The organism is Candidatus Zixiibacteriota bacterium, assembly GCA_036480375.1.
GTDB lineage: Bacteria > Zixibacteria > MSB-5A5 > GN15 > JAAZOE01 > JAZGGI01.
Window position 1 is genome coordinate 1 of the sequence record JAZGGI010000042.1, and the last position, 57671, is coordinate 57671.

General features: G+C 45.6%; 44 protein-coding genes, 1 other RNA gene and 1 pseudogene (1 of these 46 running past the window's edge). 24 read left to right on the top strand and 22 right to left on the bottom strand.

From position 1 onward, the window contains the following. Positions 1-155: 155 nt before the first annotated feature. The 5 genes from V3V99_12610 to V3V99_12630 form a co-directional block, all read right to left on the bottom strand. The gene (locus V3V99_12610; GenBank protein ID MEE9443499.1) at positions 156-2456 is read right to left on the bottom strand and encodes a molybdopterin-dependent oxidoreductase; all 2301 of its coding nucleotides are present in this window, start codon (positions 2454-2456) and stop codon (positions 156-158) included. A 172-nt stretch (positions 2457-2628) separates the two neighbouring features. Further along, positions 2629-3996 carry an NrfD/PsrC family molybdoenzyme membrane anchor subunit gene (gene nrfD, locus V3V99_12615; protein ID MEE9443500.1) on the bottom strand — a complete coding sequence of 456 codons (1368 nt, stop codon included), beginning with the start codon at positions 3994-3996 and terminating at the stop codon, positions 2629-2631. Then, complete coding sequence (locus V3V99_12620) at positions 3993-4607, bottom strand: 4Fe-4S dicluster domain-containing protein (GenBank protein ID MEE9443501.1); 615 nt, start codon at positions 4605-4607, stop codon at positions 3993-3995. Before V3V99_12620 ends, nrfD (V3V99_12615) begins: the two co-directional genes overlap by 4 nt. Before the next feature lie 410 nt (positions 4608-5017). Beyond that, entirely contained in the window at positions 5018-5560 is a 543-nt protein-coding gene (locus V3V99_12625) for a flavin reductase family protein (protein MEE9443502.1), read from the bottom strand. 129 nt (positions 5561-5689) lie between these two features. Then, positions 5690-7981 (bottom strand): DUF5916 domain-containing protein, encoded by a 2292-nt coding sequence (locus V3V99_12630; protein ID MEE9443503.1) that lies wholly within the window; start codon positions 7979-7981, stop codon positions 5690-5692. An 823-nt stretch (positions 7982-8804) separates the two neighbouring features. On the opposite strand from V3V99_12630, the pseudogene V3V99_12635 reads away from it, so the two are divergent. Then, positions 8805-8960, top strand: a pseudogene (locus tag V3V99_12635) (IS630 family transposase). 238 nt (positions 8961-9198) lie between these two features. On the opposite strand, the gene V3V99_12640 reads toward V3V99_12635, so the two are convergent. The 3 genes from V3V99_12640 to V3V99_12650 form a co-directional block, all read right to left on the bottom strand. Then, complete coding sequence (locus tag V3V99_12640; protein ID MEE9443504.1) at positions 9199-10770, bottom strand: ankyrin repeat domain-containing protein; 1572 nt, start codon at positions 10768-10770, stop codon at positions 9199-9201. A gap of 304 nt (positions 10771-11074) precedes the next feature. After that, entirely contained in the window at positions 11075-13693 is a 2619-nt protein-coding gene (locus tag V3V99_12645; GenBank protein ID MEE9443505.1) for an ABC transporter permease, read from the bottom strand. Next, entirely contained in the window at positions 13690-14022 is a 333-nt protein-coding gene (locus V3V99_12650) for a PadR family transcriptional regulator (protein MEE9443506.1), read from the bottom strand. Before V3V99_12650 ends, V3V99_12645 begins: the two co-directional genes overlap by 4 nt. A 221-nt stretch (positions 14023-14243) precedes the next feature. On the opposite strand from V3V99_12650, the gene V3V99_12655 reads away from it, so the two are divergent. Then, a complete protein-coding gene (locus V3V99_12655; GenBank protein MEE9443507.1) occupies positions 14244-14705 on the top strand; it encodes an EamA family transporter in 462 nt (153 codons plus the stop codon). Here V3V99_12655 and V3V99_12660 read toward each other — a convergent pair. The 3 genes from V3V99_12660 to V3V99_12670 are packed head-to-tail and all read right to left on the bottom strand — an operon-like array spanning position 14702 to position 16170. Next, a complete protein-coding gene (locus V3V99_12660; GenBank protein ID MEE9443508.1) occupies positions 14702-14854 on the bottom strand; it encodes a hypothetical protein in 153 nt (50 codons plus the stop codon). The two genes, V3V99_12655 and V3V99_12660, sit on opposite strands and share 4 nt — an antisense overlap. Continuing rightward, positions 14826-15377 (bottom strand): type II toxin-antitoxin system VapC family toxin, encoded by a 552-nt coding sequence (locus V3V99_12665; protein ID MEE9443509.1) that lies wholly within the window; start codon positions 15375-15377, stop codon positions 14826-14828. The genes V3V99_12660 and V3V99_12665 overlap by 29 nt, the downstream gene beginning before the upstream one ends. Next, entirely contained in the window at positions 15367-16170 is an 804-nt protein-coding gene (locus V3V99_12670) for a hypothetical protein (protein MEE9443510.1), read from the bottom strand. The genes V3V99_12665 and V3V99_12670 overlap by 11 nt, the downstream gene beginning before the upstream one ends. 788 nt (positions 16171-16958) lie before the next feature. Here V3V99_12670 and V3V99_12675 point away from each other — a divergent pair. From V3V99_12675 to fdhD, 4 genes are all read left to right on the top strand, one after another. Beyond that, complete coding sequence (locus tag V3V99_12675) at positions 16959-19637, top strand: molybdopterin-dependent oxidoreductase (GenBank protein MEE9443511.1); 2679 nt, start codon at positions 16959-16961, stop codon at positions 19635-19637. Positions 19638-19643: 6 nt separating this feature from the next. Continuing rightward, positions 19644-20312 (top strand): 4Fe-4S dicluster domain-containing protein, encoded by a 669-nt coding sequence (locus V3V99_12680; GenBank protein ID MEE9443512.1) that lies wholly within the window; start codon positions 19644-19646, stop codon positions 20310-20312. 56 nt (positions 20313-20368) lie between these two features. Further along, entirely contained in the window at positions 20369-21334 is a 966-nt protein-coding gene (gene nrfD, locus V3V99_12685; GenBank protein ID MEE9443513.1) for an NrfD/PsrC family molybdoenzyme membrane anchor subunit, read from the top strand. Positions 21335-21404: 70 nt separating this feature from the next. Then, positions 21405-22226 (top strand): formate dehydrogenase accessory sulfurtransferase FdhD, encoded by an 822-nt coding sequence (gene fdhD, locus V3V99_12690; GenBank protein MEE9443514.1) that lies wholly within the window; start codon positions 21405-21407, stop codon positions 22224-22226. A gap of 33 nt (positions 22227-22259) precedes the next feature. On the opposite strand, the gene V3V99_12695 is transcribed toward fdhD, so the two are convergent. After that, positions 22260-23477: a CaiB/BaiF CoA-transferase family protein gene (locus V3V99_12695; GenBank protein MEE9443515.1), complete on the bottom strand. Its 1218-nt coding sequence runs from the start codon at positions 23475-23477 to the stop codon at positions 22260-22262. A 160-nt stretch (positions 23478-23637) separates the two neighbouring features. Between V3V99_12695 and V3V99_12700 the strand changes: the two genes are divergently transcribed. From V3V99_12700 to V3V99_12720, 5 genes are all read left to right on the top strand, one after another. Continuing rightward, positions 23638-24273 (top strand): class I SAM-dependent methyltransferase, encoded by a 636-nt coding sequence (locus V3V99_12700; GenBank protein MEE9443516.1) that lies wholly within the window; start codon positions 23638-23640, stop codon positions 24271-24273. A 145-nt stretch (positions 24274-24418) separates the two neighbouring features. Next, entirely contained in the window at positions 24419-25654 is a 1236-nt protein-coding gene (locus V3V99_12705; GenBank protein ID MEE9443517.1) for a DUF438 domain-containing protein, read from the top strand. Further along, entirely contained in the window at positions 25641-26198 is a 558-nt protein-coding gene (locus tag V3V99_12710) for a DUF1858 domain-containing protein (protein MEE9443518.1), read from the top strand. The genes V3V99_12705 and V3V99_12710 overlap by 14 nt, the downstream gene beginning before the upstream one ends. 492 nt (positions 26199-26690) lie before the next feature. Next, on the top strand, positions 26691-27395 hold the full coding sequence (locus tag V3V99_12715) for a serine hydrolase domain-containing protein (GenBank protein ID MEE9443519.1): 705 nt from the start codon (positions 26691-26693) through the stop codon (positions 27393-27395). After that, positions 27374-28273, top strand: a complete 900-nt coding sequence (locus V3V99_12720; protein ID MEE9443520.1) for a hypothetical protein — start codon at positions 27374-27376, stop codon at positions 28271-28273. Before V3V99_12715 ends, V3V99_12720 begins: the two co-directional genes overlap by 22 nt. A 115-nt stretch (positions 28274-28388) precedes the next feature. Here the strand turns inward: V3V99_12720 and ssrA are convergent. After that, positions 28389-28748: a transfer-messenger RNA gene (gene ssrA, locus V3V99_12725) on the bottom strand. An 891-nt stretch (positions 28749-29639) separates the two neighbouring features. Here ssrA and V3V99_12730 point away from each other — a divergent pair. Both V3V99_12730 and V3V99_12735 read left to right on the top strand, forming a co-directional pair. Continuing rightward, a complete protein-coding gene (locus tag V3V99_12730) occupies positions 29640-30389 on the top strand; it encodes a class I SAM-dependent methyltransferase (protein ID MEE9443521.1) in 750 nt (249 codons plus the stop codon). A 239-nt stretch (positions 30390-30628) separates the two neighbouring features. After that, positions 30629-30832 carry a cold-shock protein gene (locus tag V3V99_12735; GenBank protein ID MEE9443522.1) on the top strand — a complete coding sequence of 68 codons (204 nt, stop codon included), beginning with the start codon at positions 30629-30631 and terminating at the stop codon, positions 30830-30832. 828 nt (positions 30833-31660) lie between these two features. Here V3V99_12735 and V3V99_12740 read toward each other — a convergent pair. The 4 genes from V3V99_12740 to V3V99_12755 form a co-directional block, all read right to left on the bottom strand. After that, positions 31661-32512, bottom strand: a complete 852-nt coding sequence (locus V3V99_12740) for a DUF5677 domain-containing protein (protein MEE9443523.1) — start codon at positions 32510-32512, stop codon at positions 31661-31663. A gap of 103 nt (positions 32513-32615) precedes the next feature. Then, positions 32616-34265: a chaperonin GroEL gene (groL, locus tag V3V99_12745; GenBank protein MEE9443524.1), complete on the bottom strand. Its 1650-nt coding sequence runs from the start codon at positions 34263-34265 to the stop codon at positions 32616-32618. A gap of 16 nt (positions 34266-34281) precedes the next feature. Beyond that, positions 34282-34569: a co-chaperone GroES gene (locus tag V3V99_12750; GenBank protein ID MEE9443525.1), complete on the bottom strand. Its 288-nt coding sequence runs from the start codon at positions 34567-34569 to the stop codon at positions 34282-34284. Positions 34570-34741: 172 nt separating this feature from the next. Next, on the bottom strand, positions 34742-35512 hold the full coding sequence (locus V3V99_12755) for a type III pantothenate kinase (protein MEE9443526.1): 771 nt from the start codon (positions 35510-35512) through the stop codon (positions 34742-34744). Positions 35513-35612: 100 nt separating this feature from the next. Between V3V99_12755 and V3V99_12760 the strand changes: the two genes are divergently transcribed. Together V3V99_12760 and V3V99_12765 are read left to right on the top strand one after the other, a co-directional pair. Beyond that, positions 35613-36419: a hypothetical protein gene (locus V3V99_12760; GenBank protein ID MEE9443527.1), complete on the top strand. Its 807-nt coding sequence runs from the start codon at positions 35613-35615 to the stop codon at positions 36417-36419. Between the two features lie 209 nt (positions 36420-36628). Next, complete coding sequence (locus tag V3V99_12765; GenBank protein ID MEE9443528.1) at positions 36629-37627, top strand: hypothetical protein; 999 nt, start codon at positions 36629-36631, stop codon at positions 37625-37627. A 636-nt stretch (positions 37628-38263) separates the two neighbouring features. On the opposite strand, the gene V3V99_12770 is transcribed toward V3V99_12765, so the two are convergent. Continuing rightward, a complete protein-coding gene (locus V3V99_12770) occupies positions 38264-38698 on the bottom strand; it encodes a hypothetical protein (GenBank protein MEE9443529.1) in 435 nt (144 codons plus the stop codon). A gap of 241 nt (positions 38699-38939) precedes the next feature. Between V3V99_12770 and glmM the strand changes: the two genes are divergently transcribed. The 8 genes from glmM to V3V99_12810 all read left to right on the top strand — a co-directional run bounded on the left by glmM (position 38940) and on the right by V3V99_12810 (position 47312). Further along, positions 38940-40301 carry a phosphoglucosamine mutase gene (glmM, locus tag V3V99_12775; protein MEE9443530.1) on the top strand — a complete coding sequence of 454 codons (1362 nt, stop codon included), beginning with the start codon at positions 38940-38942 and terminating at the stop codon, positions 40299-40301. A 10-nt stretch (positions 40302-40311) separates the two neighbouring features. After that, the gene (gene glmS / locus V3V99_12780) at positions 40312-42138 is read left to right on the top strand and encodes a glutamine--fructose-6-phosphate transaminase (isomerizing) (GenBank protein MEE9443531.1); all 1827 of its coding nucleotides are present in this window, start codon (positions 40312-40314) and stop codon (positions 42136-42138) included. Positions 42139-42146: 8 nt separating this feature from the next. Then, entirely contained in the window at positions 42147-42983 is an 837-nt protein-coding gene (locus V3V99_12785) for a phosphodiester glycosidase family protein (protein ID MEE9443532.1), read from the top strand. A 220-nt stretch (positions 42984-43203) separates the two neighbouring features. Then, positions 43204-43602 (top strand): hypothetical protein, encoded by a 399-nt coding sequence (locus V3V99_12790; protein ID MEE9443533.1) that lies wholly within the window; start codon positions 43204-43206, stop codon positions 43600-43602. Between the two features lie 36 nt (positions 43603-43638). After that, complete coding sequence (locus V3V99_12795; GenBank protein MEE9443534.1) at positions 43639-44829, top strand: THUMP domain-containing protein; 1191 nt, start codon at positions 43639-43641, stop codon at positions 44827-44829. A 139-nt stretch (positions 44830-44968) separates the two neighbouring features. Continuing rightward, positions 44969-45334, top strand: a complete 366-nt coding sequence (locus tag V3V99_12800) for a hypothetical protein (protein ID MEE9443535.1) — start codon at positions 44969-44971, stop codon at positions 45332-45334. 226 nt (positions 45335-45560) lie between these two features. Then, complete coding sequence (locus tag V3V99_12805) at positions 45561-46760, top strand: hypothetical protein (protein MEE9443536.1); 1200 nt, start codon at positions 45561-45563, stop codon at positions 46758-46760. A gap of 159 nt (positions 46761-46919) precedes the next feature. Next, complete coding sequence (locus tag V3V99_12810; protein MEE9443537.1) at positions 46920-47312, top strand: VOC family protein; 393 nt, start codon at positions 46920-46922, stop codon at positions 47310-47312. Between the two features lie 229 nt (positions 47313-47541). On the opposite strand, the gene V3V99_12815 is transcribed toward V3V99_12810, so the two are convergent. From V3V99_12815 to V3V99_12830, 4 genes are all read right to left on the bottom strand, one after another. Continuing rightward, on the bottom strand, positions 47542-48225 hold the full coding sequence (locus tag V3V99_12815) for a class I SAM-dependent methyltransferase (GenBank protein ID MEE9443538.1): 684 nt from the start codon (positions 48223-48225) through the stop codon (positions 47542-47544). 379 nt (positions 48226-48604) lie between these two features. Next, on the bottom strand, positions 48605-49600 hold the full coding sequence (locus tag V3V99_12820) for a PorV/PorQ family protein (GenBank protein ID MEE9443539.1): 996 nt from the start codon (positions 49598-49600) through the stop codon (positions 48605-48607). A 20-nt stretch (positions 49601-49620) separates the two neighbouring features. Next, positions 49621-52833: a hypothetical protein gene (locus tag V3V99_12825; protein MEE9443540.1), complete on the bottom strand. Its 3213-nt coding sequence runs from the start codon at positions 52831-52833 to the stop codon at positions 49621-49623. Between the two features lie 19 nt (positions 52834-52852). Then, positions 52853-55822 carry a TonB-dependent receptor gene (locus tag V3V99_12830; protein MEE9443541.1) on the bottom strand — a complete coding sequence of 990 codons (2970 nt, stop codon included), beginning with the start codon at positions 55820-55822 and terminating at the stop codon, positions 52853-52855. Between the two features lie 1762 nt (positions 55823-57584). Here V3V99_12830 and V3V99_12835 point away from each other — a divergent pair. After that, on the top strand, positions 57585-57671 hold the beginning of the coding sequence (locus tag V3V99_12835) for an efflux RND transporter periplasmic adaptor subunit (GenBank protein MEE9443542.1). Its footprint extends 1242 nt past the window's final position; the window shows 87 of its 1329 coding nt (coding positions 1-87); it begins with the start codon at positions 57585-57587; the stop codon falls past the right edge of the window.

Genomic DNA, 57671 nt, shown 5'->3' on the forward strand with positions numbered 1-57671 from the left:
GAAAGGGATCGAATCAAAGAACGAACGATGAAACTGAGGAAACGAAACTATAAAAAAACCATTGCCAGAGTGCAATCTATGTCTTAGTTTTTAGTACCAATTTGTCCGATTTGTCTGACGACGTACAATTTGGAGTCATATAGGTCATATTAAGGTTACACTTTCTCGATTGTTACAACGGTATCCATCCAGCACATCGAACCCGAAATCGGATCCCCTACGCAAGGGATGATATTATTGACGTGGCTGCGTCCACTCTCCCACCACTTGTTGTGGACATCAGATTCCTGCGTATGGCCAAAGTTCTTCTTTCCCGAGGCATAGTGACCCCAAGCCCAATGGCCGCAGTGGTGTGAAATGGCAACTGCCCGGGTATGTATACCCTCGATGGTTTTAGCGGTACTGATCATTTCGCCTGCGCTTGACTTCAGACGAACCTGGTCGCCATCGGAAATCCCCAGCCTTGCAGCAGTCCGTGAGTTTATCAAAGCCGGATTGTCGTGGTGCAATTCGGTCAGCCATTTGCAACCTTGAGTACGCGAATGAGTCTGAACGGGCACTTTGAAAGTGGTCAGGATCAGTTCATTGTCAGCCATCTCTACGTGTTGCGGAATAGGCATCCAGGCCGGTATGGCATCAAAACCGGCCGCACCCAGTTCTTCGGATTTGAAACTCAGCGGCGGTTGATCGTACTCGCTTGTCTCTGCCTCACCGTGCCAGATACCGTTGGCCTTCATGTACTCAAAGCCGCCCGCTTCCTTGACACCAGGTGTGTTATTGCAGGTTTCTCGAACAAGCTCTTCGGCCGAATTGAAGCCAAGCCCTATGTCCATCTGATTGGACAGATCGCACACGACATCGATAAAGTTCCTGGCCTCACCAAGAGGTGGATGCATTGGCTGGCGCAGATAATACTCAGGGGTGTTGTTGGCAGTGGTGCTTTCCAGGGTCCATCGTTCGAGGTAAGTGGCATCAGGAATAACAAGGTCGCCTAATTCTGAGGTTTCGCTCAGGACGACATCGCAGGCCACCAGGAAAGGAACCTTTTCCACGTCCTTGTATACCTTGATGTTATGGCTGCAATCACCATTTGAATAAACTGGATTATGGCAATAGACCAGGTATATCTCCGGTCGATCAAGGCCTTGATCAAGCATATGGACTATTTTATGCGACACCCCCCAATCTGTAAAGAAGTATTTACCTGGTTCTCCGCTAAATAGATTGAGGCTCCTGGGTGGTTCGGCAGGTTGCGGGAACGGGAAAGCATAGTCCCAACCAGCCCTTGGTCCTCTGGTCCCTTTGGGGCTGATGTGACCAGCCAAAGCACTCAGGAGATGTAGAGCCCTTTGGGCTTGCACGCCGTTGTGGTGCATAAAAAGACCTCTTTTGCTAGTTACCAAACCAGGTTTAATGGTCCCCAGCTCTGTGGCAATCGTTCGAATTTTCTTCGCCGGGACTCCACTAATCGATTCGGCCCACTCAGGAGTGTATGAGGCCAGATGCTGCCCCAGTTCATCCATGGAGACGTCTGTGAAATCTCGAATAAAAGCCTCATCGGCCAGACCTTCCTCAATTAGCACGTTCCCCATAGCCAGAATAACTGCCAGGTCAGTACCTGGTTTGATCGGCACCCACTCGGTTGACTTGGCAGCGGTATTTGACAGGCGTACATCGAACGTATACATTTTCATCCCTCTGGCCAGGGCATTGGAAAAATCGCGGGCGTCGGGGATGAAAGAGAAACCGGCGTCCAGAATGGCACTGCCGAAATTCACCATCAGCTTTGCTTCTTTGACCGTGGCCGATGGGCGCGCCTGTCCGGTATAGGAGTTGTCAACGCCGCCGGCGTTGACACAGATCGAATTGTGATCGCCTACCGAGCCGGTGCCGTAAGCCGGAAGGAAATAGAGGTTGTTAACGACCCAATCAGATCCCGTCATACGACCGTAATGGAAAAGAAACTTCTCGGGTGTGCCCTCATCGCGCAGGGTCTGCATTCCTTTAACCTGGTGCCCCGCGATCTCGCCGCCGTTAACTAACAGGTCCATCGCATCATCCCAGGTGATGCGCTGCCACTTGCCTTCGCCACGCGCACCGGCTCGTTTCATCGGGTAGAGTAGTCGATCGGGATTATAAACCTGGTTGATACCGGCCTGCCCTCGCGCACATATCTTGCCCCCGGACTTGATCATCGCGGGATTGCCTTCAATCTTGACCAACCGACCATTCTCGACATAGCCGATGATAGCATCTACATTCAAGCATTGCCAGCAGGCCGACGGAATGGCTTTTCTTTCCTGTTTGGTTACCAGCGAGAAGTCCTTCCCGTCCGGGTTTAGATTGAGTTTGCCACTGATAGGAGAATCAGCGGAACCGCCTTCAACCCCCAGAATAGTGCCTGCGGCCCCGAGGGTGGCATACTTGAGAAATGTACGTCGATCTTTGTTACTCATGAGCGTCACCTTTATTTGAGGGGTTATCCGAATAGTGTACCTGCTCTCTCTCATTGGCCTGGGCTACGGGGCGATCGGATATCAAGCAACCCGTCAGTGGAATAGCCAACAAGAAAATGATTCCGATCAACCATTTGATCGGTGCATAGTCGTAGTCCCGGGTTACCAGACCTCAGATGATCATCAAGAACCCGGCTACGAGCGATATAACCATAACCGTCTTTCGGGCGGATGAGTGGTCGACCGTTTTCTGATAAGCAACCGTGTCAGAACCAACCGGTAGTTCAATTGTGGGAAACAACTTTATCAGAAAGAGGAACACCAGAGCCGCCGCTACATAGGAACCCAGAGTTACGACCCATTCCGTATGAGTTGGTATATACTCCGTAAGCGGTCGAGCGGTTTGGAGATACGGCTGGTACTGAGGCGGAACCACGAGGAAATATCGTTTCAACCACAGGGCAACGTTAATAAGAACCGCTGCCGTGGCAGTCAGGCCTATGTTAACATAGCCCCTCTTCACCGATTGGACAAACAGATACCCAAACGGCATGATCAAACCCACGATAGTGGTCATCCAGAAAACACCCGAGAACCTCCCGCTGAGGAGAGAATCCGATATGGCGCCATCCGCTACCGTTGGCAGATACTGCGCTGTCAGATGTTCGCTCAACATAAAATAGAGATAGAGAAAAACCATGAAGGTCAGGAAAATGCCAAAAACGCGAAACAGGCGATCGGTCAGCAGGTGTTGCCAGGAATAGACCCGTCGCAAGAGAGCGGCGACTGCGAGAATTGTAGAAAAGCCGGAGACAATGGCCCCCAGCACAAAGTAGGGCGCCTGAAGTGGATTGTACCATCCGGCCTTGGCTGAGATCATGCCGAAGAGCAGACCATAAACTGAGTGGACGGATATCATTATCGGAATCAGTGCGAGCGCCAGCCAGAAGAGAACGCGCTTATGACGAGCTCGCTCTCCCTCAGTATCCTGATAGCCGAACGCCAGAAACTGATATAGGCCCCTGGATTTGGTTGCCAGCCTGGTCATCGTCCAGAGGTCCCGCCGCATGGACAGATACAGATAAACGGAACTGGTAAGGAAGTACAGGACAAAGACCGTCATCGACCAGACCATCGGGGAGTGCCACTTACCATACAGAAATACATTCAGAATGAAACGGTCCGGGCGTCCGACATGGAGGAGCAGGTTGATTACGGCGGTCGCAAGGGCGATGAGAGTGATGAACTCTGCTATCCTTGCTATGGAGCGATATTGATCGAGACGCAGAATCCGCACCACCGCTGAGATGGCAATGCCGACATGACTTATGCCAATTATGTGTACGGTATTGGCAACCAGTATGCCCCAAGTCGCGCCGAAAGTATCAATACCCAAAGTTGTAAGCCCCACCGCCAGAATACGGTAACAATGATAAAGCCAATAGGCGCTGCCCGCGATAAGCAGGATACTCACAACTGTACCGCCCATCCCCCTTTTGACGGTCGGTCTTATGTAGGACTGAGCAGAAAGCGCTTTCATATTGTCACCTTCCTTGTTCCGTGGCTAACAGCAAACAACATCGGGTGCCCACCTTTATAGAAAACAGATGGTCCGGTTCCAAACTCGGGCAGGAGCGGCACAAGGCGTTCACTATTATGTATCCGATACACTTCGCTTTCCGGGTCATTTAGGTCGCCAAAGGTCCGCGCATATGCAATGCAGGTATTCACACAAGCAGGCACGACACCGTTATCCACCCGGTGAGCACAAAAATCACACTTGTCTACCGTGCCGAAAGTGCGGGCAGGGAACAGCCGGGCCTCTTCAGAATCTCTCCTGGGATTGAAGTAACGAACACCATAGGGGCAGGCAACCATACAGTATCGACAGCCAATACATTTGGATTTGTCTATGACGATCAGGCCGTCCGCTCTTTTATACGTGGCTCCCACCGGACAGACCTTCTGACAGGCCGGTTTCTCACAATGGTTACAGAGCCGGGGAAGAAAAGCACGAGTAACCATCGGGTATTGACCTCTTTCTTTCTCTGAGACCCATGATCGAAAACCACCCAGCCGCACGCCATTCTCGGACTTGCAGGAAACGGCACAGGCTTTGCAGCCAAGGCACCTATCCAGATCGATAACCATGGCAAGTTGTCGCTCTTCCGGTACTATCTGGCACCTTGTCTGCACCGGCTGCCAACCTGGCACCAGGAATCGAAGTCGCCAGGCCAGCCAGGGCCGCACTGCCTTTTTTCACAAACTTTCTTCGCGAATACATGTTCTGGTTCTGTTCCGTAGCTGTTCTGGACTTAGGCATACCTTTTTTTCCTCCTTATTCTTTGGGTGAATAGAGAACCATCACCGCGGCGGTTTCCTGACATAGTTAAACGAATTCATGCAATGTTCTTATATTGTGAGGTACCTCTTCACGCTCAACCGCCATGAACCAGAGAACCTCAAAATACCTCTAAGCATGTGTAGTGAGGCGGAGCAAAAGTCTGTAAAGAGGCGGTCAAATAGTGTACCACCCGAGTTCGATGTATTTCTTTTGCCGTTTATTCCTCTGCTTCACCATCCTCCAGCCTTTCACCCAGACTGTAATAGTTGAAGTCACCTCCAGTGGCCCAGAGAATTGGATGAATCTTTCTGAAATCAAGTTTGTCTTCCTCAAGATACTGCGAATCGGCATATGACTTTATGATACGTCCAATTATTCCCTCATTATCGCCATAATCCAGGACGTCCGCCAATTCACATTCAATATTAATAGGACATTGTTGTATCATTGGCGCTGTTTTCAACTCGCCAAAAAACGTATTAAATAATTTTCCTTTATCAACATCCCGACCGGATTTACTACCGCAGATATTTGTTTCTGCCAGGAGCGATTCCGAGGGAATATTTACACTAAACGTTTTTTTCTCATGAATTCCGATTCGAGTGTATCGCTTCTTGTACAGGCTAAGAAAAATATATTTCCCGAAATCAAATGGGCAGACGTATCCGACAACCATATAATTGGGTCGGTCGTTGACCATCGCTCCAAGCAGAACGATGGGCAACGGGCTTAACAAATTGCCATCAACAGGTTGTTTCATTCTTTTCTCCTCTCAAGCATAGATGGTATTTCAGCGCTGACGCCACCTCACTAAATTACCACACTTTGGTTTTTTCGTTATTCCGAAATTTATTATAGTCAAGCATAGGATAACGATTCCAAATTCAATTTACAACCGGAAGAGGTATTGCAACTTCATAAAGAACTGTCTGGATGCCAGTCGCGTGGAATACGAGCTACTTTCGTTGAATCCTACAGTTGCCAACCTCTGGTAGTTGCTTGTCATTCCGGCATAAAGGACCGAAAATGGATTCAGGCGATAGGTCAAGAGCGGATCTATTCGCCATGTTTCATAAAAATCGTCGTATTCGGCTACCAGGCGAACTGCGAGTGGTTTTGATACCTGGTAATTGAGACGAGTACGCCAAATGAATCCATCATACAGCTCCGCGCCCCCTTCAACCTCTGTAGCGCTCTCGTAATCTAACCATTGTTGCACCAATAGACGATCGTGTGGTTTGATATCAAGAGTGAAATAGAGGCGAAGAATCTTGCCCAGGGTGTTGTACCGTCTGGCGATTTTGTGGCCGTATTCTATCCCGCCATAGAACTGCACCGGATCTCCAAGAGATAACGTTGCGTCCTGATATATATACCAGGTCTTGTCGTATTGTCTGCCGCCGAAGTTCTCCGACTTTCCCACATATTGTGAATAGAACTGTGCCTGTGCCTTCCTAAGTCGGGTCCATAAGCAAAGTTCGTAGGTTGTATATTTATTCTTACCGTCCCAGTTCCAATCGGCTCTCGCTCTGATATGGGGATTAATCGTCTCAAACAGCCCGGTTTTGGGGCGAATAACGTGGCCCATCACGGTCCCGATATTGCGGCTGTGGTTCCTTGAATTAAGAGCGATGTACTGATGGAAGGTCGGGTCTGTTTCCTGATAAGTAAGCGAGGCATTCCAATCGCTCGTCCACCATCTAATTGACGCGTAGTTTTGGCGGCCCCAAAACGATTCACCGTCAAAGGCCCTGGTGTGATTTTTGTCCCAAAGCGAATCGGGATTCGGGATGGCCTCCGTCAGTTCAGCATCGTCTGGTTCCGATACATGGCTCACCGATATCTGATATAGAGCACGCAGGCTTGGAGCAATACGAAACTGGCCGTCACTTGTTATCGTGGAATTTGACCAATCGCAGTTGAATCTCTGGTCGGTGATAACCAGGCCAACCTGGGAACCACCAGCCACCGTCTGTCTGAGTCGAAGAATGTTCGATGTACTGCGTCCGGATTGTACAAAGAAACTCCGCTCCTCAGATGGCAAATAAACCGGTGATTGCCGATCCTGAGCTACAAGATAGCCAAGACTTGTACGACCTGAACGCACCGTTGCTTTACCGGCAAATTCAGGATCATTGATGGCGCGCGTGTACAGAGTTCTGATAGGCGTACGGAAAATATCGTTACCCTCCTGAAAAAACGGACGTCGCTCAGGATATAAGAGAGCAAATGTAGTATTGACGTCTATTTGTCCGGCATCTGCTTCGATTTGACTAAAATCCGGATTGAGCGTCATCTCTACAGTTACATTGGAGGATATCCCGTATTTTGCCCACAATGACATATCCTCTTTAGGATCATCATTGACAAACTCGCCCGGAGACGAATCGTCTGCACTATTGACCAGGGCTCCGGATTGGTACCCAACTACAGCCGGTGTGATCTCAATACCTCGCCCCGGTCTAACCCCCGCTATTCCGTTAATGGTACCCCATTGGCACGGCCAGCAGTTCTCATCACGGTCATAGGCAGCCCAGGAATATTCTGATTGCACTTCTCTTGGGTGATTTCGCCAGAAATCGGCTTTCCAGGCCCGGTCTCCCTCGCGGGAGAAGCGAAGAGATGTAAACGGTATGGCCATTTCGACCTGGTAGCCAGAGTCGGTTATAATACCGGCCGATTCCCATATTAGATCATATCCGATTTCTTCGCCACCACTGCTCGCCCACATTGCATCATTCTGAATGCCATAGGGATTTGCATAAAAAATGTAAGCCCAAGCCGCATCGCCATAAGTGTCCAAACAAAACCTGACATAATCATCATTCGGTATCTTGTCTCGTTCGCAGATAGATGCCCGTATGGTGCTTGGGTCATCATGGCAAATAAAAGCAATATATAGGTTGTTTTCGTCATAGGTAATGTAAGCCTCTGTTTTCACCGCGGGCTTGGTTTGATCACCGGGATAGTGTTCGGCGAAGTTGTCCGCCCTGGCAGTTCCGGCCCATCCGGCATCGTCTAAACGTCCATCTATTTTGATATGATTTACTGTCTTTGATAGAGTCAGTTCCGGATTGTACGTTGGAGTGAATCCGGCTTCCTGCGCCCCGACCGATACCGCTAATCCTATCAGGCTGAAACACATTATTACCCAAAGAACTCCAATTCTCTTTATATCCATATTTAATCTCCATTAGTTTTATCGATTACCCGCATTCATATGATAATGTGCCGTGCTCTAATCGGCCTCTCGTCATATAAGCATGTCGAGTCGTTTGTCTTTACCGTAGCAGGATTTTCCAGCAGAAATATAGACTGTCGCCGCCTACAAACCTGAGAATGGGTCTGATATCCTGGTCTGCAATGACGCTCAGATTAGCTGGATTTTCCGGTTCTCCGCTATAGATCTACTTTTCAGCCCGGACGCGCTTGTCGAGCCTGCAACTCCGTGCCACAGCACAAGCACGAACCGGTTATATTACCTCCTTATCTCCTCATCGGGGCGGATGTTTTCGTTTTAGGCTGAAACGAGCATCCGGTGACCGATATTGTTCACCGGTGCCTGCCCACCACGATTATCACTGATACCGTGCGGAAACCAGGGGCAACAAGACGAGGAGAATCACGATCTGGCATGTTGCTCGAGATTTCCGGAAACGAACTTACCGGGCAGTTTAGGGTCTTACCCGGGACACACTACTGCATCCATCACTGCAATGGGCTGTACGAGGAATCGTAAAGCGCTTCACGGCATCCTCCATGCTAAGGGTTAGTACCCGGAGCCAATCATAGCATTGGCTCAAAACAAATAATCCTCGTATGTATATATGCACATAACCGCATATTTGTTTCAACAAAAAACACTCATTTTCTGCTTTTTTTTCCTTCGATTTCTGGGGTTTACGTGTCAGCAATCACAGAATTCGCTGCAAGAGACACCGACTTTTTCCTTGTTCAGACCATAGATAACATTCTGGCCATCTCTTTGTACGTCGTCAGACAATTTGAACAGGGGAATCGACCACATATCAGAGGTCAAAAAAGAGGTTGCCGCATGGCAAAATCACAGGAATAATCGGAAAGCAGTAATTAACTGGCAGTTCACTACAAAAAAAGCACGAATAAAATTGCGACGGCTTTACCCGACATTAGATACTTGACATGACACTAGTACTAATCTGCAATAATAACAATAAGTTACAGGCAACACAGTGTTTGGTGTTTTCCCTTTTTGTCTGTTGTTATGACCGATTTTATTAGAAAAGTGTTAGAAAGGGCAACAACACACAATAGACCAAGATTTCCCATATAGGGGTTCAAGAACAAAGTTTGTCCATTTCAGTCACTTTGAATACAAGATTGATTTGCCCTTTATTGTATTGTGAGTAAAATCTTCTTCTATCTCAAGTCGTCAATCACTTTGGCATCCACCCAATAAATATTCCCTTCCCGAGAAAAAAAGATGTACTTTCCATCGGGTGATACGCTGGCAGCCATCTCTGGATCCCGAGATCCCCAGACTTTACTCAGATTCTTGGGCGTTGTCCAAGTAGTATCTTCTTCTCGGAAACTGATAAAGAGCCTGGCGCCTTCTTGCGGTCCATAGGGCATGGCATCGAATATCAGATAGCTCTCGTCGGGTGCGATGAAAGGGTGTGCCGCGTTATAATCGTCGTTGATTTTGTTGGATAGTTTTTGAAGCTTTTTATATTTGCCATCGTCCAGCCTTGATAAATAGATACCATCCCTTCCTGTAAAATAGATCGTGCCATCGTTGGCTGTTGAGACATACATGACATGGTTTTCTACAAATGGAGTCCTCAGAGGTTTTGGTTCTGCCCATCCCATTTCGGACTTGTTTAAAACCCATTGATGCATTCCTGTTGATTCCCCGTTTTCCTCGAGAGGCCTTCTTGTCCCGAAATAGAGTTTTTCTCCATCCGGTGAGATATGCGGTTCAAAATCAAAGGTTTTTCCAGAGAACCACGCTACCTCCGGTTCGGTCCATCGATTGTTGATTCGTCTTGTGACCATGATGGTATTCATTCTCAGGTTTTTAATCCCGCCGTTCGCTGTATAGTAGAACTCTTCGCCATCTGGAGAAAAAGTTCCTGCAAAATCTCCTCCATCTGTTGAGATGATCCCCGGTGTGAATATTTCAGGTATTTTGCCTGGCGGCTTCTGTCCCAGATACTCGCCTTCCAGAACCGGAAATCCCCATGGTCTATTATCAGCTTCTTTTTCTATGAGCAGATCAGCGACCTCCTGATGATTGCCTAGGGTTGCGAGGTGCAGGGGTGTTCTCATATCCAAGCTCTTTTTATTTATGTCCGATCCTTTATCAAGCAACAGTTCTATCACGGCCTTATAACCACCCGAAACGGCAAAGTGGAGCGGAGTCCGGCCGAAAGCATTCGAAGTATTCACATCCATCCCTTTTTCAACCAGATATTGAGTGAGGGCTAAGTGTCCTCCAGAGGCTGCACTGTGAAGGAGTGTCATTCCATTCATACCCTTACTATTGATATCAATACCATTTCGTAATAACAATTCAATAATCTCTAGGTGTCCTCCGAATGCAGCATAAAAAGCAGGCGTATGTCTACTCCTGCCCTTGGCATGAATATCCGCCCCTTTTTTGATTAATAACTCGATCACTTTTTGTTGACCATTTTGTGCGGCTACATGAAGGGGAGTTATGCCAAAATAGGACTTCGTATCTACATCCGCCCCTTTTTCGATCATATACTCGATGACCTCTGTATGACCCTCTGACGCCGCAAAGTGGAGTGGTGTGTTGCCCGGTGTTCTTTTCATATCCCTGGCAGTGACCAATTTAGGATCTTTTTTCAATAGCATCTTGATGGTTGACATATCACCTTTTTCAGCTGCTTTGAATATGTCCTGGGTCTGCACGGCCAATGAAGAGGAGACTAAAAAGCAGAGAATAAAGGCCCTTTTTATATTCATCTTTGTGCTCCTTGTACGCCTTCAGACTACATGGCAATACAAAAAAGTGTCTCTTAAATTACGACTTGAAATGTCCAAAATGTTCTGACGACACACATTTTCTTTCCCAGAAGATTTTTATCCTAAATTGATTAAATCTCAGTTGGCACATGGTTCTGGGCCGCCTTTGAAGACATGGTTTATCAAATAAACGGCGTCGCCGACGTTATAATCACAATCACAATTGGCATCGCCATAGGCATCCCCGGGTATATTCATCAATGATAGCCAATATACGTACCGGCCGCCCATCATTCGTTTCGACCTATTCGCATTTAAGACTATCCACTGGATTAGCCGAGGCCGCTCTAATCGCCTGGTAAACAACTGTCCCCAGCGCAGCAGTTAAAGCCAATAAAGTAGCAAAAGCATATATACCCAGACCGAGATCAATACGATAAGCAAAATTCTCCAACCATTTACGCATGATAAAATACGCAACCGGCCAGGCAACAATATTGGAAATTACAGCAAGGCCTAAAAACTGTCGGGTTAACAAGGCCACCACACCCGAAGTTGATGCGCCGAGTACTTTGCGAATTCCAATCTCTTTGGTTCTCTGCTCGGCGGCATAAGATGCCATTCCAAGCAGTCCCAGGCAACCGATAAATATTGCCAACAGACAGAAATAAAGCACGATTTTACTCAGCATTACTTCTTTTCGATATTGCCGGTCAAAATCCTCGTCGAGGAAGAAATAGTCATAAGGAATTCCCGGAGCGAACTGTTTCCAGATTTGCTCGATTGCCTCAATTGATTGAGTGACCGATATCCCGGCCAATTTGAGAGAGACATCTCTCAAAGGTTCCCGCTCATATTGAATTACCAAAGGCTCAATTGGATTTTGGAGTGAATACTGATGAAAATCCTTAACGACACCAATCACTCGTTTTACTGAATTCGGTTCCGTGTCATCTGCCGGTGAGGTACGGATGATTTTGCCCAGGGGCTCATCCCAGCCTATCAATCGAACCGCCGCTTCGTTGATAATGATTGCCTCGGAGACGTCAGTGGTGATCTCTGGCGAAAAATTTCTACCCTCAGCCAGAGTTATACCAAGGACTTCCAAAAATTCATGATCAGTGCCTATGTAATTCATCGTCTGGGATTCATCATCCATTTGACCTTCGGGGAAATAGATTGATTTTGAAATTCCGCGCCCGGGGATTCTGGTCGACGCAGTGACTCCCGCGACTCCCGGGGCTCTCTCCAGTTCACTCAGGAGAACGTCAAAATTATTACTGACTGCGGAATTTACGTTCGGCAAAACCAGAACCTGCGCGCCGTCAAATCCCAGTTCCTGGTTTTTCATAAAATCAATCTGACTAAAAATGGTGAGCGTTCCGATGATTAGAATAATAGAAATGGAAAACTGAAAGACGACTAAGGCGCTACGAATCCCTGAACCTGATTTACTGGAGACCGGTACTTTTTTGAGAGTCTGCGATGGATTAAAAGCCGAAAGATAAAAGGCAGGATAACATCCGGCCAACAAGCCGATCAATACGGCCCCGCCGAGTAATCCAAGCATCAACTCGAGATTGGTGAAATATTCGAGACTTATGTCACATCCCGCGAGATTATTGAACGCCGGTAGAGCCAATTCAAATAATATTAATGCCAGAGCGAAGGCTAACAGGCAGTATAATACAGCTTCACCGAGAAACTGCCCAATGAGTTTTCTACGATCAGCCCCAAATGTTTTCCTAAGGCCAACTTCACGAGCGCGAGAAGCGGAACGAGCGGTTGTCAGATTCACAAAATTGATACAGGCGATCAAAAGAACAAATAAGGCAACCGCCGTAAAGCTGTAAACATACGTCATATTACCAACAATTCCGTAATCTTGGCCAAAGTCGGAATGCAAGTAAATATCCTTTAACGGCTGGAAGTAGATTTTCATACTGCCCCCCATTGCAAGCAGATCTCCAAAATGCCTGTTTGCGAAGTCGTCCATTTTCTGCTCAACAGCGTGGTAATCAACACCCTCCTCAAAAATTAAATAGGTAGTTGTATTAAAATCGAACCAATCATTCAAATAATCCGAGCCGGTTGATACCAGGGTCTGGTGAGACCGAACGATATCGAACGTGATATGGGAATTGGAAGGAATGTCTCTAAATACCCCGGTCACAGTGTAATCATCTCTTCCGTTGAATCGTATAATCTGGCCGATTGGATCTGCATCTCCAAAATACTTCCGGGCCGTTGACTCAGATAAAACGGTTGTAAAAGGTTCTTCGAGAGCCGTCATCGGGTCTCCCCGTATCATTGAGAAATCAAAAACCTGGAATAGAGAATTTTCGGCAAAAGTAACATCATCCTCAAAATACTCACTCTCTCCGACGGTGACGGCGATTCGGGAATCTCCCGAAAATCTGACCGTAGCCGCAATTTCAGGGAATTCTTCCACCATGGCGGGACCCATGGGAGCGCTGCTGACAGGCACCCTTATCGGCGTACCAAAGTGTACATCAAGATATGGTCTGTAAATGCGATCGGCATTCTGATGAAAACTGTCAAAACTCAACTCATGCTGTACCCAGAGCATGATTAGAAGACTGCAAGCCATTCCTACCGCAAGGCCGGCAATGGTGATAGTGAAATATCCAAATTGTTTCTTTATGTTGCGCCCGGTAATCTTTAAGTAATTTTTAAACATTACGATACTCCAGTAAATAGTGTTCCTCATGAACCCCGGTAAAGACCTTAGAATTTCCCACCAGAACCACATCCATGCCACAATCGGAGACTTATGCCGAAGGATAGAAGCGTAAATTTGGCTCAAATCGCCCGCCGCATAATAAAAATCATCAGGCCTGGCAATCGCTTTGAGCAACCAGATGGCAAATTGGGGCAGTTTATCAGGTTGATCTTTGTTCATGATTCATGAGACCGCACTTTGGCCCCGGTTAACATCGCATTTATTGTGTTATTAAGCTCCCTCACTTCTGCAAGAGCCTCTATTCCTTCCTGGCTGACCGTATATATTCTGCGGCTTCTGCCGCTTCTTCCCGGCAAAGGAGGCGCGACCGCCGCTTTCACCATTCCCTTTTCCAATAAACGATCCAAAACGTCATAGATCGCTCCGATCGACCAGTATTTTCTCGTAATCCGAGCCAATTGCTCCCTGATTGTGACTCCATATGCGTCATCTTCCAGCTTCTTGATCGAGAGCAAAACCAGTTCTTCTTTTCTTGAAAGCCATTTCATACGCTTTTTACTCCAATTATTCTGTAAACTAGAACAACATACTTTAATTACGGTCGGAAAAGCCTGAGGGTTTCATTTTTTTTCATGGCGGGTGAAATCTCAAGATGCTATATTGGCCAATTCTAAAAGACGATTATGGGTATGACCGATGATCGAGCCAAAAAGAACGATATATATTCGGTTCGGTCGATCTCAGCATCGCGGAGTTGCTTTTATATAACATGCGCCATGTCCAGCACGGTGCCGGCCAGCTGGTTGCAGCCACAATATCATGGGCTATTGGCTCAACATATTCCCGGTATGCGGATCAACCATCATCAAAGTTATTGGGCGTTGGTATGCAAATGATAACCGGAGGAACAGGACTTTTAATAATATCATTTATATCCGGTGAAATACTTGATTTAAATTTCAGCGCTATCACTCTCAGGTCCTGGTTTTCACTGGGCTATCTGATTTCGTTCGGATCGATCGCTTTTGCCGCCTATGTATGGTTACTATCCGCATCGACCCCGGCCAAAGCGTCAACCTATGCTTTTGTGAATCCTATAATAGCGTTAATTCTGGGCGCAATGCTGGCAGAAGAAACTCTTATTTCATGGACGCCAGGCTGTTCGATTTTAGTGATTGTTGCGGTCGTCATAATTAAGACACCCACACAACCCAAAATAAAACGCGCCTAATCACGATTCTTGTTGGCCTTCTTCTTTTTCTTCTTGGGTTTAGGTTTAGTGGTTTTGGGTGGGACATTCACCAATCGACGCATGATGTCGTCGAAGCCGATATCAGACTGGTCGCCGTTTTCAATCTTCGTCGTCTGTTTCCTTGGCATTTTCTTCTTTACCAGTAAATAAGTCAGGCACACCCAGTGGTTTTTTGACCTTCAGGTCGTACCCAGCAACATTACCGTCGAGAGGTAACAAAGCTCGACTTTTGCCGGGTTTGTCTTTTCCGTCAAACGTGTAAAACGTTTCCACCTCATAATGAATAGCCGTTGCTAAATGAATCGCATCTGGAACAGATAGCGTTGGGAGATTTTCTTGATCCTTTATGTTCTGATAAAAGTCGCGCAAGTCATGGGTTAACGTATACATATTGTGATCAGTGCTCGCCACCACAACATTTCGCCTTTGCAAGACATTATCAAAATCTCTTTGGGCCTTAACTGACAACGTGCATCGCAAAACCTCTGCTCGCGTAACGGCACTTGTGATCATTCGTACCTTGTTGTCGTCGATGAGCCGCATGATTTCACTTATGCCCTTCGTCTCTTCGGGATTCTTTCTTTGTTCGTTCTTTAACCAAGCAATGAAAATACACGAATCGAGGTACACAAGAGGTACTTTAATCGGCATCGCGAAGCCTCCTAATAAAGTCCTCAGAACTAAGGTCGCCGGTAGCATCTGGCGCAACTCCCCGCAGGTCTGCAAAGGACGGTAGTTTATTATCAGGCGGATGTATCTCTATTCTGTTTACCTCTGCACAATGTGGAAACTTCGCTCTCGGGCGATACCCCAGGCGTCCATAAATAGTTATGTGTCTGTCAAGAGATTTGACGGCATCACCCTTTACGTCATCGGAGAATTTACACTTGATGCTAACCGGACCTGCAACGGGATAGACCCTAAATTCATTCTTGCCGCCGTGAATGTTGATCTGTTCCAACATACCGGTGATACTGCCCTCAGCAAAATAATCCCCACCTAACACATCACCAATAAACTCATCCAAGTGACGACTAATATTTACGCGTTCGTTGTCGAACGCTACGTCAATGCTAGCAACCTCTTTATTGATACTGGACCCAAGTTTTCTGAAATCGTTTACAAGGGAATCGTCGAAATCTTCTGGGATTTCGCCTCTTTGGATATCGCCGATACCCTTGATAAACTTCACGCCCACAGCCTTAGTATAGTCGATAGAGGGTTCTTCCGGTATAGCTGCCACCTCAACGGTAGCGGGGCTGGAATACTCAAGATTGGTGATCTGGAAAAACATCGTGGGCTGCCGTTTTCGGCTAACGAGCTTATCCATCCGTACTAATATCTTGTAAATGTGGGACAGTTCTTCTGCAAAATCATCCAAGCGCAGGCGATCTCCGTCGTTTTTACGACTTCGGATTGTGAATTTCAATTTGTTTTCGGACATTGGTACCACCTTGCCATTTCTGTTGGTGTCAGAGCTAAATACTATTCCGATGAGTCCCGATACAATAGCCTTTTGCCCTCTATCCCAACCAATGCAACGTTGGTGCGGTCAATATCGGACATCTGCCTATTGTTGTACCTAAAATCAAACTCACCTATTATAACGCTTTAAATGGTTTGCACCGACATGTTGATAAATCCCAGTCAATCCGCGTTTCAAGATAATAAAGTAATTCTCAACTGTGTTTGTATGAATCCTACCGCACACGTATTCTCCTGCGCTACGGTTAACAACTTCGTGATTTTCAAATTCTTTGTCAATACCGGAATAGGCCCTAAAATCGTCGGTGAATATTTCCGTATCCTTTCTGATCTGTTCTTTCATTATCGGCTTCAAAGTCTTTGCCGCCACAGTAGGTACGTGATAAGACCTAACTTCACCACCGCGCTCGACAAGAGAAAATACCTTTTCCTTATGACCCCAATCCCTGGCTCCGGGCCTGTGCTTTCCTTTATTCCCCCAATTGGGTTTGTTAAGTATATAATCGCCCAAAATAAAATATAGGCACATTATTTTTGTTTCCGATTAGGGTAACCAATCCGACCATTATAAATTACATGGATAAAGACGACCTTTTTCAAAAGTAGATAGAGAATAAGAGGATAATTTATGCTCTGATTTTCTATAAATAAAAAACCGTTTGACTATGGGTTTACCAGGGTGTATTTTGCGCTATTCTTGATTCCGGAATATTGCCGGATATACTGATCTGAAGGAGGAGTCGATCTATGGCCGTTTCATCACAGGCCCAGGTTAAAGAAGACGTTTGGACCCCGACTTGCTGTGGCCAGTGCTACTGCATGTGCGGTATAAAAGTCCGCCGGCAGGATGGGGTCATTACCGAATTAGCGGGGAACCCCGACGCGCCTACCGGTCGAGGACATATTTGCGTCAAAGGCCTTGCCGCGCCGCAATTATTGTACGATCCCTATCGCGTTAATTATCCCCTAAAAAGAACCAATCCAGAAAAGGGTCTTGGGGTTGATCCCAAGTTTGTGCGCATCTCATGGGAGGAAGCGTACGATATAATTGTCAAAAAACTCAAGGAATGCCAGGAGCGCGATCCGCGCGGAGCCTTTTTCCAGGCGACTACAACCCAGGCTTCCGAAATACGCTTTGGTGTAATCGGATTCATGAAGGGCTTCGGCACGCCCAATTACTGGGTTTCCGGAGGCGGTCTCCATTGCGGAAACGGCGCCCACTTCATGAACGGCATCATGCATGTATCCTGGTCGATTATTCCCGACTTCGCCAACTGCAATTACGCCCTGAACTTTGGATGTTCCAAAGGACACGGCGCCGGTCACGTCGCCGTACAGAACGCGACTCAGGTGGCCGATGCCCGCGCCCGCGGATTCAAAAACGTCGTCTTTGATCCGTTTCAGAGCTCGCAGGCGTCCAAGGCGCATGAATGGGTTCCGATTCGGGTCGGCACCGACGGCGCTCTGGCGTTAGGTTTGGTCAATTCGCTTCTCAATGAGCATGGTATTTATGACGCCGAATATCTAATGTATAAGACCAACAGTCCATACCTGATTCGTCCATCCGACGGAAGATATATGCGCGACCCGGATACCAACAAACCGCTCGTCTGGGACGTGGCTGATAATTGCCCCAAGGTTCATAACGATCCGTCCGTTACGAGAGTAGAATACGAAGACGTGGCTCACGAAGTCGCCCTGACCGGTACTTACAACGTCAACGGCTCCAATTGCCGTCCGGCGTTCGAATTATTGAAAGAACACGTCAAGAAATACACTCCGGAATATGTTGAAAAAATTACCTACGTCCCGGCCGCGACAATTAGCCGCATCGCCAAGGAATTCGGTGAAGCGGCCGAAATCGGTTCGACGGTTACGATTCAGACGAGCAAAGGTCCCAGGAAGATTCCAAGACGTCCTGTCGCGACTCACTTCTTCCGCGGCAGTCAGGGACATACCAATTCCGGATGGACCTGTCTGTCGATTGATATGGTCAATCACATAGTCGGCGCCGCCGATACCTACGGAAGTGCTTTGGGTTTGGGCGCTTCTGTCGGCAGCGGCTATGAAGGCACCGGCAAACCGTATCAGATTCCTTATCCGTGTCCCGATGGTCTGCTCGTCGCCGGAGCCTGGGTGTATGATCACAAACCGTATCCGTTACGCAAACCCGGCCCGCCGACTCGTCTTGATTTGCATGATATGTTCCCGACCTCAATCTACAACGCCTTTACCATCACCAGCCCGAGATGGTTCGATATGCTCGAAAGATTCGATATCCCATACAAGCCGGATGTCATGCTCAATTTCGGTTCCAACTCGGTGATGACGATGGGCAACTCCGAGGCGGTCACGGAGAACTTCCTCAAGAAATTTAATTTTATCTTCTCCTTCCAGCTTTATGTGACCGAGTTTGAAGAAGCGGTCGCCGATATCGTTCTTCCTGATACCTGTTTCCTCGAAAGATATACTCCGGCTGTCAGTTTCCCCTCCACTTTCTCGCATCCGCAAGGCGAGGATGACTGGGGCTGGACGATACGTCAGCCAGTAATCAAGCCGCTATATGAAAGACGCGACTTCAATGAAGTCATGCTCGAAATCTGCAAACGTCTCGGCATTCATGGTAAGTTCTACAAAGGTCTAAACGATTCCATTGGCGTTCGCTACGGCGGCGAGATGGATGAGAAAAATAAATTGGTTGAAGACGGAAGCGTATTCCATTCCTGGGAGGATATCACCGATCGCCTCCTGAGGGATAGATTTGGCGATGAACATGGCCTTGAGCATGTTCGCAAAAAAGGCGTCTTTACCTGGCCCAAGAAGAAAGAAGATGTTTATTGGAAATGGTTTAATCCTTCCCGAGTGCCTGTCTATTTCGAGTATTTCATCGACTCCGGCGAACAAATCGACACCCTCTGGAATAAATACGGCGGAAAAGACTTCTTCGATTTTGACTGGTCCCGTTTCAAAGCGCTGGCCGATTGGTATCCCTGTCCGACGCATACCGAAAAGAATCCCGAGTATGATATGCACACCTTCTACTGGCGCGCGGTCATGCACTGCAACTCGATGACGCAGCAAAATCCTTATCTTGACGAATGCTCGCAGGAGGATCCCAACGTTTATGCCGTGCAAATGCACGTCGATACGGCCCAGAAGAAAGGCATTACCGACGGCGACAAAGTCTGGCTTGAAAATCCAGAGGGTCATAAAGTTCGCGGTTGGGTTTCCCTGACCGAAGGTATTGAACCGCATCATCTAGCAATTGCCGCCGTGGCCGGTCACTGGGGTAAATACATGCCTATCGCCAGGGGCAAGGGAACTTTTTTCAACGACCTGGTTGAGATGGATTTGGGTCATACCGATCCGTTGACATTCAATCAGGATATTTGTGCCCGAGTAAAAATCTATAAGGCGGAGGATTAGTTGACCATGAATCAGGAGGTTGCAGAACAGAAAAGATCAAAGGCAGGCGTTACTCAATATGGCATGGTCATCGATCTTAAGAGATGCTATGGTTGCTATGCCTGCAGTATGGCCTGTAAGACATCGAATCATACTCCGCCGGGAGTTTTCTGGGCTCGAGTCCTGATGAGTGAAGTCGGCAAATATCCCAACGCCGTTCGTCAAGCCCTGCCGGTTCTCTGCATGCAGTGCGAAGAACCGTCATGTATGGAAGTATGTCCGACCGGAGCTACCCAGCAACTCGATAACGGCATCGTCATCGTCGAAAAAGATAAATGCATGGGCTGTAAATATTGTATCATGGGCTGCCCCTACGGCGCCCGATACAGCGTGGAAAAATGGGAAAGCTATTTTCCGGATGGCCTTCCGCTTTCTCCGCTGGAGGAGTTCCAGAAGAAAGCATGGGAAGAGAAATCGGGCGTCGGCGTAGCGACCAAATGTGACTTCTGCCGGGACAAACTCGCCGAGGGCAAAGAACCGACCTGCGTTCAGGCCTGTCCGGCTAAGGCCCGAATATTCGGCGATCTGAACGACCCCGATAGCGAGATTTCGATCCTGATTAAAAAGGAAAGAGGCCAGGCGCTCAATCCCGAATTTGGGAATAAGCCCAAAGTCTATTACCTCTTCCCGAGATAATCTCGCGGGATATTAAACGAAACGGAGACTAACGACAATCATTAGGGAGATATAAAATGGATCCGAAAGTTAATGGTCAACTGCAGCGCGAATGGGGTTGGCTCATCGCCGCCTATCTGTTCCTCGGAGGTGTCGCCGGAGGAGCTTACACAATCGCCGCCATTAATAGTTTTATGGGAGATGGCCTTACATTATCGACAACGATAGGGTTATGGATCAGCTTCCCGGCTCTTTTAATCGGAACGCTATTCTTGATCGTCGATCTGGGTTCGCCGACGCGAGCCATTTTGGCCGGTATGAAGCCGGGGACGTCCTGGATTGCTCGGGGGACCTGGATTATCTCTACCTTTATGTTGATTTCGTTTATCCATCTTATTCTCAATCAATTCACTGACATCGGTAGAACCCCGGGCGTTGATATTCTCGCCATCGCCGGTATTGTTTTCGCCATTGGAACGATGGCCTATACCGGAATCCTGCTGAGCGCTTCCAAAGGAATCCCATTCTGGCATTCGGGTATAGTCCCTGTCATTTTCGTCGTTTCAGCTACCGTAACGGGTCATTTCGCGGTTATGCTCGGTATGACATTCTCGGGCGCGACCGCGGAAATCGCGGCGGGCATGCAGACGATGACTCTCGAAGCGGTTGCTCTGGTAGTTATAGAAGTTCTGGCCATATTGTTTTTCCTTCAGGCGGCTTTCCGACAACCCGATCCCCGCGAATCGGCGGAGAGAATTTTGAAAAAAACGATGTTTGTCGTTGGTTATTTCATCCTTGGCCTTGCGGCTCCGCTGGTTTTAATGCTCTTCGCGTATTTTTCGATCTCCGGTTCCGGAGGGGGAGGTATGACAGTTGTTTTGGCTATCGGCTCCATTCTCGGACTGATCGGCGGTTTGATTTTAAGACAGGCAGTTTTAATTTGCGGCGCATTACCGACTCTCAATATCGCGGGATTTGCATTCCGGCGCATACATAGGCCCAAACAACCGAAACCGGATATTGGGCTTTTGCCGCCTCAGTGATTATAAGCTATTGACAGATTCGCAATAAATATCGACAATTCATAAATCTATGGAATCGGGAAATCCTGCCATGGATAAGTCAGAAAAACAACCCGAAACGCTAAAATACGTTCAGGCCAGTCGTATCTCGACAGCCGGTAGCGATTCCACGGCCAGAAATGAAGAAGTCTGCGTTGTCCGAGAAGCCCCCCTTACCATAGATGTTGAAGGTATCGAAGATTATACAATTCTTTGCACTCCGCTTGACCGGCGGGCTTTAGCCGTCGGTTTTCTTTATACCGAGGGCGTCATTGATAGCATCGACGATATCACAGTTCTTAATGAATGTGAAGATGATCCCAATACCATTCGTGTGCGATTGGCCGGTGATGTACCTCATATCGGAGACGAAGGCCGCAACCTGATGATTGTTTCCTCGTGCGGAGCGTGCGGTAGCGAAAATCTAAAAAAACGAATTGAGTCCCTGCCCGAAGTTGGAAATAAAATGAAAATAAAAGCGAATATCCTGCGTTCCGTCTACGAAGCTGTTCGGGAAAAACAGGAATTATTCAATTCCAGCGGAGGAACTCACGGAGCGGCATTGTTTAATGACCAGGGGGAAATTATTACTTTTGCCGAGGATACCGGCCGTCATAACGCATTGGATAAGGCCATTGGTAAGTGTTTGCTTGGCGGGGGCGAGACTACCGGACTGGGGATTGCCCTGACCAGCCGCCTCAGTCTTGAGATGGTCAGCCGCTGCGCCCGACCGGGGATTGAAATTATCGCGGCCGTATCGGCGCCAACGTCATTAGCGATTGATGTCGCCCAAAAATGTAATATCACTCTGTGCGCTTTCGTGCGAAAAACGCGGGCTACAATCTTCACTCATCGTGACAGAATTATTATTTGACCTGATAATCAATTCGACCTGAATAAAATCAGATCACCGTGAGGCAACCGCGCCGTTCTTTTTTAATTCCTCAATTTTCTCAGATGAATAGCCCAGCACTTCATTAAGGATTTCATCGGTATGCTCGCCCAGAAGAGGCGGATGCATACGAATTTGACCCGGCGTTTCGCTGTACTTAATCGGTATCCCGGTCAATTTCAGATTGCCGATAGTCGGATGCGGCAGTTCAGCTATCATACCACGATGCTTAATCTGGGGATCGGCAAACAAATGCTCCATATTGTTGACCGGACCGCAGGGTATGGCCGCACCCACCAAAATCTCCATCCATTCGTCGCAGGTCTTCTGCGCCAATAATTCATGTACCAGCGGAATTAGTATTTCACGGTTTTCAACTCGTTTCGGATTGGATTCAAACCGCTCATCATCGAGCCATTCTTCTCTACCAACCGCTTTACAGAAATTCACCCATAGTTTCTGATTGGCTACCGCGATAGCAATAGGACGATCTTTGGTATTGAAAACCTGATAAGGTATTATTGATTCATGAGCCGTCCCCCAGCGCGTCGCCTCTTTACCAGCCACGAGATAATTGCTGGCGATATTGGCCAATCCGGAGACCTGAATATCGAGAAGGCTGATGTCGAGATGTTGACCCTTGCCGGATCGTTCCCGCCATAATAGCGCCGAAGTTATTGCTCCGGAAGCATAGACGCCGGTGAGAACATCAGTGATCGCGACGCCCACTTTGCAGGGATTACCGTCACGCTCGCCGGTTATCCACATCAGCCCGCCAACTGCCGACAAGACCATGTCGTATCCCGGGCGATCCCGGTAAGGGCCGTCCTGCCCGTAGGCTGTAATAGAAACATATACTAATCGAGGATTTAATTTATGTAGCGTTTCATAATCGAGCCCGAATTTTTTTGACAAACCGGGTGTAAAATTCTCGACGAAGACATCTGATTTCGCGGCCATCTCTCGAATTATTTCCAAACCGGCTTCGGTTTTCAAATCTACCATGATTGATTTTTTATTTCGATTACAGCATAGATAATAAGCGCTTTCGCCGCCGCTGAACGGAGGTCCCCAGGTGCGAGTGTCGTCGCCGGAACCGGGGCGTTCCACTTTGATTACTTCCGCGCCCTGGTCTCCCAAAATCATCGTACAAAACGGCCCGGCCAGAATACGGGACAGGTCGAGAATTCGGTATCCCTTCAAGGGAAGGTTATTTGCTGATGCCTCACTCATATATGTTACCCCTAACTCCAAATATCCGTCACAAATTTATTTGGAGCGCAATATAAGCGGGCAGGAGCAAACTTCCAAAATTTTTTTTGGAGCGTTTGTATTAGTCTTGATTATTAATACCGCAGGCATTATTAATGGAATTGAAGGGTGATTGAATACTATGAATATTCGCGATCAGATGGATAAAATTTATCGGGATATTCCGCCTGAGAATATACCCTGGAATATATCCGAATCGCCCGAGCTGTTGATTAATCTCTTTGAATCCGGAAAAATAAAACCCGGCAAAATTGTCGATCTGGGGTGCGGAGTGGGTAATTATTCAATTTGGCTGGCCCAAAAAGGATTTGACGTAACCGGCATTGATATCAGTCAGCAGGCGATCAATCTTGCGATGAAGCAGGCCGAAAATGTGGGCATAAAATGTCGGTTTTTTGCCTGCGATCTTCTGGGTGATTTGAAAGAATTTCATTATAGCTTTGATTTCGCGATGGATTGGGAAGTATTGCATCATATCTTCCCCGAGGACAGACCAACTTATATGGAAAATGTTCATAAATTACTAAAGGCAAACGGTCAATATTTCACCGTCTGTTTCAGCGAAGAAGATAAATCATTCGGTACAACGGAAAAATACCGTGAGACTCCGCTGGGAACGACATTGTATTTTTCTTCAGAGCAGGAATTGAGAGAATTATACAAACCTTTTTTCAAAATCCTTGAGATGAATACCGTTGAAATTCCCGGCAAATTCGGAGTGCATACTGTCATCGCTTCATTGTCAACGACCAATTAGTGAAAGTGTTGCCCATCAATGCTTGATATACAATTATGTGTCACTTGATGCAAGTCAAAGAATTTTAATTCAGAAAGTTTATCTTACTAAAGAATTTGTTCGTAGATTACATAGGTATAAGGATAGTATTTTGGAAGGAGGATAAATGAGTGAATTAGTCAATCAAGTCAGGCAGAGAAAAGAACTTCTCAAGCATATGATATTACAGTTGCATGAAGGAAAGGCTCCCGAGGAAGTTAAACCGCAGCTACTCAGATTGCTGGGGCGCGTCCCGTATTCGGAAGTAGTTGAAGTTGAGCAGGAACTTATCTCGGAAGGATTGCCCTCGGATGAAGTTCTAAAATTATGCGATATGCATACCGCCGCTATGAAGGGAGTAATTGACGCTTCCAATCAAAAAGTCGTACCTTCGGGGCATCCGGTGGATACTTTTCACCAGGAGAACAAAGCCCTGCAAGGAGAATTGACATTAACAGAAAAACTCTATGATGAAACAAAAGGTTTACTTGATGACGCTGATGCTTCCGAGCTTATCGGTCAGATAAGAACGCATTTTGGCATGCTCTCCGATGTCGAGAAGCATTATATGCGCAAAGAAAATTTGCTGTTTCCATTTCTGGAGAAAAAGGGAATAACCGGACCGCCCAAAGTGATGTGGGGTAAACATGATGAAGTCCGTGAATATCTTAAGGGAGCTATCGAAGCCCTGCAGGTCGGGGCCGTAATCACAGTCGCCGAAGCAAAATCATTGATAGAGCTTGTTCTACGCCTGGCCACCGATGCCATCGGGGAAATGATTTACAAAGAAGAAGAAATCCTTCTTCCGATGAGCCTGGATAAACTATCTGAATCCGAATGGTACTCGATTTACACTCAAAGCCCGGAATTAGGCTTCTGTCTCTTCGATCCGACAACCCCATGGCAACCGGAATCAGTACCTGTGGGAGAAGCGGTTAAGGAATCTCAAGCGAGGGTTCGCTTCCCATCGGGAAGCATGACGCCAGCCGAATTGAACGCGATCCTCAATACAATCCCCTTTGACCTCACTTTTGTCGATAAAGATGATACCGTCCGGTATTTCACTCAAGGTCGGGAACGAATATTCGCTCGCAACCGCGCCATTATCGGGCGCAAAGTCCAATTATGTCATCCGCCTTCGAGCGTTCATATTGTCCAGCAGATTCTTGATAATTTTCATTCCGGAAAACAAGACCGCGCCCCATTTTGGATAACTATAAATGATCGCTTTATTCACATCGAATACTATGCTCTGCGGGATGACAACGGCGAGTATCTGGGAACACTGGAAGTCAGTCAGGATTTAACCGAGAAGAGAGCGTTGGAAGGCGAACATCGGCTTTTAACTTATGCTGAGAAATAAAATGCAAATGGCAAACGACCATCCGCCCATTACAGCGAATATGAAAATCGGTACCCTGCTTGAGGCCTATCCTCAGCTTGAGGAAATCCTGACTCAACTGGCGCCGGCCTTTGAGAAACTTAAAAATCCTATCCTGCGCAAAACTGTCGCAAAAGTTACGTCAATCAGGCAGGCGGCTAAAGTCGGTGGAATATCGGTGGGGGAGATGGTCAATCAGCTTCGGCAGGCGGCCGGGCAGTTGCCAGTTGAGGCGGATCCTGAAGAATTGCCAAAGGAGGATAATTCCGCGATTTTAGAAGAGGCCCCAAAAGGAAAACTATATAAATCTTTTGATGCTCGGATGATGATTGAATCCGGTGAACAACCGCTCGGTAAGGCACTATCTGAACTTAGAAAAATGCCGCATGGTGAAGTTTATGAACTGATTACGCCTTTCAAACCGGCTCCATTGATTGACCAGGCAAAAACCCAGGGCTTCAAAGCGATATCACGGAGGGAAGGCAAAGATATAATTAAGACATATTTCAAGCATGCTGATGATTGATGGCCTACCCATAATAAAAAGAGAGCTTTTGTCAAGAGTTGTGTAAATTTATTTTTCAAGCAGCGCGTTTTTCGATCTGATTGTTCTTCGATTTCCTGACCTCGATACCATCTTCAGACTTCACACCCTCCAGAACCTTCGTCACCAAGTGCGGGGCATTGAGCTGTCGCCATCGTTTCTGCGCCCTGATGATTAAGTGATTAAATAATTACAGGGTTTTTAATGGAGGGGGGAGTCGAACCCCCAATTTGTCACGGGGTACAAAGACTGACATAGAGTGTGGCAATATTGTGACCGCTTTTGGGTGCGTTCTACAAGAGTGTCGGGCGTGGTCTGCCAGTTCAGGTGAAACATTCGGATGGTATAAACGTATTCCATAGAAAGTATGTGTGGCTGAATCCGGATAGAGGAATCGCTGGCGAGCAAGTAGCTTTCTGTTTAAGAAAGGAGCCGTTCGCGCTGACGCCCGATTAGTCGAAGCTACTTAATGAAATGAACAAAGCAAAGCAAGGTCTTAAGGACAATTGCCTGGAAAGGAATCGTGGTATGTGGTTGAAATTATTTTCTTTTGTCTTCGTTCTGAATTTGACTTCTCAGGTTTGGTCGTCATCTCTGCAGTTAAAGATCGACGACCTCATGAGTAACTACGTCGTCAATCAAGGCTTCATGGGATCCATTTTGGTTGCCGAGAAAGGTGAAGTTATCTTCGCGAAAGGCTATGGAGTAGCCGATGTGAAGAGAAGTATTCCAAACACACCCGAAACCCAGTTCGGGATCGGATCGATTTCCAAACAATTCACGGCCATGCTTGTAATGCAGCTGGTGGAAAAAGGAAAACTCAGACTAGACAATACCATAGCCGGCTTTTTGCCGGATTTCCCTGAAGATATCGGGAAAAACATCACTGTTGAAATGCTTCTCTGTCACACCTCCGGTCTTCCATTTCCCGAAGGTATTGAGAAATATTATTACGCATCCACCAAAGATGAATACCTTCAGGAATTTCTCAGACAGCTTGCTCAAGAAGGGCTTCGTTTTGATCCAGGTAAAGGCTATGGGTATAGCAATGCCGGATATTTTATCCTCGGTCTTATCATAGAGAAGGTCACCGGAAAAGCCTATGAAGAGGTACTTCGTGAACAAATCCTAAAACCGCTGGACATGTCCCATACCCTATGCGCGCGGAAAAAGGTCTGACAACGGAAAACATGGCCGTTTCCTACCAGAATCCGGGGGGGCGATATGTCACGTGGAATGAGGACATGAACTCTTATGATCCCGCTATCTGTGGCTTTGGTTATGGTTCAATAATTTCAACAGTCCAGGATTTATTCAAGTTCAGTCTGGCGCTTTCTTCGGATAACCTGCTGTCTAAACCATACATGGATATGTATCTAAAACTGAGAAATATAAAATCTCGTCCTCCTATTCCTAACATTTCCGACTATCTCGTAAAAGAGTTCTTTGGAACCTGTGGCAATGGATTTGTGGGAGAGATTGCCGTTATCGAGGATCCGGACTCCGGGGAGGAACAGTCAGTCTACTGGCATGATGGAACTAATAAGTTATTTAAATCAAACCACTTCCATTTCAGCGGCAAAGAACAGATTATTATTATCTGCAGTAACTGTAGTTTTCTCTGTGAGGGCAACGAAATGGTATTGAAAATATATCAGATAATCAATAATAGGCCTTATGAACATATCCGTATTAAACATAGTCTTATGCAGTATGTAGAGGAAGATATCGCCACGCATGCGGGTATCCCGGCGGCAGTGGGTGAATACCTGCAGCTGAAAGATGATACAACCAACTTCATTGTGCCCGACCAGAAGTACCTGTACTGGGTCGGTCGGCAGGTGGCCGAGCGCGGTGATTACGATAACGCCATCTTGATTCTTCAGACAATGGTGTCAGAGTTCCCTGAATTTTGGGAAGGATATGACGCTCTTGCAGAGACATGCTTGTTAAGAGCCGACACTGTTATGGCTCTTGATTACTACCGGAAGTCGCTTGAATTGAATCCTCAGAATACAAAAACAGCGGAGATGTTGAAAAAATTAGAGAAGAAATAGATCCATTCTTGAATTTAGCAGAACTTGGACAAAAAATCGTTTCCAAACCTTTCTATCAAAATTGGCTACGTCGTTAGGAAGAAGAATTAGTTAAGCCAAGATTTACTTTAAATATTAATGGAGGTGGGGGGAATCGAACCCCCGTCCGAAAAAGGCGTCAAATCATCTTCTACGCGCGTGTCCGTTTTATTAAATCTCGTCTACAATCAAGCCAAACGGCAGGCTTAGACCATAAACCAGCCCGTAAATTTAAGCCCTGCATCCGGACTATGCAAAGCCGAGCCTTCTTTTGCGACGCCTTATCCGGACGTAGAAGGCATAACTTCCGGTAAGACGAGCTGCACTATTTACTAGGCAGCCATGGCGTAATCATATTCGCCAATTATTTATGGTTGCCGAATAGTTTACGAGAGTATCCGACAATCTCGGCGCGCTGACAATTCCCCACCTGATCCGTCGAAACCTGGTCACCCCCCAAATTTCGAAACGAATCTGCGTGAGAACACAGATTCAGTTTTCAAAGAACAAACAATTATCTCGCGTTAAATGATACGCAAAAAACTCATAATGTCAATAATGCCCGGCAGTCGTTTTTAACGCATATTCCTTACAAAAGTTGCAGGATATCTATTTAGAGTATGGATTATTGCAAGAAATATTCAAAAAAAAACGGCCCATCGTCGGGCCGCTTTTTATTGAAAAACCTTAAATCGGTTTACCAACGGGAACGACGATTGTTCTTCCGTGTGCGAGCCCAGCGAGTGGTCTTTTTGGCACGGGTCGTTTTGCGACGGGTGGTCGGCCTGGTTTTGTAACCGAAGGTCACCTTGCCTTTAGGCGGATTTTTCCACTTGGACGGATTAGCCTTGCGAATGCTTAAGTCGCTGGCTTTGTAACGTACGGAATATACGGTACGTCCAAGCTGACGTGCGCACCATGCGGTATCGTGGTAGCGGTAGTATTTGCGCAGGAATGAAATTTCGTCGCGAGCCCAAACTCGAGCAACCTTTTTGATGCGAGTTCTGCGAACTTTCGGGCGAGCCTTTCTGGGTTTACGCCGTGTCGCCATGTGTAACTCCTTTCATGAGTTGTGAAAAAAGTTCGGCCATACAAAAAAAGATGCACAGCCTCTTCTTTTACATATTAAGCAATCTGATAAAATTATCGGTGATTTCTTAATATCCTTTATGTCAATCGCTTAAAAAACATTAACCTAAAAATCGCTGTTGTGTAAAATTTGCACAGGTAATCGACCAAAATTTCTTGAATCAAAATTCGAATCGCACATAACAATGATTGCTTTTCCTTCTTCAGTCAGATATTTTCCTGGTGATGTAAAAGTGTACTGATGTTTCAGGTGGAAGAGATGATGTCATCATATCGTAAATTTGCTCGCGTGTACGATAAAATCGGATCGGATAATTTTTCGGTTAAGATGTTTCATTATACTAAGCGCATACTATCACGCCTCCGCTACCGCCCCAAATCGATTCTTGACCTGGCGTGCGGCACCGGGACCGCCGCGGTAATGTGGGCCAGGAAAAACACGGAAGTCTTCGGAATCGACGCTTCGGCCGATATGCTGGCGATGGCCGCCAAAAAAGCAACGAAAGAAAAAGTGAAATTGATATTGTCGCAATCACCGATGACCTCTTTTTCAATTCCCCAACAAGTCGATCTGGTAACCTGCTATTTTGATTCGCTTAATTATGTTCTATCCCTAGATGATTTAAAAAAAGTATTCACCTGTGTTAACCGTGCCCTTTACCCCGGCGGTTACTTTATATTCGATGTCAATACTCCGGAGGCGATGAAAGTCCTCTGGGGTTCGGAAATCTACGCCGATGAAACCGAAGATGTCGCCTGGATCTGGAAAAACTGCTATTACCCGAAAGCCAAACAGGCCGAAGTCAAGGCGACGTTTTTTGTTCGCAAAGGAAAAATATGGGAGCGGTTCGACGAGATTCACGCCGAGCGGGGTTATACCGCCACCGAGATCAAAGCTGTTACCCAGACATCGGGATTCAAACTTGTTAGTCTTTATAACTGCCTGAAATTTTCAAAACCAAAACGGGATAGTATGCGTATTGCGGCGGTAGTTCAAAAGCCTCACTGAAGCGATATTTAGCATAATTTGGGGGTTTCATTTGAGTTTTTCTGATTTCCCTAACATGTTACGGGAACGAAATTTATTTGATTTTGTTAAAATGTCTGCTTGACATATTCGAAAAATCTGTTTTCTTATTAGTTAAGAATATGTGTGCTTCCTTACGCCCTCAAGGACATACATCAGTTAATTTGAGGGAAGAATAATGCGCTGGTCCGCGGGTTACTGCGGGCCTCAAGGAGTTACCTGTGAATCAAGGTACTGTGAAGTGGTTTAACACCTCCAAAGGTTACGGTTTTATCGTTCCCGAAGGGGGGGGGGAAGATCTGTTTGTTCATTTTTCTAACATCACCGGCGATGGCTATCGGACGCTGGAAGACGGCCAGAAGGTAGAGTTTGAACTTGGCGAGGGACGCAACGGTCCCGAAGCTGTCAACGTCAAACCTATGTAGCATACAGTGACAGAAAAATAACCACACCCCGGTCGGTTTCGGCCGGGGTATTTTTTTTTAGGGGAATCGGTTAATTGAAATCTATTACGTAAGAAATCCAAACTTCGACGGATTTGCCGTTTGTTGTTGCTGGATTAAATCGAGATTTTATTAATCGAGATGATATTTGTCGAGTGACCATTTTAACGGATTGTTTTGGATATATTATCGAGTTTTTTCCAAATCGTTTTCATTGCGGATGATATGTTCGTAGTAATTGCGCTGCCAGATAGAACGATTTTGACAACGACCTGTCTTATGTATGAGTTTGGTTGCCCGCATTTTTAAAGCACCAATAATTTGCCCCAACGGTTTAATCTTGATTTCGATAATTGGATTATGGTTTGCAGGGGCTCGTCGCGACGAGCCCGCAATTCGGGTCGCTCGCGAGCGACCCCTACGGGTAACATTTGAGGTATAAATCAAAATTGTGTGCAGATGATCAGGCAAGATGATAAATTCATCAAGTTGATGATATATGGATATTATGCGGTAAATTGAGTAGGCATTCGCAGACGATTTTGCCGCTTTGATTTAATCTTATCGAATCATTCACAACATGCCCGAATAATGGAAATTTGTTTTGGGTGCAAATTGTAACGAAATATGCGCCCTCGGTGGAATAATCATAATCTTTCAGGCGAATGTTTTTACGATTGGGCAATTTCATAATGAGTAAAAAATATGTGAAAATTAATTATTCAGCAATCACATATTTGCAGGCAACAGCAAATATCCAATTTAATAAATCATCCTTAGGGGCGCGGTTTCCGCGCCAAGGGGGGATTTTCAATCGTCTGAATATGAGTCTCGTATCTCAAGTAATTTGGGAGAACTTGACACTATCGATTCAACTAAATTATCTATTTCATGACTTTCATTGGCAGGTAAGGTCTTGCACAGCGCTTCTACTGTTATTTCAATCGCCAAATACATTACACCTTCCTCTTCTTCCATTGCATCACATTTCTTATCGTAATCCAAATAAAACGAATGATCAACAGTCCTGAAGTAAGGAATACAGCCATATACTGTCGGGTGAGTATAATTTGATAAAAACTTAAATGCAAAGGGTAAGTATTTATTTATTATTGAATTGTCATAATGCTTAATGACATTATTGAGTCTATCTACTGAATTTAGGCCCGACCAACTTTTTTTATATTTCGATTTTACACTTTTATCCAGCTCTGATAAACTTAATTTGTCTTTTGCATCATTTTTCTTTTTGGCCGTTATAATCAATTCACTGAATTCGTTAGCTAAATAATTTCTGTAATTACTTTCTAGTTGATCTTTATCTACATCAATAAACTTAAACTCATCTCGATTCCAGTAAAGTAATAATTTATAATAATTGATAAATCTCCTATTGATCTTGACGTCATTGTTTGCAGCAATATATCGTAAATCAATAAGATACTCAGTTATACTTCGACCCAATACATTAAATCCAACTATTTCCCTGCCTTCTATTGTCGCATATGCACTCCTAATCAACGAAAAGATTGAACTCATAAAACATCTACAAAGTGTTTTCGTACAATATAAATCCTTCGGATAATTAAATTCATTTAATTTTTCCATCAATTGATCCATCAATGAATCAATTTCTTCCTTGCACTTTGTTGGATACTTCATAATCCTTCTCCATATCAATAAAAAGAGGATGGCACTGGATAATGCCATCTCCTTCCAAGATGTATAAATAATGTGAGTCGTCCTAAGTAAATCAGGAGACGGCTTAGTACATGCCGCCGCCCATACCACCCATGCCGCCCATACCGCCCATGTCGGGCATAGCCGGACCTTTGTCCTTTTCGGGCTTGTCGGCCACGATGCAATCGGTGGTCAGAAGCAGACCGGCGATGGAACCGGCGTTTTCCAAAGCGGAGCGCGCGACCTTGGTCGGGTCGATGACACCGGCTTTGAAGAGGTCTTCGTAAACGTCGGTCTGAGCGTTGTAACCGAAGGCTTCCTTCTCATCGCGGAGTTTACTGACGACGATTGACGGTTCGACACCGGCGTTGTCGGCGATCTGACGAACCGGCTCTTCGAGAGCGCGCTTGATAATCAGTTTGCCGATTTTCTCGTCGCCTTCGCATTTTTCACAGGCATCAACTGCTTTGATAGCACGAAGCATAACCACGCCGCCGCCGGGAACGATACCTTCTTCAACCGCCGCGCGGGTCGCGTTGAGTGCGTCTTCGACGCGGGATTTCTTTTCTTTCATTTCGGTTTCAGTAGCCGCGCCGACGTTGATAACGGCCACGCCGCCGGCCAGCTTGGCCAGGCGTTCCTGCAGTTTTTCGCGGTCGTAATCGGAACTGGTTTCTTCAATTTGCTTGCGGATGCTGTCGATCCGAGCCTTAATATCATCGGTCGATCCGGCCCCTTCGACGATCGTGGTGTTGTCTTTGTCAATGGAGATTTTCTTAGCGTTGCCCAGATCTTCGACTACGGCGTTTTCGAGCTTGAATCCGATTTCTTCGGAAATTACCCGGCCGCCGGTGAGAATCGCGATATCATCAAGCATCGCCTTGCGGCGGTCGCCGAATCCCGGAGCCTTAACGGCACAAACTTTGATAGTGTTGCGCAGTTTGTTGACAACCAGTGTCGCCAGAGCTTCGCCTTCGATGTCCTCGGCGATAATCAACAGGGGCTTGCCCATCTGAGCGATTTTTTCGAGGACCGGCAAAAGGTCTTTCATGTTCGAGATTTTCTTGTCATGAATGAGAACCAGACTATCTTCGAGAACCGCTTCCATTGAATCGGGATCGGTCACGAAATAAGGCGACAGATAACCTCGATCGAACTGCATCCCCTCGACGACATCCATATAGGTCTCGGCGGTTTTAGATTCCTCGATAGTAATAACGCCGTCTTTGCCGACCTTTTCCATCGCTTCGGCAATCTTGTCGCCGATGAATTTGTCATTGTTGGCAGAAATCGCACCGACCTGGCTGATTTCTTCTTTGCCGGAAACCGGCTTGGACTGGCTTCTGATACTTTCAACGGCGGTTTCAACGGCTTTGTCAATTCCGCGCTTGACGGCCATAGCGTTGGCTCCGGCCGTAATATGCTTGACGCCTTCTTTGTAGATAGCCTGGGCCAGAACGGTCGCGGTGGTGGTGCCGTCACCGGCAACATCGGAAGTCCTGGAGGCAACTTCCTTGACCATCTGGGAGCCCATGTTTTCAAACGGATCTTCCAGTTCGATCTCCTTGGCGACGGTGACACCGTCCTTGGTAATCGTGGGAGAACCGAATTTTTTATCAACACTGACATTGCGGCCGCGCGGTCCCAGAGTGATCCTGACGGCGTTAGCCAGTTGGTCGATACCCCTGAGTAGTTTGTCGCGAGCAATCGCGTCATATTCTATAATCTTTGACATTTTTATCACTCCTTATTTATTCAATAATGGCCAAAACATCAGATTCACGCATGATAAGCATCTCTGTATCGTCGATTGAGATTTCCGTACCGGAATACTTACCATACAATATTTTGTCGCCTTTTTTGACGGTCATCGGGATAACTTTGCCGTCTTCGGTCTGGCGACCGGTTCCGATTTCCATAACCTCGCCCTGCATCGGCTTTTCCTTGGCGGTATCGGGAATAATAATTCCGCCTTTTTTGACTTCGGCCGCTTCGGTCGGTTTAATCAAGACCCGATCGGCCAACGGTTTTACTGCCATGTTAAATCCTCCTTAATATTACTTCTTCAATCTGGTTTTTTATTTTCGCTTGTTAGCACTCGCCGCGAACGAGTGCTAACGGATTGCCAATAAAAAAAATCGCGATAAAATTGTCAAGCGATTTTTAATAAGTTCTTTAAACTGAGTGTTCTCTCAAAAGTTCCCTATAAATTCAGCCAGCATTACAATTAGCGATAATTTTAATTCCCTCCAGTGTCAGAGTTGGTAGATGCTCGCTAAGATATTTGGAATCAGCAATATACGAGTTGGCCGCACCGCCTGTTGCGACAACTTTACACTTTTTTCCGGTCTCCTCAAATATTTTTTCAACGATATAATCGATCATCCCAACGGTACCGAAATGAAGGCCCGATTTAATGGCATGGGCTGTCGATTTCCCGATAACCGTATCGGGTTTTGCGATATCGACTTCAAATAATTGTGCCGCCATCTTGGCTAGATTCGCCCCTGCCGTTTGCGGTCCCGGGGCGATTATACCTCCTATATAAGAGCCGTCTTCAGAAATAACATCAAAAGTAGTGGCTGTCCCCAGATCAACAACGATTAAGCCCGTTTTAAATCGAGCAAACCCGGCCGCGGCATTGGCCAGACGGTCGGCTCCGATTTCTTCTGGTTTGGGATAGTCAATTTTGAATGGAAGATTTATTCTACTTGAGATTATCAATGGATCAAGATTAAAATATTTTATTATCATCTTTCCACAGATATCGGTTAAATGAGGCACCACCGAGCAGATCGCGACTCGTTTAACCTGACTTAATTCAGCGTCAATATGATGATGAAAAAGCGACGATATGAAAAGCCCTGCTTCATCAACGGTCAAATTCAAGGCCGAAGCGACCCGAAAATCTTCGATTAGATTCTCGTTTTCGAATACCCCAAGGACGGTATTGATATTACCTATGTCGATAGCCAGCAACATAGGCAGAATATACGGTAATTGCTTTTTATGTCAAGGGCGCGTAAATTTGTTATCAATGTCTTCTCTTTACAAATTTCTACCCATAACATATATTATCCGCATGAGAAAACTACTTTTTGCAGGGTTGGCGGTTATCATAATATTAGCCGCCTGTGAATCGGGTCAACAAACCGATTCGAGTACCGCATCAGGTACCGAAATAGTTATCGCCAAAGAACGGCTCAAATATTTCATAGGCACGTTTGACGAGGCGTCAGATTCATTTGTCGCTCATGATATCATGGGTTGGAACGAACTCGAACCAATGGAATATATTGAAAAAATTGGCGAGTTCCCCGATGAACAGGGCAAATATTACGGCCTGCCTCCCTGGTACACCAACATGGCCCAGGCGACGCTGGAGGTTGTCGATGAGGGAATTATATATGCCTCTTTGGTTGACGTCAAAAGCCGGAAAAGAGTCAGCGCCATTATGACCAAATGGAAAGTTGAGGGCGATAATATTCGTTTGATGTGCATCGGTGAGAATTTCCCCAATCTTGACGCAGCGGTCAATCTCGACGGCAGCTACCTCTTCCCCGATTCGTCCCGGTTTATCATGGCCCGTTCCGGCGGTGGAGACATGGACAAAGTCTGGCGGCGTTACCTGTACATTCTGGATAAGGGCAATTGCCAATGGGAGACAATTTATGATTTTGAGTCGGCCCGTTATCCAGGTAAAGAAAAATTTGTCGAGGGGCTTTGCCAGCTGCAGACGCCGATTGTTGACGATTATCTCGTGTTTGTCCAGAAATTCAACTATCAGGCGACCGGAGAATTGAACGGCGATGGCTCCATGATCCATGAAGTCTTCAGCGTTGATTCGTCTTACGTTGACCTCTGGGAGCTGGCACAGGAATTGAAATAAAATCCGGGAAGTTTTGAGCCCGGTTAAGCATTTTTTATAATAATTCGTGCTTATATTAAATTATGATAGCATTGTATCAAGCGGCGCAGAATGGGCCGTTAATATGATTTTTTATTATTGCATGAAAATTCTATGTTTTAAGCATTTACTAATTTCAGATTATCACCGGAAATTAATTTATCAAAAACAAATCGATGGAGAATGTTTTTATGAAAACAACCCTAATCCTGTTAACTATTGCATTGGCCCTTATTCATATGGCCTGCGGACAAAATGATTCCATGACGGCTGATAACCGGATTCCTGTGTTATTCGCGTGTTATGCCGGTGTAGAACCGCAGCTAACAAATATCCATGGCCTTATTAAGAGTATCAGGAAATTCGGCGGCGAATATCGCGACGCACCGTTTCGGATTTATGTATCGCCTAAGGTAGCGGATTCGGGTTCCGAAATATTGGAACAGCTCAAAGGACTTAATGCTGAATATAAAATTGTTAACATCCCCGAGGAAGCTTCATGGTATTTTCTATCAGGGATGGTTTTCTCAGCCGCAGCGGCCGAGAACGACGCCAAAGATACCGCCAAAATTGTCGTGTTTCTCGGAAGCGATACTATCATTCTGCAGCAACCCGATGAATTCATTTTGGCTGACGGCGTAAATTTGGGCTATCGGCCGGTTATGCATAGAAATATTAGTCCCTTGTTTGCCGATGAACTCGATTCTTACTGGAGTAGAGCTTACGAGATAATGCAAATCGATCCATCGACCGTTTTTTCGATGGTGACGCCGGCAGACGGCGACACTATCCGACCTTATTTCAATGCCGCCTGCTTGGCGACGCGCCCCGAGAAGGGTTTATTTAATAAATGGACCGAAACATACTTGCGTTTGTGCGCCGATTCTGCGCTTAAGGAAGAATGTGCGCCCGAGGAGCGGAGGCGAATTTTTACGTTCCAGGTTGCCCTTACCGGCGCTATTCTTAATAATCTTGATAGAAATGAAATCGTGGAATTCTCTGACCGATATAATTACCCGATATTCTTCAAGGAAATGTATGGCGCCCGGTATGATTTTCATGATATCTCGGATGCTGTAACTATACGCTATGAAAGTTTCTTCTATAATCCAATACCTGATTGGGACCAGATTTTGAAGGGCCCAGCCGATAAAATCACCTGGATTAAAGAAAATTTCATTCAAGAGTAGTACGTGGCCCAAAAATGCACATCACAGTGGGCGTTTGCGATGTTATTGTTATAATGTGACACTTTGTGAAGCGCCGTATGTGAGGGATTTGATAATATATCACTGAGTTAATCTGTCCTCATTTCACTCGCCCGGAAATTCGATTATTCAAGCGGTTATTGGACCATAAAAGCCATCGAACAATCGATTACAGACACTTGAGAAGAACATCATGATTACGATATAAAATCGATATTTTTGGTACCCCTCGCGTTTTTTTAACATTTTTTAAGAATTTTTCCGGCAACTTTGAATAAACTTCAGCTGTCTAATGTATACAGAACAGACAGGAGATAATATTGGATATCGGATCAACAAATAGTATCATAGCGGTCGGACTGGTAGCTCTGTTCTTTTTAATTCCGGTGCCTATCATATTGAAAAGAAAAAACAAGGGTGGTTCCGGAAAGAAAAAGTAAACCCTTCGGGCGATTACGGATGGAACAGATTTAATTTATGGAGATAAGGGAATATATTAAAAGGAAGTAATACGAAGTTAAACCCCATCTGTATCGCCTGATACCGCATACAAAAAGACCGGCAGAGGGATCCGCCGGTCTTTTTATTATTTGGTTAAATCCGAAGGATAAGGATTTCTTAGTTCACGATAAAACTCATCTTAAACATAATGGCGGAATTGTCGTAATATGCCAGAAATTCGGTATTTTCGGGCATAATCAAAAACGATGCTATCCCTCCGATGTCCATATATATATCTCTTCGAGACCATCCTTCCCGGTAAGCATCATCGACTTCCTTGAAGAGGCCAAAACCCAGCGCAATGATACTCCCCCAGGCTTTGTCGTTTGTTGCCGCGGTTGCGACCTCAGCAAGAGCCCTGCTGCCCATGAAATGGGTCCATTTGTCAGGAGATTTGATATACCAGTTTTTGTGATCGACAAAATACCATTTGTCTTTATTGTAAGGCAGTTCTTTGAATCTCCAATCCCGCGGATATGATTTGGCCATTGCGGGTCCACAGAAGATTATCAGGCCGAGTAAAACTATCAGGTATGTCAAATATTTCTTCATATTGTGTGCTCTCTGGTGGGCCTTTCGCAAGGGATATGCCAAGCTTTCCCAAAACACCTAAGTCAAATTGTTGTAACTCGTTAGAAATCCCTATCAGGCGCAGGTCAGCAATATCACGGAGCGAACTATGCATAAATTTGCATAATCTTGAATTATCCTATTTCTTCTTGATTGGGATATATTGTAGTTGGCTAACGGGGAGGGAATTTGTATTTTTAAGGTTCTACTCAAGGAGGAGGATTTGAAAAAAGCGCCGTTGATGAAATCGACTTCGGGGATTAGGGGAATAGTCGGACAATCTCTGACACCGTTTACAATCGTAAAATATGTCGCCGCTTTCGGTCATTTTTTGAAAAAAGGCAAAGTGGTTGTTGGACGAGACAGCCGTCCTTCGGGCGAACACTTTTCTCATCTGGTATGTTCGACTTTAGCGATGGCCGGATGCGATGTTGTTGACCTTGGTATTGTCCCGACTCCGACCGTTGAATTGGAAGTGGTTCACCATAAGGCCGCGGGCGGAATCGCTATTACAGCCAGCCACAATCCGGCCGAATGGAACGCCCTCAAATTTTTCAACAGTCTGGGTGAATTTATTACTAAAGCCCAATATAATCGTCTCGAGACAATTCTGTCTTCGGAAAAAGAAATACCGCTGGCTGCCCATGATAATATTGGTACGATAGTTTTCGATGATGGGGCGATTAGGCGGCATATATCGAAAGTACTGAAAATAAAATCGGTTAATCCGGCAAAGATAAAAAAGGCTCGGTTGAAAGTTGTTGTCGATGCCATAAACGGCGCCGGTTCCAAGGCTCTTCCGGCATTGCTGGAAAAACTGGGAGTAAAGGTAATAAGGTTGAACTGCAAGGGCGACGGTGATTTTTTCCGCAAACCGGAGCCGGTTCCCGAGAGTTTATCTCAGCTGGGCAAAACGGTGAAAAAGTATAAGGCAAATATGGGTCTGGCCTGCGATCCCGATGCCGATCGATTGGCTTTAGTAGATGAAAACGGTCGGCCGATTGGTGAGGAGTTGACTCTGGCCCTGGCGGTTGCCCATTATTTAAGGAAAAAGAGAGGCCCGGTAGCAATCAATCTTTCGACTTCACTGGCCACTGCAGACGTCGCCCGAATGATGGGTAGTAAGGTTTATTTGAGCCCGGTTGGGGAGGCCAATGTTATCGCGGAAATGCGCCGCAGAAAGGCTGTCATCGGCGGTGAAGGCAACGGTGGGGTAATTTTGCCGGAGTGCCACTACGGCCGGGACGCTCTCGTGGCCGCGGCCCTAACCTGTTCTTATCTGGCTGAATCCGGGAAAAAACTGAGCGAGCTGGCCGGAACCATTCCGAACTATCAAAATATAAAAAAGAAAGCTCCACTACCGGGATTATTTGAACGTAAAATATTGAGAGTTGAAAAAGAGATCAGGTCATCTTTTGGGAAACTTAAAGTTGATCGCAGGGACGGCCTCCGATTCGATTTGGAAGGCGGCTGGGTTCATATTAGAAAATCCAACACGGAGCCGATATACAGATTGATAGCCGAGGCGAGGACACCGACTTTAGCTCAAAAATTGGTAAAAACAGTCGGAAGAATATTAAAATAAGGGTGACAGCATGTGCGGAATCGTCGGTTATGTCGGAAATAAAATCGCAACACCGATTCTCATAGAGGGGTTGAAGCGTCTGGAATATCGGGGATATGATTCGGCCGGAATCGCGTTGATCGAAGGAGCCGGACTGATCCATGAAAAAACCGCCGGTAAGGTGAAAATGCTTGAAAACTTATTAAGTGAAAAATCATTTACCGGAAAAACCGGAATCGCTCATACTCGTTGGGCAACTCACGGCGTACCAAACGACCTCAATGCCCATCCGCAGCTTGACGATACGGGAAATATCGCTGTCGTCCACAACGGCATAATTGAGAATTACCGGGCTTTACGCAAGGCTCTGGAGGGGGAAGGGTATCAAATCCTATCCGACACGGATACTGAAATAATCGCTCACCTTATCAGCCTCTATTATGAAGGTGATCTGACCGAAGCCGTTCGGATAGCTTTAACTCATGTTGAAGGAACTTATGCAATAGCGGTCATCGATGCCCGCAATCCCGAAAAAGTTGTAGCGGCCCGAAACGGAGCACCGCTCTTATTGGGTATCAGCGAAGACGAGAATTTTGTCGCATCCGATGCCGCCGCGCTACTTCGCCATACCAAGAAAGTTGTCTATCTTGAAGATAAAGAAATTGTCACCGTTACTGCAAATGATTATCATATCTCGACGGTTGAAAATGTTGAAATAACAAGGAAGGCCGAAGAAATTGGATGGTCGTTGGAAATGATTGAAAAAGCCGGCTTTGAGTATTTCATGCATAAGGAAATACATGAACAACCGGAGACGCTCCGAAACGCTATGCGCGGGCGCCTGAATTTTGAGGAAGGAACCTCAAGATTGCGAGGGTTGACCGATCATCTCGAGGATCTTTCCAAAATAAAACGAATAATCATTACCGCCTGCGGGACTTCATGGCATGCCGCCTTAATAGGGGAATATCTGATTGAGGAATACGCGCGGATTCCGGTCGAAGTCGAATACGCTTCGGAATTCCGTTATCGATCGCCGATTATAGATGACGGAACGATGGTTCTGGTAATTTCTCAATCCGGCGAAACGGCCGATACGCTGGCGGCGATGCGGGAAGCTCAGCGCAAAGGCGCCAAGGCTCTGGGAATCGTCAATGTCGTCGGCTCAACCATCGCGCGAGAATCGGATGGGGGCGTATACATTCATGCCGGTCCGGAAATCGGAGTAGCGTCAACCAAGGCATTCACATCCCAGATAATGGTTCTATCCCTGATAACTATCCTGCTGGGGCGGATGCGTAATTTATCGGTTCATACGGGACGGGAAATGATCAACGGTTTAGAATCAATCCCGGACAAAATTCAGAAAATACTGGCCAATGAAAATGAGATTAAAAAAATAGCGGAAACATATTATAAGCATACCAACTTTTTATATCTGGGTCGCGGAGCCAATTTCCCGGTGGCTCTCGAAGGCGCTTTGAAATTGAAGGAAATTTCATACATCCACGCTGAAGGATATCCGGCCGCGGAGATGAAACACGGCCCCATCGCGCTGATTGATGAAAATATGCCGGCCGTGGTTATCGCCACCAAGGATTCGATTTATGATAAAGTGATGTCCAGCATCGCTCAGGTTCGGGCTCGCAATGGGCAAGTTATCGCAATCGCCACCGAGGGCGACACCGAAATCGCCGAAAGGGTGAATCATGTCATTTACATCCCGGAGATACGACAATGCTTTACACCGCTTCTGGCAGTTATTCCATTACAGCTTTTAGCCTACCACATGGCGGTACTGCGCGACTGTAATGTCGATCAACCGCGTAACCTCGCAAAATCCGTAACCGTCGAGTAATAAGTATTTTGAGAGCGCCGTCGACCGTATATATAAATCTTCTGTTTCTCATATTGCTTTTTTTTGTACCTGCCTTTTCCCCTTCGAACGAAATCTGGAATAATCTGGATGATGGTCTTGATGTAGCTCGATTTTCGCTGAATGAACTCAGCGAGGACTCGTCAATCACAATTGTCCGTATTAATCCGAAAGATTGGAATCTTAAAATTCTATCAATTTCCGAAACCGGCGCTTCCAGGGGGCATAGCGCCAGGGAATGGTGCGAGAAACATAATCTAACGGCCGCAATAAATGGCGGCATGTTTGATATAGATTATAAGACACATATCGGCTACATGAAATCCTACGAGCATATAAACTCTTCCCGTCGAAATAAATATTTATCGGCGGCGGCTTTTGATCCGTTCGGAGATGATTCACCTCTATTCAAAATATTTGACCTTGATGAAGTCAGCCTCGATACCCTCATCGCGAATTATAATTGCGTCATTCAGAATTTAAGGCTAATAAAACGCAATCGAGAAAACCGCTGGGAACCTCGAATCAGGAAATGGGCTGAAGTGGCCCTGGCTGAAGATTTCGCGGGTAATGCACTGTTTATATTTTGTAGCGAACAAGTGACTATGTATGAATTCAATGAACGCCTCCTGGCGCTGCCGATAAATATAATCACCGCCCAGCATCTTGAAGGCGGCATTCAGGCCCAGCTATATCTTAAAAATGGTGATTACGAAGTTAATCTCTCCGGCGATTTTTCGACAGGAATATCGATTAATAATCAGGAGGGTCTGGTTTCACAGTTACCCAATGTGATCGGAATCTATCCCCGCGATAAAAATGATTAATCCGGGTATTGAAAATCTCGTCAAAATATCGTATCTCATTATAATGAGAATTTAGGCTATCTTAATAAATTCGCAAGGAGTTGGTATGTTTTTTCTCCGACTGCTTATTTTTTGTTTTTTAATAACACTTTGTGCTTGTTCCAACACTATGGTGAAATTTTATGAATTTTCCGATTCTGACTGGAAAACGCAAACTGATAAATATAATATCGAGATGATTATGCGCGCCTTCCAAATCGGCAATGTATTGGGAGTAGATTCTTTTGATGTGAAGGTAAAAGTCACCGCCCGGGAAACTATTTCGCCTTCTCTTGAGCGAGAGGAAGTGTCATTATTGCGAATTGATTCATTGCGATTGGTATTGCCTGAAACCCAGGATGTTTTGGTTCCGGAATTGAAGCCCTGGAATTTCGGCGGCGTTCATCTCAAATCTTCCATCTTTGAAAACAGGCTGTGCGACCGGATTGAAACCAAGCTGCTTTATATCCCCGACAGGCATGACACATTGGATTTATATTTTGACCTGGTTTTGCTCGACCGGGCTACTCAGGATGAAAAAAGCCGGGAAAAAATTCACGAGAAAATAGTCAAAAAAAACAGCGATGCGAAAATACGGTGACAATTAAGTAAGCGGCAAATCGAGGATAAATGGAGATTGAAATTTCCAAATACAAACATACTAAAAGGTGAAATGGTCGCCAAAACTCTGTCCGGGCTCGAAGAAGTTTTAGCCGATGAGTTGTCCGCAATCGGCGCGGCCGATGTCATTCCTATGAAAAGATCGGTTCGATTTTCCGGTGATAAATCAATACTATACAAAGCAAATCTGACGTGTCGCACGGCGACCCGAATTTTAAAACCGGTGAAACGATTTCAAGCGGGGTCGGCTGGCGAATTATATCATAATGTCTCGCAAATTGACTGGTCGGATTATATGGATGTCGACCAGACGTTCGCAATCGATGCCGTCATCAATTATTCCGAGTTTTCAAATTCGATGTTTGTCGCCCAAAAAACCAAAGATGCCATAGCCGACTGGTTTCGTAAGAGGCAGGAAAAGCGTCCTTCGGTTGACGCGACTGATCCCGATATTCGAATCAACGTTCATATAAAAAAGAAAACCGCAACCTTATCGCTTGACAGTTCTGGCGGTCCGCTTTCACATCGCGGGTATCGCAAAGAAGGCGGCAAGGCTCCCTTGAGCGAAGTTCTGGCGGCGGGAATTATCAAAATGTCCGGATGGGACGGATCGTCAGCATTTGTTGATTTCATGTGCGGCTCGGGGACCTTTATAATTGAAGCCGGGCTAATAGCCAAAAATATTGCCGCGGGATTGAACCGCGAGTACTTTGGATTTTTCAACTGGAAAGACCTTGACAAAAATTTATGGGATAATATAAAGAGTCAAGCTAAAGCTTCTATTTTAACCCAATTAAATTGTAAAATCGTCGGTTCCGATATTGATCCGGCCCAGGTGAGCCAGACGATGGCTAATATCAAACTGGCAGGATTATCAAAAGATATAAAAATCGAATGTAAATCACTGGAAAGACAAAAACCACCTGCGAGTAAGGGGATTGTAATCATTAATCCTCCCTATGGCGAAAGAATGCCGGTTTCCGAAATCAACGAGCTGTATAAAAAAATCGGTGATGCCTTGAAGCAGAGATTCATCGGATATGACGCTTATATTTTGACTTCAAATTTAGAAGCGGCCAAGAACATCGGTCTGCGGGCAACGCGGCGTATCAAGTTATATAACGGCCCTCTGGAATGCAGGCTGTTGAAGTTTGAGATTTATAAAGGGTCTAAAAAGCAAAAGAAACAAGGCAATAATAGATCATAATTGGCTACTTCCTTTTTTTATTGCTTCCACATCTTATTTTTTTTATCGTGAGGCGATAAAATATTATCGCACCTGAAAATCCATCCATGTTAGTCATCGGCGCTGAACAACTTATTTTAATTTATACCGGGAGAGTATTATGGAAGATCAGGAAATGGTTCAGGAAGCAGCCGGGGAAAAACAGCCAACGATTCAAAATGATAAGGCCGGAAAACTTGGTACCCTGGGCTGGGGATTGTTCTTTATCTGGATCGGTATTGGATTTCTCGCAGAATTGGATATTGGCATTAGCCTGATCGGTATCGGCGTAATTACATTGGTGATTCAGTTATTGCGCAGGTCATTCAGTCTGGCGATTGAAGGCTTCTGGTTTGTGGTCGGCGTTCTTTTTATTATCGGGGGGATCTGGACTCAATACGAGCCGGATATTCCTTTGATCGCGATAGTACTGATTGTCGCGGGATTATTACTTCTGGTATCTGCCATGCGAAAAAAAAAGAAATAAAAATTCCAGTTTTTTTGAAAAGAAATCAGGACTTACGCCTGGGCACTCATAAACGCCTAAAATGGACCTAATATGTTCATCTGTACCGATTGGTACAAAATTGGTAAGCTTGAAATTCATCGGTGGATTGATAATTCATTATCCGGTTTGACGTTATTAATTGGTTGATTTAAGGCACGACTCTTGCTTGATTTTCTACGAGGAATATGTTTAAAGAGGAGAAACTGTGAGACATTTATACCTGAATTTGATAATTTTCGCCATAGCCGCATTTTTAATATCCGGGTGCGATGACGATCCTGTCTCGAGTAAAAAAATGGGACTTGTACTGACATCCCAACATAATTTCCCCAAGGAGGTTGGAATGTATTGGGAGTATGCCGTTCATGACAGCCTGACTGGCGAAACCGATACGGTTGAAGTGTCAATAGTTGATACGCTGACGGTTGAAGATACTCTTTTGACAATGAAGTGGAATGTCAATTATTCTGACGGCGTCATACGACGCTATTATACTTTCAGAGGCGATACGCTGATGATCTCAAATGACAGTTTAATGATGGAAAGCGGTGAATGGTTTGTATTTCCATTTGAACTTAACAGTATGTGGACCGGACCCAATATATATGATGACACCAGCCGGGTAACTGAGATAGGCACAATTTCCGTTCCGGCGGGAACATTTACATCGGCGACTAAAATTGATCGCATCTGGTGGCGAGATTTTGAGGGCGGCGGCAATTACAGCACGACCTGGATTGCCGATAGCGTTGGGATGGTTTACCGCCATCATCTTTCTCAGTATTCCGACGGGGCGCAATTGCATACAAGGGTGAATGAGACATGGGAATTATTGAATTTTAATTTGACGACTTTTTATATCGAGCAGTTTCCCAATGATATCGCCTTTTTCTGGAAATATGAATCATACGATAGTATCAACAATATCTATGACACCGTATTCGTTTTGGTAACCGATACGATAACCGTTTCGACCGTCAGCGGGGATATTCTTGGTAAGGTCTGGGTATACGACTACGGTGACCGTCAGGATACGGAATATGTAGCCGTGGTTGATAACCGAATTGAAGTTTATCCTCTTCCCCGAATCACTATTCCGGAGCTGAATCCGCTCCGTGATTATTATTATGAATTTCCCCTGACTGTTGGTCGGTACTGGGGCATCCTGTTTTTTTTCCCGATTCCTGATGTGTTTGAAAAAGTCCCCGTGAGATATCGTCAGGGTGGCGAATTTACGGCTTTCAAACATTTTTATTCGCAGCAGGGATTAAGTTATTTTAAGGGTGTTGAAAGTTTGCTTGTTCCAAATATTGGAGTCATGTCACGAACGGTACGCGAGTATAATCTCGGGCCGATGACGAAAGTGACTTATGAGTTGATTGATTATGGGTATCTAGAGGATTAGTAGCGTTGGCAAAAATCTCGGAATTGAAATCCCTCAACTTCCGCCCTATCTCATATTATCACATATTTAAATTATCCTACACAATGTGATAGAATATCCGCATCTATTCATTACCTTGATGTGTTAGCAAAACAAAAATTTATTACAAAGGAGAATAAAATGGCTGACGAGAAACCGGTCCATGGGACTTTTTGCTGGAATGAATTGATGACGCGTGATGCGGCGGCGGCTGAGAAATTTTATAGTGAGCTGGTTGGTTGGGAATTTGCCGACAGCAAAATGCCGGGAATGAAATATACCATTCTAAAAGCCGGGGAAAAAGAAGCCGCCGGAATGATGGATATGCCGGCCGAAGTTCCCGCCCAAGTACCATCGCACTGGATGGCCTATATCACCGTTGACGATGTTGATGTCCTGGCGGGCAAAGTCGCCGGATTGGGCGGCGAAGTTATGCACGGCCCGATGGATATTCCCGGGGTTGGCAGATTTTGCGTCGTCAAAGACCCCACCGGAGCAGTCGTTGGTTTTATCACGTTCCCTGAGAAGAAGTAACGAGTAGGGCGGCATCCCTGCGATGCCGCCGTTTAATCGCTGTTTATCGCGATTTATTCAATGACGTATCGTCTTGATTCAAACTCGAATAAGCCAAAGAGCTAATATAAATGGAAATCCGTTCAGGAGCGGCATATGCGTCCATATATTCGGATAATACAATGTAAGATTCTCTACATTGGGATGAAGCTGAAAATTCAAAATAAAAATGGCATTTTGATTAATTGCTTCAGAAAAACTTATCAACAATGAATCTACAGAATATACTTGAACTGTCGATTTCTTCTATTTTCACATCGAGGTTAAATTCGTTTGCAAGCTTTATGAAATCATCGGGCCTAAACGTATCGGAACGGAAGCCGTCTTTGCAAACGATAACGCCATTGCCGGTTGCGTCATAATCAATCTCACCCAGAAGACCTTCTTTTGATTGCAGTTCGAACCAATTCAGACGTTCGTCCCAGAATTTTTCGGAATAGCTGGAGAACATGATTATCCCCTTTGGGCGTGCGACGCGAAGAGCTTCGGATAGAAGTATTTCGGGATTTATCTTAATCGCCGATATTCCATTTTGGATACATAAAACAACATCGAAAACATTATCAGCAAAACCGAGCGATCCGGCATCCATATTCGCCAAATGAAAATGCTTTCCTGCCGGCTCAAAGGATTTTGCCATCATCAGACTTTCAAGAGAAGTATCTATTCCGTATATGGACAAGTCTATCGATGACAAACAACTTAGTACCCGTCCATAGCCGCATCCGAGTTCGAGTACTCTATCATCGGGTTTGATATATTCGAGGACATAAGCGAATTCGGCTTCAAGATATTGTTTGACTCTGGGAGGCGCGATATCGTAGCATTTTTTTAGCTTCTTGGCCGAAAGTTTTTCCGAATAATAATCCGACATAATCCAAATATATGTTTTCTCAAGCCTGAATATTAGGAAAAATTTGCGCTTTGCGAATTTTCGATGATGCTTTATTATTTTGAAGCTTGAAACGGCGAAGAACAATAAAGAATACGATTTTCAAATTTTGATTGCGTCTTAGTGATTTTTGAACTATCTTATACTATCACCGTGTTGGGCGTGCAAGGGCGTAGTATTTATTACCCAGGGAACACACGGGGCTAACGTTAAGGGGAGCTTGGGGCTGTAACTTTTGTTGAATTCGACAGAAGTGTGAATTAGCCCGGTGGACCTGTTCTGCCGGGTTAATTTTTAAATTATGATACAAAAAAGCCGGGTATTTATTACAATACCCGGCTTTAATTCAAGTAAAACTCGCTTAGAATAGGAACTTTAGGGTGAAATATTGATTGGCATCGAATATATCACCGGTTTCAGCCCATGCGTATTCAAAGCTCATGGTGTTTCCGCCCAGGTCGAACATCAGTCCGCCTCCGGCTGAGAAACCATATATGTAATCATCCTGATCGGCGTAATTATAACCCGCTCTCAAGGAATACTTCTCGTCAAAGACATATTCCATACCACCCTGCCAGACATCCTGGGAGTAGTTATTGGAACGGAAATTTCCATTCAAAGAAGCCATGCTCTTTTCCTGGTCAAAGAAGCGATATGATGCTCCGAAGTTGATGGAGCTTGGCAGGTCGAAGGAAGCGACAACCGGACGGGCTGGACGGTCACCGTCAAGGGAACGATCGAATCCGCGACCGCCGAATTCCATTTCGGGTCCGTAATTCTTAATCACCATGCCCAGCTTGAGGCCATTCCAGTTGGGGTCAAAAACGACACCGACATCGAAAGCTAAACCGGAAGCCGAAACTTCGAATATCTTTTCGTTGACAAACATGGTCGTAAATCCGAAGGATACATTCGAAGTCAGGATACGCGCGTAGGAGAGTGAAATTACCGACAGAGTCGGTGAAAATACTCGTCCGGTGCCGTCCGAATAGTCCTCGGTAGTTTCTTCTATGTCGCCGATTGAAACAATCTTGGCGGCGACGCCGATCGTTCCAAAATCTTCAATGCGGGTAACCACACCGGCGAAATTGACATCAATATCGGCCAAATATGGCTGATGGCTAAACATAGCCTCAGTACGTGTGGTAAAGGCCAGACCGGCAGGATTCCAGAATATTGATTCAACCCCGGTTGCGTCAGCCACGACTGCACCGCCCAAGGCCGTGCCGCGAGAGCCAACCGGAAGACGAAGTTCCTGCCCACCGGCACTGCCCAAACGCAGTACGTTCCCTGCGTAAGCCGTATTAAGGCTCACAACAAGGAGAATCAAAAACATAATTAGGTATTTATTGTTCATCTTTCTATCATCCTCCTTGTTTAATATATCTTCAATACTTCGGCTTCAACAAAGACCGCCATTTTGCCAATCTTTGTGCCATAACCTTCGGCTTCAACAACATAGATATAAATACCGGAGGCAACCGGGAGATTATTTTCGGTTAAGACATCCCAGTAAGCTATAGCCGTCGATGGGTCATCCTTATCAATAGTACGAAGCAGATCACCACCGAGATTAAATATCTTTATAGTGCAGGCGCCCGGCAGATGATGGAAGGCAATCTGCTTGATGCCCGGTGACGGATCATAACCACCGAAGAGATAGAATGGATTCGGAACCGCCTTAATATCATCCAGAGCTGATTCGGATTTGGCTACGGTCGTTACCAGAGAGGTAAAAGTAAAAACATCGCTTGGTGTATTTACTCGGGCAGGAATAATCAAAAATTCATCTCCATCCTCAAAAACCAGACCTGAAGTACCATGCCTGTTCCAAGTCGCCCAGTACATTATCGGCATCGGATCATCGATGGCGTTTAATTGATATTCCGCAACCGGAGTTTCGGAATATGGGGCATTGAAAATCCAGAGCCATTCACGAGGACCACCACCATCAATATTACTTGAACCTTCTGCCGGACCACCTATGCCATATTGATTGTGATCTCTGGGCCAATACTTTCCATCCAGAACAGCTAATGCGGCATTGTTTTCCAGATATCCGACCGCTAATCTTTCCGGAGGATCCACATCCATATTCCAGGCAGAAAGTGGACAGCTCTTTTCAAAATCCTGAAAACCGTAACTGCCGCCGTTAATCATAAATGGCGCAAATTCAGGCAGTGCCGGTGGATCACCAAAGCCACGGCCATATCTGTATGCATATGATACATTTTCATCCGCTGGATCGAAGACGCCGTTCTCATCAACGGCCGCCAACTTGAGAAGTACAGCCGGTATAGTTGAAGGATCGACCGGATCGTGACCTCCCCACACATCGCCCGGACCAGCCCAACCGAGAGCTCCTCCGAAACCTTCAAAGCCGAAGTCTGCACTTGCCCAAGTAAATCGGCGAGTACCATTTGGAATTTCCCAACCCGCACTACCCGGTTTTACGCCAGGAGTTGGGCCGAGAACTTTAATCAACATACCCTCAACCGGGAGATAAAAATGATCACCGGTTTGATTCAACTGTCCCATTTGCAAAGTATCGCCGGTAGTAACATTGACTAAATGCCATACGGTCTCACCCAACAGGGCATCGTCTTCAAAGGTTACTTCATAAGTATCACCTGTTAGTAGCCAAGGATCGGTAACAATCGGCAATACGCTGCCGTCACCCCCGCCGGTATGAGTTACCTCGAGAGTATCGTTACCTTCGGCGCCAAACAATGTTCCTGCTGTCGGTGATTGCGGGAAGACACGCAATACCGTTTGGCTTTCGAGGAAACGGTCCTGATTAGGAACCGGCTGATCGTCAAAAATATAGCTAAACGAAAACGCCGTAACGCGGAAGAAATATTCCGTAACGTCGTTAAGTAAACCCCCATTTATCCTGTCTTGCGTGACAGTACGACTATAAGCCAGTCTTGAATTACTCAGGTCGCGTTTGGGATCTCCAACAATTAAACCGGTAATGGGATCTCTTAGCGAATCGACAAGGGCATTGTCTCGAGCATTTACCACGTCCCATGTATTCAATAAGGTCCAGGGGCCAGCGGCTGTTTCACCCTGCCAGAAAGAATAACCTTCGTATTCAAAATCGCCGGGATCAACTTCGGAAGTATCACCCCATGTGAAGATTATTTCCCCCGGCAATTGGGCTACATTCACTACTGGGGCAGCCGGGGGTTTTGGAGGATTGAACCCTGATTCATATAATCTCTGTGCGAATATATCCAATTCCTTCACGAGAGTAATTGAGGTCAACCTGTCAGTGCCCAACCCTACGATTATGGCAGCCAAAATTTCGGTCGAGTCGCCCGGAGCGAAAGTAACCGGTCCGGTTGTCTGCATCCAACGCCGGTCGGCGGGATTGATATCAAGGTCACCCACATCCGCTACCGGATCACCTGAATGCATATACTTAAGATCAACACCATTATAATTATAAGGGTTACCGGTCTTACCATCCAAACCTTGCATAAATGCGTAGGTTTCGGTGAAGTTATCCGGATCGGTACCGTTGATGTATTTGAAGAATGATCCCATCCCGTAATTTACAGAGTCGGGATAGGTTTTTCCCCACATTCTTCCCAAAATCAGCTCACCGTCTTCTGTGGTATCGGCCGGATCCGCAGCATCGATTTCCGCTTGAGTAGCGGCTCGGAGCGGTCCCTGGAAAAAGTCAATACCGAGACAAGGCACATCATCATAAAAAGTATCGTTATCATCGACATTGTAAACAAATCCGAGACCTATCAGAGTATCACACCCTACTAAGTCATCTCCGGCACCGCCCAAATCAGGGTCGGACCATATCGAGAAATAACAATCATTGATAGTATTGCCGCCTTTATTGAATATCTGGAATTTCAAAATAACAATATTCCCCAGAGATCCTTGGCGGTCAAAAGCAAAAACGGTCTGCTTGACTTCAAGGCCCAAAGGAGCAGTTGTCCCGCCGTCAACATCGCCGCGTTTATCGGGGTCGGCGTCGTTGTAAATGGCCCAACACATTTGATCGCCCAACATTTCCGGCTGTAGCTTATTATCGGCGTCCAGAATGGGTTCGCCCAAAGTATCAAGCATTATTGGAGCGCCCCAGGCAACCGCGTTGTCAAGATAGTCCAAATAATCCTGATTTGGGTTTCCGGCCAGGGAATCGCGATAAAGTTTCAAAACCCTGAAATCTGGTGAGTCTGGCGAAAATGTAGTACCAATCATCGGACCGGGAACGTATTCACTACCATATTCCGATAAAGCACCACGTCTTTGGCCGTTTACCTCCCCTCCAACCCAAAGACCGCCAGCATAATATGGCGATCTTATGGCAAGATCATCGCCGGCCGAGATTGGAGCCGGATCACCGGCATACGGGAAAAATGTTCCATAATCATAGCCGAAGTAACCGGATAAATCTCTGCCAAAATTCCCGTGATTGGTGACAAACATCAATATACGGTTGGCGTCGATAAATGTCGTATTATCGGTTACCGCTGCTTTATCACTGATATATCCTTTGGGTGGCAATGCCATGACAGGCACCGCGAAAAGGATTACCAGCAAAAAGACTAGAAGTTTTATTTTCATTTTATTCATCCTCTTCTTCTTAGAATGACAACCTTAAACCAAAATATACTATCCTGGGATTGGAATAGTTTTTAGGATTATTCTGGCCCAGTTTATATCGATATTCGAATTCTTCGCCAAAAGACCGGTCAGTAGAGCCTACACTAGCGTTATCGACCCGAGTCTGACCTGCCGGAGTTTCCAGATAACCCGAAACATCGGCTTTGCCTGTACCTTCATAAACGTTCGTTGGATTTTCGGTATTAAGAAGATTCTTGACCCAAATATAGGGGACCAGCTTAAAATTGCCTAAATCAATTGAACGATCAGCTTTCAGGTCAATAACATACGTCCATGGAAGATTAGCCGAATTTACAGGCCCGGTCGGCTCCTGCCATACGGCAGTATTAACACTGACGCCGTCATAAGGCAACATCGGAGTATATGGGGTTCCGCTGGCAATTTGAACGATGGTATTAAATCCAAAGTTTTCCAGAATATAAGTGTCACCCAATTTGGGACCTTCGCCCTTGGTTGTGCGTATATCAAATATTCCGATTACGCTGTGGCGTTGATCATAATCAAGAGGTTGAGTCTGTTTGGGGAAACTATCCGGGCTTTTCCATGCCACGTTGTTGGTCGCGTCGGTATAGGAACCGGTTCCGGTAGCATAACTGAGAGTGTATTTGAGACTGAAACTCATATTGCGAGTTCGTCTCATAGTCAGACTAAAATCAAAACCTTTGATTGTTCCAAAGTCGGTATTACCGTAGAAATCATATACACGCGGTACACCCGGGGTCTGATGGAAAATCTGAGTTAATCCGGTAACGTCCTTATAATAGGCCGCAATTCCGAAAACCATATTATCACTCAACTGATTTGTCAGACCAAATTCATACTGGATTGTTTTTTCAGGCTCCAAACCCGGATTCGGGAATGGGTAGTACGAACCTGCCGTTACTCTCTGGTTCATGAAATCATAACCGGAATAAAGTTTAACCAAATCGGGGCGTTGATACATTTGCCCGTAATTGATATATAATTGCGTTTCATCGGAGACTGGGAATGAAATTCCTAATCTCGGTGAGAGGCGTTTGAATTTTTTGGATGCTTCCAGATCCGATTCATCTACTTCATGTATATCTGTGGTATCCGGATCAAACGGCCGTTCGGGATTTTTCACCCAGAGGCCTTTGTAATCAAAATAATCGAATCGAATACCGGCGTTAACTATAAAGCCCCGCCAGTCAAAACGATCCTGGATATACAGTCCGAGGTTAATCGGATGCTTAGTATTATTCATGAAGCCGTCAATGTCAGCCAGCTGCGCATCCAAATCATAACCATATCGATTTACTCTTTCAACTGCTTTCGCGCTGTCCTGATCCTGAGTTGCGTTCAGACTCTCAAAGCGACTGATAGTATGGCGCTGGAATTCAAAACCAATCTTGAGAGTATGATAGGTTCCAGCCTGATGAGTCAGATCACCCTTACCTTGCCAGTAGATTGATTTACGGCGCATGAAATTGGGCCAGAATGATTCAAAATAGCCAATCAATGTATCGGCATCGGTATCGGCATAATCTGTAAAGTAATCTCCGACAAAGGCCGAATCGCCCTCCCTAAATAGATTATGGACATCATATTCGGGATTGGGTAATTCAAGTGATCGCATAGTATCGGCCAGCATAAAATCAATCGTCCGATAATAGGCACGATAATTATCAAAGAGGATTCCATCTCCGCGATGGCGTTCGGTGCGGAAGTATGATGCGCTAAGATTATAGAATGTCTCAGGGCTTAAGGTATGGGTAATCTTAAGATTTATACCCTGGTTGCGATCATCATACTTGGTCGAGTGTTTAACCTGATCGGGGAACGATGGATTCATATAATAATGGAGATATTCCTGCCATTTATCGATGGAGCCGTTTCCGTTCAACATCAATTTCAGATTAGACGTTAAATCCCAATCGATTTTGCCCTGATATGACCAGCCCGAGACATGGTTATTTGGTAGACGTTGCGGATCATCAAAGAATTCATCTAATCCAAATTCCTCGTATACTTCTTTTGTCCGTACCGATGGAGTGCGGTCTCTCAAGAACCGCCTCTCCCCGGAGAAGAAGAAATAGGCGTTTTCCACGCCGGGTATAGGTCCTCCGATATCTCCTGAATACCAGTTATGATCATAGCTGTCATAGCCAAAGGGAGTCGCAATATTATCACTGACCACTTCGATATTTCCCTTGTATTCCTCGGTCCCGGAATTAGTCACAACCTGTACAATACCGGAAGCGACATGTCCATATTCGGCCGAAAAAGCTCCCGAAGTAACCGAGACTTCCTTAATCGCGTTATTGTTGATGTTGGCTGATGAAATTCCGGTTAATGGATCCTGTTGTGAAAAACCATCAACATAATAGGCGACTTCTGAAGGCCGTCCGCCGCGAAGGTTAATCTCTGGAGCTGTCGCCGAGGATGATTCTCGATTACTCCTTTGACGGGTATCAACGTTTGAGTTCATGCGAACAACACTATTTTGAATGCCAACAATTTGCTCAAAACCGCGGGTCGGCAAGGCAAGTAGTTCTTCGCGGTCAATGATGCTGACCGATGTTGTTCGGTCTTTAATTACCATAGGACGTTCCGCGGTAACGGTAATCACTCGTCCGGTTTCCGTCGTCTCCTGATCCATTTCCCGATTTTGGAATGTCGCCAGGTCAGCGGAAACTCTCACGTTGGAAACCTCCACCCGAGAATAACCTACGGAACTAAAAACAAGAGTGTATGCTCCGACCGCGACGTTCAAAACAATATAACGCCCCTCCAGATCGGTTTTTGCCCCCATTGTTGTTCCGGCAATACTAACCGAAACACCGGGCAACGGTTCCTTGGTCTGGGAGTCAACCACCGTGCCGGTTATGGCACCGGTAACACCCGCCCAAATAGGAGCCGCCATTAAGCATGCTATAAAACACACTACGATAAAAACTTTTGGCTTCATGCTTTTAAACTCCTCCTTTGTCATTGGTATAGATTATGAATACTTTTCCAAGAAAGTTCTTTAACAATAAATTTTCGATACATCCCTCCCTTCAATCCTTTGCGGTTTTTTGGTTATATTTGCTTATAAAAAACATTATGTAATTCTCATCCATGATAGAAGACTTTCCATGTCCTTTTTTTCATATAACTACCCAATGGGAAAATCATACACTAACCGTAAAGGTGTCAACAAAAAATAAATTTTTTCCAAGTTTTTTATTAAACATTTTTCACTTCTATAAATCGCTTTGAAAGCACGTTATATCCCGACCCATCCTGAGGCTCAAAATTCTCAGCAATTCTGATAAACTCAAAGACAAACCTCACTAAAAAGTTCACGGGTCGCGAATTTTCAAAGGAATGAGATGGTCTGTAGAAGTGAATTATATAACAATCAAACGATGGGCAGAACTATCACAATATCTGGCGTGAGTGAAAATATGTTTACACAGGTAAGATTGAAGTTCTTTTCCTGCGACACTTATTGATTTTTTCGGTTTTTTCCATCCATGTTAAGATGATTAATCGCAATCATCTATTCCTTTGATTTCAGGCCATCAGACCCATTTGTAAATTTCATACGCCGCATAACGGATCTGTATAGAAGGGCATTTAGGCGGCGGAGGCAGGTAGCATACATCTATTCAATTTCCATATTCTATACGTATTAAGAATTGATGCTGATGGCCTATTTTGAATGTTTGAGAGGCGTGTCGCTTATCCTGTGTGATTGAATGAATCCTTTAATTATATATCAATTCATTCCAAAATTACAAAATTCTTATCCCTGTATTTCATTGTTAGAAATAATTTGTCGTGGCGGTCAAATATACTATATTCTAATCAACGATAGACAAGGCTATCATTTTAGAACGCAGACTGAAAAATGCGCGGAAATCAATAATCGTTGCCGCCTTATGTCTCATCTTAAAACTCATTCCTTGAATGGTAAAATGTGCCGTTCCTGCTTCAAAAGGAATGGATAATGTATATCAGAATTGGTTGTCCTTAATTGTAAATAATAGCGGAGGCTGAGCAGGAGTAACAAATCCCGAAATCGCAGGTTATGAAGATATGTTATGGATTGGTCGATATTATGAAATCGCCCCCGACGGATTTGTAGTGGTTCACGGGAGATAACAGAGCTGAGCCTTTGAATGTGTTTGAAATTTCCGCAATTCAGTCTGTTTTAGATAATGGGGGAACCTATTCCTATCCGGCTAGGGGATTGCGGCACAATTACATAGTCAATATCCTATTTTTCTGCGCAATTATTTGAAGTCAGAATATATATCATCCAATTATCTGCCGATTTGGGGTGGTTCGAATAACCGGATCTTTGGGGATACCGTTACGGTCGTCATCTTTGGCACTGGAGGAGCTAATAATCAAACCAATCCTGACCAAATTACTGCCGCTGATGTAAGCTTAATCGAGAAGACGCAATGTTATCTATCCTGAATTTCTTCGGCCATCAATGTGGTGATGCCAATGGTGATAAAACCATTAACGTCAGCGACGCCGTTTTTTTAATCAATCATGTTTTCAAAGCATGTCCGGCGCCGTGCCCAGCCTGCCCATAATTTTTTATTAATATCTGCAACAATTGAATCCGATCTTGGTCTAATATAATAACTTTCGAATGGTCGGATTCTTCTCATAAAATCTCCGCCGATTCGGCGGTACCAGGTAATTTAAGATGGCAGGTATAACTTATGTCTATGCGGAAAAAAACTAAAAGGTACTTATTCCTGGTCGCCATACTGGTGGTTATTGTGGCGGTGATTATCGGTTCTACGACCAATGGC

Bases quoted from the DNA above. Each gene is read 5' to 3' on its own strand.
- V3V99_12610 (MEE9443499.1), bottom strand. From the start codon at position 2,456: ATGAGTAACAAAGATCGACGTACATTTCTCAAGTATGCCACCCTCGGG.
- nrfD (MEE9443500.1), bottom strand. From the start codon at position 3,996: ATGAAAGCGCTTTCTGCTCAGTCCTACATAAGACCGACCGTCAAAAGG.
- V3V99_12620 (MEE9443501.1), bottom strand. From the start codon at position 4,607: ATGGTTATCGATCTGGATAGGTGCCTTGGCTGCAAAGCCTGTGCCGTT.
- V3V99_12625 (MEE9443502.1), bottom strand. From the start codon at position 5,560: ATGAAACAACCTGTTGATGGCAATTTGTTAAGCCCGTTGCCCATCGTT.
- V3V99_12630 (MEE9443503.1), bottom strand. From the start codon at position 7,981: ATGGATATAAAGAGAATTGGAGTTCTTTGGGTAATAATGTGTTTCAGC.
- V3V99_12640 (MEE9443504.1), bottom strand. From the start codon at position 10,770: ATGAATATAAAAAGGGCCTTTATTCTCTGCTTTTTAGTCTCCTCTTCA.
- V3V99_12645 (MEE9443505.1), bottom strand. From the start codon at position 13,693: ATGAACAAAGATCAACCTGATAAACTGCCCCAATTTGCCATCTGGTTG.
- V3V99_12650 (MEE9443506.1), bottom strand. From the start codon at position 14,022: ATGAAATGGCTTTCAAGAAAAGAAGAACTGGTTTTGCTCTCGATCAAG.
- V3V99_12655 (MEE9443507.1), top strand. From the start codon at position 14,244: ATGCGCCATGTCCAGCACGGTGCCGGCCAGCTGGTTGCAGCCACAATA.
- V3V99_12660 (MEE9443508.1), bottom strand. From the start codon at position 14,854: ATGCCAAGGAAACAGACGACGAAGATTGAAAACGGCGACCAGTCTGAT.
- V3V99_12665 (MEE9443509.1), bottom strand. From the start codon at position 15,377: ATGCCGATTAAAGTACCTCTTGTGTACCTCGATTCGTGTATTTTCATT.
- V3V99_12670 (MEE9443510.1), bottom strand. From the start codon at position 16,170: ATGTCCGAAAACAAATTGAAATTCACAATCCGAAGTCGTAAAAACGAC.
- V3V99_12675 (MEE9443511.1), top strand. From the start codon at position 16,959: ATGGCCGTTTCATCACAGGCCCAGGTTAAAGAAGACGTTTGGACCCCG.
- V3V99_12680 (MEE9443512.1), top strand. From the start codon at position 19,644: ATGAATCAGGAGGTTGCAGAACAGAAAAGATCAAAGGCAGGCGTTACT.
- nrfD (MEE9443513.1), top strand. From the start codon at position 20,369: ATGGATCCGAAAGTTAATGGTCAACTGCAGCGCGAATGGGGTTGGCTC.
- fdhD (MEE9443514.1), top strand. From the start codon at position 21,405: ATGGATAAGTCAGAAAAACAACCCGAAACGCTAAAATACGTTCAGGCC.
- V3V99_12695 (MEE9443515.1), bottom strand. From the start codon at position 23,477: ATGAGTGAGGCATCAGCAAATAACCTTCCCTTGAAGGGATACCGAATT.
- V3V99_12700 (MEE9443516.1), top strand. From the start codon at position 23,638: ATGAATATTCGCGATCAGATGGATAAAATTTATCGGGATATTCCGCCT.
- V3V99_12705 (MEE9443517.1), top strand. From the start codon at position 24,419: ATGAGTGAATTAGTCAATCAAGTCAGGCAGAGAAAAGAACTTCTCAAG.
- V3V99_12710 (MEE9443518.1), top strand. From the start codon at position 25,641: ATGCTGAGAAATAAAATGCAAATGGCAAACGACCATCCGCCCATTACA.
- V3V99_12715 (MEE9443519.1), top strand. From the start codon at position 26,691: ATGAACAAAGCAAAGCAAGGTCTTAAGGACAATTGCCTGGAAAGGAAT.
- V3V99_12720 (MEE9443520.1), top strand. From the start codon at position 27,374: ATGCGCGCGGAAAAAGGTCTGACAACGGAAAACATGGCCGTTTCCTAC.
- V3V99_12730 (MEE9443521.1), top strand. From the start codon at position 29,640: ATGATGTCATCATATCGTAAATTTGCTCGCGTGTACGATAAAATCGGA.
- V3V99_12740 (MEE9443523.1), bottom strand. From the start codon at position 32,512: ATGAAGTATCCAACAAAGTGCAAGGAAGAAATTGATTCATTGATGGAT.
- groL (MEE9443524.1), bottom strand. From the start codon at position 34,265: ATGTCAAAGATTATAGAATATGACGCGATTGCTCGCGACAAACTACTC.
- V3V99_12750 (MEE9443525.1), bottom strand. From the start codon at position 34,569: ATGGCAGTAAAACCGTTGGCCGATCGGGTCTTGATTAAACCGACCGAA.
- V3V99_12755 (MEE9443526.1), bottom strand. From the start codon at position 35,512: ATGTTGCTGGCTATCGACATAGGTAATATCAATACCGTCCTTGGGGTA.
- V3V99_12760 (MEE9443527.1), top strand. From the start codon at position 35,613: ATGAGAAAACTACTTTTTGCAGGGTTGGCGGTTATCATAATATTAGCC.
- V3V99_12765 (MEE9443528.1), top strand. From the start codon at position 36,629: ATGAAAACAACCCTAATCCTGTTAACTATTGCATTGGCCCTTATTCAT.
- V3V99_12770 (MEE9443529.1), bottom strand. From the start codon at position 38,698: ATGAAGAAATATTTGACATACCTGATAGTTTTACTCGGCCTGATAATC.
- glmS (MEE9443531.1), top strand. From the start codon at position 40,312: ATGTGCGGAATCGTCGGTTATGTCGGAAATAAAATCGCAACACCGATT.
- V3V99_12790 (MEE9443533.1), top strand. From the start codon at position 43,204: ATGCGCGCCTTCCAAATCGGCAATGTATTGGGAGTAGATTCTTTTGAT.
- V3V99_12800 (MEE9443535.1), top strand. From the start codon at position 44,969: ATGGAAGATCAGGAAATGGTTCAGGAAGCAGCCGGGGAAAAACAGCCA.
- V3V99_12810 (MEE9443537.1), top strand. From the start codon at position 46,920: ATGGCTGACGAGAAACCGGTCCATGGGACTTTTTGCTGGAATGAATTG.
- V3V99_12815 (MEE9443538.1), bottom strand. From the start codon at position 48,225: ATGTCGGATTATTATTCGGAAAAACTTTCGGCCAAGAAGCTAAAAAAA.
- V3V99_12820 (MEE9443539.1), bottom strand. From the start codon at position 49,600: ATGAACAATAAATACCTAATTATGTTTTTGATTCTCCTTGTTGTGAGC.
- V3V99_12825 (MEE9443540.1), bottom strand. From the start codon at position 52,833: ATGAAAATAAAACTTCTAGTCTTTTTGCTGGTAATCCTTTTCGCGGTG.
- V3V99_12830 (MEE9443541.1), bottom strand. From the start codon at position 55,822: ATGAAGCCAAAAGTTTTTATCGTAGTGTGTTTTATAGCATGCTTAATG.